The organism is Aeromonas sp. 55A, from assembly GCF_051919665.1.
Classification (GTDB): Bacteria; Pseudomonadota; Gammaproteobacteria; order Enterobacterales; family Aeromonadaceae; genus Aeromonas; species Aeromonas veronii.
On sequence record NZ_JBQBEH010000008.1, the window covers coordinates 2161295 to 2216557 of the forward strand.

Below are 55263 nucleotides of genomic sequence, written 5' to 3' on the forward strand. Positions count from 1 at the left end.
GATCCCTGGTCGCCGTACCGCCATGGGGCGTCAGCTGACCCAGTGGTTCGAACAGCAAGGTGTCTCCCCCAGCATTCTTGGCGAGTTTGATGATGCCGCCTTGATGAAGGCGTTTGGCTTCTTCAATCAGGGTATCTTCATGGCTCCCACCATCTATCGGGAGGAGATCCTCGAGGGGGAGGGGGTGATGCTGATCGGGGAAACCCAGGATCTGATGGAGGAGTATTACGTCATCTTCGCCGAGCGGATGATCCAGCATCCGGCGGTGAAGCGGGTCTGCGAGAGCGATTTTACCTTTCTCTTTTCCGGGCAGGAGAACTTCTCCGCCATCCAGCCGGCCACCCTGTCGTTTTAAAACGACCCGTCACCACGTATCATCGGCGATGAGTGGTAGAGGAGAGATGTGATGCAACTTGAAGAGATGGAAGCCAATGCGAGTAAAGCGGTGGCCTTGCTCAAGGCGCTGGCCAACGAACGGCGGCTGTTTATTCTGTGCCAGTTGCTGGGGCGCGAACTGTCGGTGGGGGAGCTCAACGAGCGACTGGGATTGAGTCAGTCGGCCTTGTCACAGCATCTTGCGCTGCTGCGGCGGGATGAGCTGGTGACGACGCGCAAAGAGGCCCAGACGGTCTACTATTCGCTGCGCAGCCATGAGGTGCGTGAAATGATTAGTTTGCTGCATCGACTTTATTGCAGCGCAGATAAATAAAAAACCGGCACTAAGGCCGGTTTTTTCAGCTTTGATCAGCAGAAGCTGATTAAGCCATAGCTTTGATCTGGGCTGACAGGCGGCTCTTGTGACGAGCAGCTTTGTTCTTGTGGATCAGGCCTTTGGTCGCCATACGATCCATGATCGGCTGAGCAACAGCGAAAGCGGCAGTCGCAGCAGCTTTGTCGCCAGAGGCGATAGCAGCAATGACTTTCTTCAGGTAGGTACGGGTCATGGAACGACGGCTGGCGTTGTGCTGACGGCGTTTTTCTGACTGAAGAGCGCGCTTCTTAGCAGATTTGATGTTAGCCAAGGTAAAACTCCTAAAACTGTCTTAGCGAGTGTATTGAAAAGGCCCGGAAATATGCCCTTCCAACCACATATTGTCAAATGATTTGTGCAAATAAACACCGCCTCCCGGTGGTGTGTCAGTAGGGAGACGGTTAAACTGTCGGCCGATTCTAGCAGCATTCTTTTCATTCTGACAGTTCCAGAGGCCTCGTCTTGAGTAAGAAATTGATCAAATCCGGTATGATAGTGTCCGGAATGACGCTGGCATCCCGCGTAATGGGCTTGGTTCGCGATGTGGTCATCGCAAATCTGCTTGGTGCCGGGGTGGCCGCCGACGTCTTCTTTTTTGCCAATCGCATTCCCAACTTTCTGCGTCGCCTGTTCGCCGAAGGTGCCTTCAACCAGGCCTTTGTTCCCGTGATGACGGAGTACAAGAAAAATGGCGACGAGGGGGAAGTGCGTGAATTGCTGGCTGCGGTGGCGGGTACGTTGGGGGGCATAGTGACTGTGGTCACCCTGCTCGGTGTGCTGGGGTCGGGTGTGCTGACCGCGCTGTTTGGCTGGGGCTGGTTCTGGGACTGGCTGCATGACGGCCCTGCGGCCGAGAAGTTCGAGCTCGCCAGTCTGATGCTCAAAATCACCTTCCCTTACCTCTGGTTCATCACCTTTACCGCCATGGCGGGGGCTATCCTCAACACCTTCGGCCGCTTTGCGGTCTCGTCGTTTACGCCGGTGTTTCTCAACATCACCATGATTGCGGCGGCCTGGTGGATTGCGCCACTGATGGACAAACCTGAGATCTCGCTGGCGATTGGTGTCTTTTTGGGCGGTTTGGTGCAGTTTTTGTTCCAATACCCCTTTTTGCGCCAAATCAACATGCTGGTATGGCCCAAGTGGGGATGGAATCACCCTGGGGTAGTGAAGATCCGCACACTGATGATCCCGGCCCTGTTCGGGGTCTCGGTCAGCCAGATCAACCTGCTGGTCAACACCATGCTGGCTTCCTTCCTGGCGACTGGTGCCATCAGCTATCTCTACTACTCGGATCGCCTGCTGGAGTTCCCCCTCGGGCTGTTTGCGGTGGCCATCAGTACCGTGATCCTGCCAGCGCTGGCCAAGAAGCATGTGGATGCCGATCCGGCGGACTTCTCCCGCACTATGGATTGGGGGGTGCGGATGGTGATGCTGCTCGGCCTGCCCGCCATGATAGGCATTGCGGTCATGCGCGAGCCCATTTTGCGAGTGCTGTTCATGCGCGGCGAATTTGGCCTGCATGAAGTGAGCATGTCGAGCGCCAGCCTGCTGGCCTCCACTACCGGTCTGCTCTCCCTGATGCTGATCAAGGTGCTGGCCCCCGGTTATTACGCCCGTCAGGATACCAAGACGCCGGTGCGGATCGGGGTGATGTCGATGATTGCCAACATGGTCTGCAACCTCATCTTCATCTACCCGCTCGGTTACGTGGGGCTGGCGCTCTCGACCGCCTGCTCGGGCACTCTGAATGCGGCCTTGCTGTTCAAGGGGTTGTACCAGCAGAGCGTCTATCGTCCCTCCCGCCATACTGGCGTGTTCTGCCTCAAGCTGCTGGTCGCCAGCGTGCTGATGGGCTGTGTGCTCGCCTATCTGTCGCCGGATTTGGCCCAGTGGGGGGCGTGGAGCATGGGCAAGGCCAGTTTGCAGCTGACCATGCTGCTGTCGCTGGGGGCTGCGGTCTATGCCGTGGTGTTGCTGCTGCTGGGCATTCGGCCGCGTCACCTTAAATCGGGGCAGCAGTAGCCGTGATCCTGCGGCGCCATGGGGATAGTGCCTCATGGCGCCGCAGGGGGCGTGATTGGGCCCGGATAGTTGAAATCAGGCTATGAGGGCTGACCCTGCCTGCTGCCTGATATATAATCCGCCGATTTCCATGGCAGCAACGCACAAGGCACTGATGGAGCTTATTCGCGGCATTCACAATCTCAAGCCCCGTCACCGGGGATGTGTATTAACCATTGGCAACTTTGATGGGGTTCATCAGGGTCACCATGCGGTATTGGCACGTCTCAAGGAGAAAGCTGCCCAGCTGGGATTGCCCGCCTGCGTCATGCTGTTTGAGCCGCAGCCGCTGGAGCTGTTTGCCGGCACGGCAGCGCCCGCCCGGCTGAGCCGGTTGCGGGAAAAGTACGAAGCGCTGCAGGGGCTGCATATCGATCGCATGCTCTGCGTGCGCTTCAGCCACCGTTTTGCCGAGCAGGCGGCCTCGACCTTCATCGAGCAGTTGCTGGTGGAGAAGCTCGGGGTGCGCTATCTGGTGGTCGGCGATGATTTTCGCTTCGGCAAGGGGCGGGAAGGGGATTTCCACCTGCTGGAGGAGGCGGGTCATCGCTTCGGCTTCGAGGTGATCAGTACCCAGAGCTTCCAGCTCGAACGGCAGCGGGTCAGCAGCACCCTGGTGCGTGAAGCCCTTAAGGCGGGCCGGATGGCGGAAGTGGAGCTGATGCTTGGCCGTCCCTACACCATCAGCGGCCGGGTGGCTCACGGCGACAAGCTGGGGCGCACCATAGGTTTTCCCACCGCTAATCTGGCCCTCAAGCGTCAGGTGATCCCGGTCGGTGGCGTGTTTGCGGTGGAAGTGATATGTTCCGGCAAGACCTTCCCCGGTGTAGCCAATGTGGGTGTACGGCCGACCTTGAGCGGTACACAAGCCAGATTGGAAGTACATCTATTTGATTTTTCTGGTGATCTATATGGTCAGCAGGTCAAGGTGCTGCTTCGCCACAAGCTGCGCGAAGAGCAGAAGTTTGCCTCTTTCACTGCCTTGAAAGAGCAGATCGAACGAGATGCCCTGGCGGCCCGAGCCTGGTTCGGGCTGCCACAATTCAATTTACCCAGCACTCTTTTAGAAAAGAAGGGAACCCAGGACTGATGAGCGACTATAAACACACCCTGAATCTTCCGGAAACCGAGTTTCCGATGCGTGGCGATCTGGCCAAGCGCGAACCCAACATGCTGAAACGTTGGTACGATCAGGATCTCTACGGCGCTATTCGCCGCGCCAAAGCGGGCAAGCCTTCTTTCATTCTGCATGATGGCCCCCCCTATGCGAACGGCAACATTCACATCGGTCACTCGGTCAACAAGATCCTCAAAGACATCATCATCAAGTCCAAGGGCCTCTCCGGTTTCGATTCCCCCTATGTGCCGGGTTGGGATTGCCACGGTCTGCCTATCGAACTGAAAGTGGAAGGCATGGTCGGCAAGCCGGGCGAGAAGGTTTCCGCTGCCGAATTCCGCGCCGAGTGCCGCAAATACGCCAAGACCCAGATCGAAGCGCAGAAGACCGACTTCATCCGTCTGGGTGTGCTGGGCGACTGGGAACACCCCTACCTGACCATGGATTTTGGCACCGAAGCCAACATCATCCGCTCCATGGCCAAGATCGTTGAAAACGGCCACCTGCACAAAGGTTCCAAACCGGTGCACTGGTGTACCGATTGCGGCTCCGCGCTGGCTGAAGCCGAAGTGGAGTACTACGACAAGAACTCCCCTTCCATCGATGTGCGCTTCAAGGCCGTTGATGAGGCATCCGTTGCCGCCAAGTTTGACTGCGCCGAAGGCCACACTGGCAAGGGCCCGATCTCTGCGGTGATCTGGACCACCACTCCGTGGACCCTGCCGGCCAACCGCGCCATCGCTATGCATGCCGACCTCGACTATGCGCTGGTGCAGGTTGAAGGTGAGCACCCAGAGCGTCTGATCCTGGCCGCCGAGCTGGTCAAGGACGTGATGGATCGCGCCGGTATCGAGAAGTTCCACAATCTGGGCTATGCCAAGGGTGCCGCGCTCGAGCTGCTGCGCTTCAACCACCCCTTCTACAGCTTCGATGTGCCGGTGGTACTGGGTGATCACGTTACCCTGGATGCCGGTACCGGCGCCGTACACACCGCCCCTGGCCACGGTCAGGAAGACTTCGTGGTCGGCCAGAAATACGGTCTGGAAGTGGCCAACCCGGTTGGCAGCAATGGCGTTTACCTGCCTGATACCGAACTGTTTGCCGGTCAGCATGTGTTCAAGGCCAATGCCTCCGTGATCGAAGTGCTGACCGAACGCGGCGCCCTACTGCATCACAAGGTGTTCAACCACTCCTATCCGCACTGCTGGCGTCACAAGACCCCGATCATCTTCCGTGCTACTCCGCAGTGGTTCATCAGCATGGAGCAGAAGGGTCTGCGCAAGCGCGCGCTGGAAGAGATCGAGCGCATCGAGAAGGACGGTATTGCCCAGCAAGGCCAGAGCGGCTGGGTACCGGCTTGGGGTAAAAACCGCATTCAGGCGATGGTCGAGAACCGTCCCGACTGGTGTATCTCCCGTCAGCGTACCTGGGGCGTGCCCATCTCCCTGTTCGTCCACAAAGAGACCCAGGAACTGCACCCGGAATCTGTGCGCCTGATGCATGAAGTAGCCAAGCGTGTCGAGCAGTCCGGCATTCAGGCATGGTGGGATCTGGACAAGGCCGAGCTGCTGGGTGCCGATGCCGACATGTATGACAAGGTGCCTGACACTCTGGACGTCTGGTTCGACTCCGGTTCTACTCACGCTTCCGTGGTTGATGCCCGTCCCGAGTTCAATGGCAAGTCGGCCGACATGTATCTGGAAGGTTCTGACCAGCACCGCGGCTGGTTCATGTCCTCCCTGATGATCGGCGTGGCCATGAAAGACAAGGCTCCGTACAACCAGGTGCTGACTCACGGCTTCACCGTGGATGGTCAGGGTCGCAAGATGTCCAAGTCCATCGGCAACGTGGTGAGCCCGCAGGACGTGATGAACAAGCTGGGTGCCGACATCCTGCGTCTGTGGGTAGCGAGCACTGACTACACCGGCGAGATGACTGTCTCCGACGAGATCCTCAAGCGCTCTGCCGATGCTTATCGTCGTATTCGCAATACTGCCCGCTTCCTGCTGGCCAACCTGAACGGCTTCAATCCAGCGACCGACATGGTGGCGCCTGCCGACATGGTGGTGGTGGATCGCTGGGCTGTGGGCCGTGCCAAAGCGGTACAGGCCGAGATCATGGCGGCATTCGACGAGTACAACTTCCACGGTGTAACCCAGAAGCTGATGCAGTTCTGCTCCATCGAGATGGGCTCCTTCTATCTGGACGTCATCAAGGATCGCCAGTACACCGCCAAGGCTGACAGCCTGGCCCGTCGCTCCTGCCAGACCGCCCTCTATCACATCGCCGAGGCCATGGTGCGCTGGATGGCGCCGATCATGAGCTTCACCGCCGATGAAATCTGGACACTGCTGCCGGGTGAGCGCGGCGAGTTCGTCTTCACCGAAGAGTGGTACGACGGCCTGTTCGGGCTGGAAGCGGGTGAAACCCTCAATGACGATTTCTGGGCCGAGATCCTTACCGTGCGTGGTGAAGTGAACAAGGCGCTGGAAGTGGCCCGTGGCGAGAAGCGTATCGGCGGCTCCCTGCAGGCCGAACTGACCCTGTTCGCCAAGCCGGAGCTGGCCGCTCGTCTGAACGCGCTGGCCGATGAGTTGCGCTTCGTGCTGCTCACCTCCAAAGCCAAGGTTGTGGAGGCTGACACTGCGCCGGAAGGCTCTGTGGAGACCGAGCGTGATGACCTGTGGCTGAGCGTGGCCCAGTCTGCTGCCGCCAAGTGCGACCGCTGCTGGCACCATGTAGAAGATGTGGGCACTATCGCGGGTCACGAAGAGATCTGTGGTCGCTGTGTGACCAACGTTGAGGGTGACGGCGAAACTCGTCAATTTGCCTGATGAACATGACTCAACATAAAAGCGGCCTGCGTTGGCTGTGGCTGGCAGTGCTGGCCTTTGTACTGGACCAGGCGAGCAAGCTCGCCGTGGTCAAGTTGCTGCCATTTGGTTACCCGGGGGTGGAGATCACCCCCTTCTTCAATCTGGTTCACGTCTACAACAAGGGGGCCGCATTCAGCTTCCTGGCTGATCAGGGGGGCTGGCAGCGCTGGTTCTTCGCGGTGCTGGCTTTTGCCATCTGTGGATTGCTGATCCACTGGCTGCGCAAGCAGTCGGTGACCCAGCGTTGGAGCGGTATCGCCTATTCACTCATCATCGGCGGCGCCCTCGGCAACGTCTTTGATCGACTGGTGTTGGGCCATGTGGTCGATTTCCTCGACTTCTACTGGCAGCGTGCGCACTGGCCGGCATTCAATCTGGCCGACAGCTTTATCTTTATCGGGGCCGCCATGATCGTGCTGGACGGGTTCCGTGGTGAGAAAAAGGAGCAGGCATGAGCCAGCAGATCACCGCTAACAGCAGCGTGCTGTTCCACTTCTCAATCAAGCTGGAAGATGGCTCAGTTGCCGACAGCACGGCGCTGCACGGCAAACCTGCCCGCCTGCGGATGGGCGATGGCAGCCTGACCCCCACCTTCGAGCAGTGCCTGCTGGGGCTGAGCGAAGGAGAGAGCAAGAGTTTCACGCTGGCGCCGGAAGAGGCCTTTGGCCTCTCCAACCCCGATAACATCTACCATCTCGACCGTGCCAAGTTTGGCGCCGATGTGGAGCCAAAAGTCGGCACCATCATCCTGTTCGATCAGCCCAATGGCAGCGAGCTGCCGGGCATTATCCGGGCGGTAGCCGGGATGTCGGTCACGGTCGATTTTAACCACCCGCTGGCCGGTCATACCGTCACCTTCGAGGTGGAGATCCTGGGCGTTGATGATGAGGAGAAGGTGCATTAATGGATATTCTGCTCGCTAACCCTCGCGGTTTTTGCGCCGGTGTTGATCGCGCCATCAGCATTGTCGAGAGCGCGCTGGAGAAGTTCGGTGCCCCCATCTATGTCCGCCACGAAGTGGTGCATAACCGCTATGTGGTGAACAAGCTGAAAGAGGCGGGCGCTGTCTTCGTCGAGGAGCTGGACGAGGTGCCGGATGACAGCATCGTCATCTTCTCTGCCCACGGTGTGGCCAAGACAGTGCGCGAGATGGCCAAGTCCCGTGCCCTCAAGGTATTTGATGCCACCTGTCCGCTGGTGACCAAGGTTCACATGGAAGTCCATCGCGCCAGTCGCAAGGGCTCCGAAGCCGTGCTTATCGGTCATGCTGGCCACCCCGAGGTGATCGGGACCATGGGGCAGTACGAGAATCGCGAAGGCGGCATGTATCTGGTGGAGACACCGGAAGATGTGGCCAGGCTCAAGGTGAAGAATCCGGATGACCTCTGCTTCGTTACCCAGACCACTCTGAGTGTGGATGAGACCTCTGACGTGATCGATGCGCTGCGCAAGCACTTCCCCAAGATCCAGGGGCCGCGCAAGGACGATATCTGCTACGCCACCCAGAACCGTCAGGATGCGGTGCGGGAGATGGCGGGGCTGGTGGACGCCATGCTGGTGGTGGGGTCTCGCAACTCCTCCAACTCCAACCGTCTGCGTGAGCTGGCCGAGAAGGTGGGCGCCAGAGCCTATCTTATCGACGATGCGTCGATGATCGAGGCGAGCTGGCTGGAAGGCGTGAAGGCGATTGGCGTCACTGCAGGTGCATCAGCCCCCGAGGTGCTGGTGCAAAACGTGATTGCCCGCCTGCGGGAGCTGGGAGGCAAGGTGGTCGCCGAGCATCCTGGCCGTGAAGAGAACGTAGTCTTTGAGGTTCCTCCCGAACTTAGAATAATTTGAGTGCAGCCAGGAAGGCTTAAGAATAAAGTGTGTTGATAATGACGCCGGGTTTGTTCAAGAGACAGGCTCGGCGTTAAACTTATGAAGCAGTCTGTCACCAAGGATGGGGTATGATTGGATACTTTCGTGGTTTTTCTCTTATTGAGTTGATGATTGTCATCGCCATCGTGGCGATTCTTGGCACCATCGCTTATCCCGCCTATCAGCAATATGTGCTGACCAGTCATCGTGTCGAAGCCAAGAGCATGCTGCTCAATGCAGCCAATCGGCAAGAAACCTATTTTATGGATTTCAATCAGTATGCATCCTCTGCAGCTGCTCTTGGTATCAGTAGTGCATCTGAGAATGGTCTGTATCAATTATCCATTGCCGTATCAGGTAACACCTACACCTTGTCAGCCAGTGCTGGCGCGGCGACGGCCCAAGCCAAAGATACCGATTGCACGGTGTTTTCCATTAATCAGTTGGGTGTCAAAAGTGCTTCTGGTGCAGCTAGCAATAGCTGTTGGGAATAGCCTATGTCCATTTATGTTTCATCACATGAGAGAGGATTTAGCCTGCTGGAGGTGATGATCACCGCAGTCATCCTATCGCTGGGGCTGCTTGGTCTGGTTGCTTTGCAAACCCATTCCAAATTTGCCAGTTATGAAGCTCGTCAGCGCACGATTGCCAGCTGGTTGGCTAACGATATGGTCGAACGAGTACGGATAAATCGCGATAGCTGGACCGCATCCGGTGCAGTGACCGTTAATCTTGCTGCCAACTTGCCACGCCCGACATGCGCCGCAGCAGATGGCACAATTAGCGCGTGCAGTGCTGCAGATTTACGTAACGCCGACCTTCACTACTGGCAACAAGCCTTGCTTGGGGCCAGTGTGTCGGGGGCTGCATCTTCCTTGAATTCACCGATAGGTTGCGTGGTGCGGCGGGCCAATAATGTATTGGCTGTCGGGATATTCTGGGCTGGCAAGCAAGAGATATCTGATGGGGGGGCTGCTGCCGCCGCAGCAACGCTGATCAATGAGTGTCAACTCTCGACAGCAAATAATCTTTCGAGGCGCCAGTTTATTCTGACGACGACTTTATGAATTCTCGCGGTTTCACGCTGGTAGAGTGGCTAGTCGCTATGCTGCTCGGTCTATTTTTGTTGGCGGGGGTATTCACAGTTTTTGTGATGTCTCGCTCCAGCTCTGAAGATGCCTTTGATCAAAGTGAATTACAGGAAAATGGTCGATTGGCCATTCGGTTGATCAGCCAGGATATCAAATGGGCTGGCTTTTTTGGAGCTTATACCGGCCAGCCTGTACAGATTGGCCCTTCTTTAAGAAATGACATTGTAATTGATGACGATGATGACTGCTTGGATGAACGTGACGTTGGCAGCTTACCATCAAATAAAGCGCCCATCAGGGGACTATGGGTGAGTCGGGTCTCGGCCACCAAATCGCTAGAGGGACTCACCTGTATTAAAGAGGCTGACCGAGTAGCTAATTCGGACGTGATCAGTATAAAGCGGCTGGTTGGGCGACCTATTCCTGAGACCGAAAATTTGGATGAAAATCGTTTTTATATGGCGACCAATAGCCAAGAGGCGAGAGTTATTCGCGGTATTAAGGGGAGCAATACCAGACCGATCTTTGGGGCCAATAATGAAAGTCAGCTTTGGGAATATCAGCACTATATCTATTACCTGTCACAAGATAATAGTATTCCGGTTCTGCGCAAACGTTACTTGACGGCTAATAGTGGCTCTTTCGAGATTGGAGGCGCTATGGCTGAAGGGGTAGAGAATATGGTGCTGATGTTCGGTGTCGATGACTCTGTTATCCCTGATGGGCGGATCGACAGATATCTCTCAGCAGACCAGATGACCACCCAGCTCTGGAATGAAGGTCGAGTATTGGGAGTTCGGTTGTTTTTATTAATCAGAGCGGCGAAAGAGTCTGCACGTTACAAAAATAATAACACCTATCAACTTGGCAATCTGCCCCCGATAAAAGGCAATGGCGATGGCTATCGCCGCCTATTGCTGGAAAGCAGCATCGCATTGCGTAACCCGCAAATTGTTACCCGGAGTGGCACATGAGATCGTTTCAACAACAGCAAGGGATTGCACTGATAGTCGCACTGGTTATTCTGGTTCCTTTGACTTTGATTGCGGTAGTCGTCATGCAATCCAGTGGTATGAGTCTGAAGATGGCGGGTTCTAGTGCCAGTTTGCAACGGGCAGAACACGAAGTTGAAGGTACTCTGGAGTCTGCATTGAGCGATACTTCTCTCTCAACACAAATTGCAACGCAGGCAATTGGTACTTCGGCGGCAATAGGCACTACCACTCCTGCTACTACCCTGACAGTCAATACAGAAAGTGTATGCAAACGAAAATTTGAAGCCAGTAGCCAGAATGTAACGCCAGCTTGTCGTTATGCTGAAGCCACTACATCCAGTGCTTATGGCAAGGTGAATAGCCAAATGACCTTTACTGCCGGGGTCGAACAGCCCCTGTTAAGTGCCAATTAGGGAGCCAGTAATGAACATAAGGAACTGTTTATTAACAAGCTTGCTGGTATTGTGTAGCGGAATATCCAGCACATCTATGGCTGTGGGCACTGGTTATTCAGATGATACCGAGTTGTTTATTTATGACTTTGCCAAGGCGGGGGATTTTCGGCCAAAGGTGCTCTTTATATTCGATACTTCAGGCAGTATGGGCGAAAAAACTTTGCTAGGAAAGGAAGAGTATGACCCTGAATTTTCCTATCCCAAGTTGGCGAAAAATGATGATGGCAGTAATAGTTTTTTGTACTATTCAACGGGCGGAACGCCTCCGCAAAAACTAGACAGTAACAATAGCAGACGATTCGCAACGAATAAAAATGCTTGTGCCACATCTCGGGAACCTCTTAACCAAATTGGACTGTTTTCATCTATCTATTGGAATTATGAGGTGTCTGGCAAGAAAGGGGAGTGGAAGCCATTAAAAAACTATGCGTCCAATACAACCAATATAGTGGATTGCCAACAGGATATTTCAGCAAAAAACAATGATAATAGCGGTTTTACCGGGTCATATAAGTCTATCTCTGGAACAACTAAGGGTTACCCAGTAAATAGATATAATAATACTGGCGTTAATATTCCATGGGATGATAGTGCTACACCTGTCGCCCCGAATACGGGGGGGGCAGAAGTGCTGACCATATATACCGCCAACTATTTGCGTTGGTACTATGCCCCTTCCGCTATTCCCGCATCGAGACTAAGTGTAGCCAAACAGGCGCTGAGGGAGTTGGTTCGCTCTACGCCAGCGGTAGATTTTGGCCTTGCAGTGTTTAACCAAAATGATGGTGACGGCAGCACCAATAAAAATGGTGGTCGTATTATTAGGCACATAATGGGTAATGACGCTATCTTGGCTGGCGGCAAAACAGGCGAACAGGATCTTATTGACAAGTCAAATAGCCTTACGGCGGAGGGATGGACGCCTTTGTGCGAAACCTTGTATGAGGCATACCGTTATTTTGGTGGCGCGGGTGTTGATTTTGGGAATGATGATTCTAATCGAAATCCAAAACGTGATCCAAATTCAGAGTCGCCAGCAGGTATTTATAAATCCCCCTATGATAAGTGTTCCAGTAATGGTTATATCATATACATGACTGATGGTGCTCCAACAAATGATAAAGCTGCTGATGAGTTGGTGAAAAAGTTACTTGAAGATAAGAATTTTTTGCCAGCAAATATTAAAGATAAAGACCCAGTCCCTTATGGAACAGGAAAAGAAACAAGCTACCTTGCTGCACTTGCTAGTTATATGAAAAATAGTGATGTCAATAAATCTGCAGATGGCAAGCAAACAGTCACAACATTCACCGTTGGCTTTGGAGATGAAGCGATTAAAGGTGCTGGGGAGTTGCTGGCAAAAACTGCCAGTCGTGGTGGCGGTAAATATTATCCCGCCACCGATGCAACTCAGCTTAATGAGGCGTTAAAGTCATCATTGCTGGCCATCTTGAAGATGAATACCTCGCTGGTCTCTCCCGCGATTGCCACTAATAACTTTGACCGTACTCGCAGTCTGAATAATATTTATTACGCAATGTTTGAGCCTGGTTCTGGTCCACGATGGAAGGGAAATCTTAAAAAGCTGGTTCTGAATCCAGATAAGGGTTATGTAGTCGATCAGGGGGGCTTACCTGCGATTTCCAGTGATGGAACAATTCTTGAATCAACAAAAACCTATTGGTCATCCACCAGTGATGGTAACAAGGTTGCCGAGGGGGGAGTGCAAGAGATGCTGGCAGCCAAAACTAATCGCAAAATTTATGTGATTCCCCCCTCCACCAATACATTAAGTGAATTTAGCAAGTCAGCGCTTGAAAATATGGCTGGTGGGGCTGATCAGCTTCGCACAGTGATGGGGCTGGACAGTAATGATAATGTCGATAGCATTATTGATTGGGCGAAAGGTCTGGATGCATTTAATGAGGATAGTGATAGCACAACGACAATTCGTGAGCATATTCTTGGTGATCCCCTTCATTCAAGGCCGTTGGTGATAAATTATGGTTGCACGGTATTGACAGGACAAACGTCGTGTAACCCTGATCTGCGAATCGTGATGGGGAGTAATGCTGGCTTCTTGCATATGTTTAAAGACAGTGTCACCACGGTTGATGAAAGCTGGGCCGTTATGCCCTATCAATTTATCGCCAATCAGAAAGCCTTGCAGGAAAATCTTGAATCATCAGTGCATCTCTATGGTGTGGATGCATCGCCCACTGTGTTGGTCAATGAGCAAGTCAAAGATGGTCATATCCAGTCGTCACAAGGTGACAAGGTTTGGTTATTTACCGGGTTGCGTGGCGGTGGCAAGGCATATTATGCCTTAAATATATCAAATCCGGATTCCCCTTCGCTAATGTGGAAGTTGGATAAAAATAGTTCCGGTTTCGGAAAACTGGGCGAGACTTGGTCTATTCCAGAAGTGGCATTTATTCCTGGCCATCATATAACTGATGCTAGTGGAAAAATGATATACAAGCCGGTTTTGATTTTCTCGGGTGGCTACGCTCAGGCAAAAAGCTCCTTGGGGCAGGGGACTGAGGATAGTGAAGGATTAGGGGTTTATATTGTTGATGCTGAGACGGGCTCTCTATTGTTCAGCTTTACTCCTGATGCTGATGAAAATAATGTAAATCACAAGCAAGTGGCGGCCATGGTTTATAGCATGCCAGGCTCTGTCTCCGTGTTGGATAGCGATGGGGATGGTATTTCAGACCGGATCTATGCCGGTGATACCGGTGGTCAGATCTGGCGTATCGATATGAAGGGGACAAAGAAGTCCGAGTGGACGGCCATCAAGTTTGCCAGTTTGGGTAATGCCCATTTAAGTGGAGATGATAAGAAGCTGGTAGACGACCGTCGCTTCTTTACTCAGCCGGTATTGGTGCGAACTCTGAATAAAGGGTGGTCGTGGAATAGTCAAAATAGTGAATACAATTATGGTGAGCGCCCGTTTGATGCGGTATTGATTGGATCTGGTGATCGTAACCGTCCCTCCTCGGAGGCAACCACCAAAAATGTCTATGTGATGCTACGTGACTACCATGTCAATCCGACCTTGTTTGGGGCAACATCTGAACCAGACGTACCATCAAGTATCACGTTGGACGACCTCTACGATGTGACCAGCGATCCTTTTACGGGTTTGAATGAAGAGCAGATTGTAAACACCACCAAGGCGTTGACCAGCAAGCTAGGATGGAAATTCTGGCTCAATGAAAGCGGTGAAAAATCAATGGGGGCTGGTTTGGTGTTGCAAGGCAAGCTTTATTTCACCTCCTTCTTGCCTCAGGTACAGGACTTCCAACAATGTACGATTCAATCAATCGGTGCTATGCGCCAGTATATGATTGATATGCATTACGGTACTTCGTTCAAATATGTGCTGGATAGTAACAATCAGGAGGTTATTCAGCGTTACGTAGAGGTGCAAAATAAGGTTGCTGATGATCTGGTTATTCATGGTGGGGATGATGGCCGGATCAGGATTATAGGTGGTGCTCCGGGCAAGGAGGTCATTCTCAAAAATGAGGGGCAGGGAGAGCCTGAGCGCTGTACCGGTGAAGGAGAATGCTCACAAGGTGCGGAGGAGGCAAAAATGGATATGTCTCCCAAGAAAATTTATCTCTATGAAGGAGAACAGAGATGAAACGCATGCTGCTCTGGTGTGTGGGCCTACCCTTGTTGGTTCAGGCTCAAACGGAAGACATAAAATGTTATGTCACTCTGGAAGGTGGCGTGCAGATGGTGTTGCAGCAACCGGTCGCCGATACCAGCAAGGCAAATCTGGTCAGGGTGTTTAAACAGAAAGGTTATGAGATTGATGGAGTGGTGCACCTTGTCACAGAGGTAATCGAGTGTGTTCCTTTGGCCGCCACCTTTTCGCTGGCTGATGCAAAAAAACAAGATGAAATCCAACCCAGATAACGCTGCTGGGAGAGTAGGGGATAGGGGCTAAGAACAACTCGGCCCCTTTTTCTCACTTCTGTTTCGACCGGATGGCGAGATGATGATATCGACTCGGGGTGCCTGGTCGATACAGAACCTGAGTGTCATGTTGGTGCCAATCGCAGTACCATCTGGGCTAAAGCGTACAAATTGTCGATTGGCCGTGACGATATGTTTTTCAAGAAAGGGTTCAGTTGCTGATAACAAGATATCGCCACTTGCAATATCGAATTGGCGATCCTGATTAGTGTCGATAAAGACAAGCATGCGCTGGGCGCCTGCTTGATTTGCGAGTACGCAGCTTTCTTTTGTGGAGTTCCTGATAGGCATGGCAAGACATACTGTGACGGGTTGCTGCTGTGTGATGGCTTGCCGTTGGCCGAAGATCAGATGATCCTGCAGGTTTCTGGTGTAGATGTCGCTGTCGGTGGTTGTCAGCAGATTCGCCAATGACGGCACTCCCAAGGTCAGCAGGATGGTAGTCAGGCTTACTGATATCAAAAACTCAAGCAGGGTAAATCCATTTCGTGCCATAGCGTATGAGTCCTTGTTCAAAGGAGACTCTAAGCATAGCTATTGGATTGAAATGGATCCTTTGGCGTTCGTGTGTGTTTCGCTGTAGTTAACGCGGGTCATGGACATACAGCACCACTTGCCTGGCTATGGGCACGCCCGGCAGGCATAACTTCAATCTCAATGCCCTTTTCACCGCTAATACAGAGTGAAAATATAACCTTATTGGCAGAAGCCAGGGTGCCATCAGGGAGGAAACGCAGGGATTTTGCATCAACGGAAATAGCCAGTTGTGCAGGAAGCGCGGGACTTGCCGTCAGAGTTGTTTCGCTGCCATTGAGCTTCTGGTCGGGACTACTGTCAATAAAGACTAACAGCCGAGTTGCTCCGTGGGTAACACACTCCTCTTCAGTACCGTTGGTGGTGGTCAGGCAAAGCGTGACGGTCTGCTGGTTGGAGATAGCCTGTTGTCTGGCATAGTTTAAGTGGTTTAGCAGGCTCTTTTCCTGGGTTGCCAAAATATTGCTGCCAAGCAGGTTAGAGAGGGAAGGAATACCAATCCCCAACAGAATGACGCCCAGCGCAATGGCTATCATCAACTCCATAAGGGTAAATCCGGCGTTTTTCATATCTGCGAAGGCCTGTCTTTCCGTGACTACATACAGCTTATCCCTCCTGCTGATTGCTGTCACATGGTTACGCCCGTCTTGAACTGGCAGATTGCCCCCCTTTTCTTTATCATTCCCCATCATTTTTGATTTTAAGATGCATCGCCATGGCAAAAGCCCTCTCTCTGATGCTTGCCCAGTTGAATCTGACGGTAGGCGCCATCGAAGATAACACTGACAAAGTGCTCGCTGCGGCGGCTCAGGCCGAGCAGCAAGGTGCTGATCTGCTGGTCTGCTCCGAGCTGGCCCTGACTGGCTATCCGCCGGAGGATCTGCTGCTGCGTGCCGATCTGATGATCCGGGTCGATGCCGCGCTGGCTCGCGTTGCCGCATGGCAGGGCAACTGTGCCATTTTGGTGGGGCACCCCTGGCGTGAAGGTGAGGCGCTCTATAACGCCGCCTCCCTCTATGAGCAGGGCAAGCTAATTGCCCGTTACTTCAAGCAAGACTTGCCCAACTACGGGGTATTCGACGAGAAGCGCTACTTCACCGCTGCAAACGAGACCTGCGTGGTTCCCTTCCGTGGTTACCAACTGGGCTTGCTCATTTGTGAAGACCTGTGGCAACCGGGCCCGGCGCTGGCCGCCAGGGCGGCGGGGGCCGAGCTGCTGCTCACCATCAATGCATCGCCGTACGATCAGGAAAAACCCTGGATCCGCCGCGAGCTGATGGCGGAGCGCTGCGATCAGACTGGCCTGCCGCTGGTCTATCTCAATCAGGTCTGTGGTCAGGATGAGTTGATTTTCGACGGCTGCTCCAAGGTGTTCAACAGCCAGGGCGAGCTGACCCTCAAGCTCGCTCCGTTTGCCGAAGAGTTGGCGCTGGTACGTTTTGCCGATGGCCAGCCGGTGAAAGAGCGGGAACCCGCGGCGCCGCTGGAACCCTTGGCCGAGACCTATCAGGCGCTGGTGCTGGCGGTACGTGACTATGTCACCAAGAACGGTTTTCAGGGGGCGGTGCTGGGCCTCTCCGGCGGGATCGACTCGGCGCTGACGCTCGCTATCGCGGCCGATGCCATCGGGGCGGACAAGGTACAGGCGGTGATGATGCCGTTCCGCTACACCGCCCAGATGAGTGTGGAGGATGCCAAGGAGCAGGCCGAGCGGATGGGGGTTGAGTTCAACATCATCTCCATCGAGCCTATGTTCGAAGGGTTTATGACCCAGCTGGCGCCGCTGTTTGAAGGTACCGCCCGCGATACCACCGAAGAGAACCTGCAGGCCCGCTGCCGCGGTGTGCTGCTGATGGCGCTCTCTAACAAGCGTCGTCGTATCGTGCTGACCACCGGTAACAAGAGCGAGATGGCGGTCGGCTATGCCACGCTGTACGGTGACATGGCCGGTGGCTTCGACGTGCTGAAAGATGTGCCCAAAACGCTGGTCTTCAAATTGTGCGAATATCGCAACTCGGTCGACTACGTTATCCCTCAGCGGGTTATCGACCGTCCGCCTTCGGCAGAATTGGCACCGGATCAGGTGGATCAGGACAGTCTGCCCCCGTACGACATCCTGGATGCCATCCTCAAGCGCTACGTGGAAGAGGATGCCTCGGTCGCCGACATGGTGGCAGAAGGGTTCGAGGAAGCGGTGGTGCGCAAGGTGATCCGCTTGGTGGATCTCAACGAATACAAGCGCCGTCAGGCGGCGGTCGGGCCCCGCATTACGGCTCGCAACTTTGGTAAGGATCGCCGTTACCCCATTACATCCGGGTTCGGCAAACAGAACTGGTAAGGAGTCACCATGAAGAAGATTGAAGCCATCATCAAACCGTTCAAGCTGGACGATGTGCGCGAGGCCCTGGCCGAGATCGGCATCAACGGCATGACCGTATCCGAAGTCAAAGGCTTCGGCCGCCAGAAGGGCCATACCGAGCTCTATCGCGGCGCCGAATATATGGTCGACTTCCTGCCGAAAGTGAAGGTGGAGCTGGTGGTGCAGGACGAGGATCTCGATGCCTGTCTGGAAGCGATCCAGAACACCGCCCGCACCGGCAAGATTGGTGATGGCAAGATCTTCGTCTGCGAGGTGGAGCGTGTCATTCGTATCCGTACCGGCGAAGAGAACGAAGACGCGATCTGACCTTGGCTATCTCTTTACCTGACCAGAGGTGCGAAGTGCTGCCTCATTTGATGGGGTGGCTGCGCTTCGTGGTGGTCGCCAGCCTGTTGGCGGGCCTGACTGCTTGCAGTACCCGTCCACCGGCTCAGCCGGAGAATCTGTGCCAGATCTTTCGCGAGAAGCCTGATTGGCACAAGGCCGCGCTCAAGATGAACGAGAAGTGGGGGACGCCGATCCATGTGGTGATGGCCATGATGTATCAGGAGTCCTCTTACGTACATGATGCCCAGCCGTCGATGCAGTATTTCCTCTTCATTCCGACCGGGCGGGCCAGTTCGGCTTATGGTTATGCTCAGGTCAAAGATGAAACTTGGGCGGATTACCAGCGAGAAACCGGCAACAGCTGGAGTGACCGCGATGATTTTGCCGACGCCATCGATTTTATGGGTTGGTACACTAACAAGGCCCAGCGGCTCAATGGCACCTCCAAGTGGGATGCCTATGGCCAGTACCTCAACTATCACGAAGGGTGGGGTGGCTACCGGCGTGGCAGCTATCGCAGCAAGGGGTGGTTGATGAAGACCTCTCGCAAGGTAGAGGCTCGCGCCCAGCGCTACGGCGCCCAGTACCGTCAATGCAAGGATCAGCTCTCCCGCAGGGGCTGGTTCTGGTAACCAAATCAGGAGTCAGAAATGCCGTTATTGGACAGTTTTACCGTTGACCACACCCGTATGGAAGCGCCAGCGGTGCGTGTGGCCAAGACCATGCAGACCCCGAACAAGGACACTATTACCGTGTTCGACCTGCGTTTCTGCGTACCGAATCAGGAGATCCTCTCCGAGCGCGGTATCCATACGCTGGAGCACCTGTTCGCCGGTTTTATGCGTGATCACCTGAACGGCAATGGAGTGGAGATCATCGATATCTCCCCCATGGGTTGCCGTACCGGTTTCTACATGAGCCTGATCGGTGCGCCTGACGAAGCCCGTGTTGGCGCAGCCTGGCAGGCAGCCATGAGCGATGTGCTGACCGTGCAGGATCAGGCCAAGATCCCCGAGCTGAACGAGTATCAGTGCGGCACCTACAGCATGCACTCGCTGGAAGAGGCGCACGCCATCGCCCGTCATGTGCTGGAGCGCGGTATCGGCGTCAACCACAACGACGAGCTGGCCCTGCCGGAAGAGAAGCTGAAGAGTCTGTGAGGCTGATGAGCTGTCGCTCATCGGATAATCTCTTCAGGGAATGTTAAAAGAGCCGGTCAGCCATGCTGACCGGCTCTATTTTATTCAGCCCGATCGCGGTTATGGGGATGACTTGCTCCTCTTGCTGACTCTGATTAGGATGGTTTTTGACCTGAACCTGTTGGCGGAGGTGTGACGATGAAAGGGGTATTGCTGCGTTGGCTGGCCCGTTATGACGCGTGGTGCGAGGAGTGGGGGCTCACCCAGGAGAACCGGCGCTGCTGCACGCCGGTTCGTTATGATGATGATTCAAGCAAAGAGCGAGCTTGCGCAGAAGAGGCTGAACTCAATCAAAATTGCGGGTCACGGCACCAGTAACGCTGTTGTACTCGAAGCCGAGGCCGTTTTCATACTCTGAGTCAGCCGGGAAGCGACCCATCGAGTCGCGCAGGATATAGCGGCAGTTATCGTGGTGTAGTCCATTTTCAACCTGGCTGGGGATTTCAATTATTTGCGAGTAATAATCAGCTTTTTCCTCTAATTTCTTTGAGACTGTTTGGTCTGTGTCGAGGAGTGCCTCGAATAGGAGTTCGCAGTCGTTTATGCTGCTTACTGATATTTGCTCGCTAGTTCCTCCTGTAAAAATGACATCAGTTCCTTGTATGTTGTAGTCTTCTTCTGTCCCCACAGGCCAGCCGTAGTGGTTGATATCCAGATCTTTCTTGCCCATCCCACTGAAGTTATACAGTGCGAGGTCTTGTCCCTGAACTTTCACCGCCCAGCCAGCATGAGCCAACTGAACTGCACCGGCAAAGCTGCCTGCGGTCGCCGAGACCGTGCTTTTCAGGGCATCATCCTTGATATTGATAAAGCGGGGCAGGGCGGTGACGGCCAGGATCCCCAGCACTATGATCACCAGCACCAGTTCAATCAGGGTAAAGCCGTTGTTTCTGTTGTTCATCATGTTCAATGACCCATTAAATACCGCAAACAGGTGTGAGTGATATGCAGCTGATAGATACCCATTGCCATCTCGACTTTCCGGTGTTCGACCAGGACAGGGAGGCACTGCTGGCCCGTTGTCGGGCATTGGGGGTGACGGAGTATATCATTCCTGCCATCGCAGAGGATAACTGGACTCGTGTGATGGCACTGGCAGAGCAACATGACGGCCTCTTTTATGGTCTGGGCATTCATCCCTGGTATACCGGTGAGCAGCGTGAGGGGGTGATGGAGCGGCTGCGAACGCTGGTAATGAGCCAGCCTGCCGGGCTGGTGGCCATAGGCGAGTGCGGGCTGGACCTCCGTTCTCACGTGCCGCAGGAGGGGCAGCTTGCGCTGTTTGAGGCTCAGATCCGGCTGGCTGCCGATGTCGGGCTTCCCCTGATGATCCACTCGGTGCGCGCCAATGACACTGTGGCCAAGCTGTTGCGCCGCTTCAAGCCGCCACGTGGCGGGGTGATCCATGCTTTCAGCGGTTCGTTGCAGCAGGCGGAGGCCTTCTGGCAACTGGGCTTTCGACTCGGGGTGGGCGGGGTAATCAGTTTTGAACGGGCGAACAAGACGCGAGAGGTATTTCGGGCCATGCCGCTCGAGGCCCTGGTGCTGGAAACCGATTCGCCCGATATGCCCTTACAAGGTGAGCAAGGCACCCGGAATACCCCGGAAGCGCTGCCGAAAATAGCGGAAATATTGATGACCTTGCGGGAGGAATCATCAGCGGATGTTACCAAGGTGTTATTTGAAACTGCCCGGCATATTTTCCATCACGACCAATAGCCATGAAACAAATTTGCAACACCTGATTTAGTTGTCAGGAAAAAAAATGAGCGTAAAAATCGTTTGCTGTCTAATTTTGTGACACTTGGACATTTTGATAACGATAAAATGTGACCAGCATTCTATTTTATCGGACTTTAATTAGTATAATGCGCTCCCCTTGATTAGTTGGGTTTAATAACAACTCGCTAACAAGCCAGGTGCTACTAGAGGAAGATAATAATGAATTTGTTCATGGGTCTGGTAGGGATGGCGGCGCTCGTCCTTATCGCGGTGCTGTTCTCCAGCAATCGCAAGGCAATCAACGTCCGTACCGTTGTCGGTGCGTTCGCAATTCAAGCCGGTCTGGGGGCATTTGTTCTCTATGTTCCGGTTGGTCGCGATATCCTGGTCGGCGTGTCCGACGCGGTATCCAGCGTGATCAGCTACGGCCAGAACGGGATCGACTTCCTGTTTGGCGGTCTGGTCAGCAACAAGATGTTTGAAGTGTTCGGTGGCGGCGGCTTTGTCTTTGCCTTCCGTGTTCTGCCGGTCATCATCTTCTTCTCTTCCCTGATTGCAGTGCTCTATTACCTGGGCATCATGCAGATGGTCATCAAGTTGCTGGGCGGCGGTCTGCAGAAAGTATTGGGTACTTCCCGCACCGAATCCCTCTCTGCAACTGCCAACATCTTCGTCGGTCAGACCGAAGCGCCGCTGGTGGTTCGTCCCTACATCGCCAAGATGACTGACTCCGAGCTGTTCGCCGTCATGTGTGGTGGTCTGGCTTCCGTTGCCGGTTCCGTACTGGCCGGTTACGCCTCCATGGGCGTGAAGATGGAGTACCTGATTGCTGCCTCCTTCATGGCTGCACCGGGTGGTCTGCTGTTCGCCAAACTGCTGGTTCCCGAAACCGAGACCCCGAACTACGACGAAAGCTCTGCCGATGCCGAGCTGGATGACAAGCCTGCCAACGTCATTGACGCTGCTGCTGCTGGCGCCTCTGCCGGTATGCAACTGGCCCTGAACGTCGGCGCCATGCTGCTGGCCTTCATCGGTCTGATCGCCATGATCAACGGCATCTTCTCCGGTGTGGGTGGCTGGTTCGGTTATCCGCAACTCTCTCTGGAACTGCTGCTGGGCTGGATCTTCTCCCCGCTGGCCTTCTTGATCGGTGTGCCTTGGAATGAAGCAGTGGTTGCCGGTTCCTTCATCGGTCAGAAGCTGGTAGTGAACGAGTTCGTGGCTTACCTGAACTTCGCTCCGTACCTGAAAGACGAAGTGCTGATCAACGGTGTGGCCATGTCCGATCACACCAAGGCGATCATCTCCTTCGCACTGTGTGGTTTTGCCAACCTCTCCTCTGTTGCCATCCTGCTGGGTGGTCTGGGGTCCATGGCGCCGAACCGCCGCGGCACCATTGCACGCTTTGGTCTGAAAGCCGTACTGGCTGGCTCTCTGTCCAACCTGATGTCTGCCACTATCGCAGGCTTCTTCCTGGCACTGTCCGGCATGTAATCGCCGCCTGACTGACAGGGTATAAACACGAACGCCACGGCATCTGCCGTGGCGTTCGCGTATGGAGCGGTGACAACCGTTTTCCTATCTAAACTAATAATAAAATGAGTCAAATCGGAGGTTATATGAATGAAGTGCTACTGGCGATGGTGGCCGGCTTTATAGTTGGTTTGTTGTTTTCTTTCCTCAAATTGCCGATCCCGGCGCCTCCCGTTTTATCCGGGGTAATGGGGATCGTCGGGGTCTATCTGGGGGGATTGGCCTACTCCTGGATCCTGACTCGTTTCTTTTCGTAAGGCTTTTTTAGACCTGGATTTGCCAGATGTGAGGTACCTCTGAAATTGGCAAATCCGGCTTGCAAACAGGGGGTATCTCGGCTGAAATAGGCGTTGCCAGCAGGGTGCTGGCAATGACTAATACTCGATGAAATCGGGTGTTGGCGGTCAAATGGAATTGATTGGGAAGTCGGGTCAGATGTTGTCGGCCTTTCTCAAGTCTTCATGGAACCAAGTCCGCACTTTTGTAAGAAAGTGACAGGGCTCTTGCCTTATTTACAGTCGCAGTGCCTGCAGGGTGTTTTGAATAACATCCCGATAGTGCCGGTGCCTTCGCACTGTAATTCCATTCCCGTATAGCTGGGGATTACTGCCTGTGCATCCATTGCTGGATGGTCTGGTGGTGCCCGGTTATCTGGATTAAATCGAGACTTTGGAGAACAGAATGACTGATCTGAAAGTGGCCGCTCAGCGCGCCCTGAACCTGATGGACCTGACCACCCTGAACGATGACGACACCGATCAAAAGGTGATCGACCTGTGCCATAAGGCCAAGTCACCGGCTGGCCTGACCGCCGCCGTCTGCATCTACCCCCGTTTTATCCCTATCGCTCGCAAGACACTGCGTGAGATCGGCGCTGCCGACGTACGCATTGCGACCGTGACCAACTTCCCGCACGGCAACGACGACATCGAGATCGCCGTGGCCGAAACCCGTGCCGCAGTCGCCTACGGTGCTGACGAAGTGGACGTGGTGTTCCCGTATCGCGCCTTCATGGCTGGTAATGAACAGATCGGTTTTGATCTGGTCAAAGCCTGTAAAGAGGCCTGTGGTGCCAACGTGCTGCTGAAAGTGATCATCGAAACCGGCGAGCTGAAAGAAGAGGCGCTGATCCGTCGCGCTTCCGAGATCTGTATCGATGCCGGTGCCGACTTCATCAAGACCTCCACCGGTAAGGTGCCGGTCAATGCGACTCCCGAAGCGGCCCGCATCATGATGGAAGTGATCAAGGCCAAGAATCCGAAAGTCGGCTTCAAGCCTGCTGGTGGCGTGAAAGACGCAGCCGTTGCCGGTCAGTACCTGGCCATGGCCGAAGAGATCCTCGGTAACGACTGGGTATCCGCCCGTACCTTCCGCTTTGGTGCATCCAGCCTGCTGGCCAGTCTGCTGGCCACTCTGGGGCATGGCGACAAGCCGGCCAACACCAGCGGTTACTAATAGGTTGATGAGAGGGCGGACGGCTGTCCGCCCTGTTAGCCCCCACCATGTGGTGTGCGGGCAAGGATTCAGGCTTGTGTAACGCCAGCAATGGCGGAGGGAATGAAAGATGTTTTTGCCTCAAGAAATTATTCGCAAGAAGCGCAACGGTGAAGCGCTCAGTACCCAAGAGATTCAATTCTTCGTTCAGGGCATTACCAACAACACCATCGGCGAGGGGCAGATTGCCGCCTTGGCGATGGCGGTCTACTTCAAAGACATGACCATGGATGAGCGGGTTGCCCTGACCTGCGCCATGCGCGACTCCGGCATGGTATTGACCTGGGATCACCTCAATCTGGGTGGCCCGATTGTCGACAAGCACTCTACCGGCGGTGTGGGTGACGTTGTCTCCCTGATGCTTGGCCCGATGGTGGCCGCTTGTGGCGGTTTCGTGCCGATGATCTCCGGCCGTGGCCTGGGCCACACCGGCGGTACCCTCGACAAGCTGGATGCCATTCCCGGCTACCAGACCTCGGTCGACAACGATCGTTTCCTGAAAGTGGTGAAAGAGGCGGGTGTCGCCATCATCGGCCAGACCGGCGATCTCGCCCCGGCTGACAAGCGTATCTATGCAGTACGTGACATCACCGCCACCGTTGAATCCATCGCGATGATCACCGGCTCCATCCTCTCCAAGAAGCTCGCCTCCGGGCTGGAAGCGCTGGTGATGGATGTGAAAGTGGGCTCCGGCGCCTTTATGCCGACCTTCGAAGCCTCCGAAGAGCTGGCCAAGAGCATTGTGGCCGTGGCCAACGGTGCCGGTTGCCGCACCTCTGCGCTCTTGACCGATATGAACCAGGTGCTGGCCTCCAGCGCCGGTAACGCGGTGGAAGTGCGTGAAGCGGTGCGCTACCTGACCGGTGAATACCGCAACCCGCGGATCCACGAAGTGACCATGGCGCTGTGTGCCGAGATGCTGATCTCCGCCGGCCTTGCCAGCGACGAGCGCGATGCCCGTGCCAAGCTGCAGGCGGTGCTGGATAACGGCAAGGCGGCCGAGATCTTCGGTCGCATGGTGACTGGTCTCGGTGGCCCGGCCGATTTTATGGAGCGTTACGACGCTTACCTGCCCAAAGCCGCCATCGTGCGCCCGGTCTTCGCGGCCAGCAGCGGCTTCGTGACCGCCATGGATACCCGCGAGCTGGGTCTGGCCGTGGTGGCGATGGGCGGTGGTCGCCGCGCTGCCGGTGACAAACTTGATTATGCAGTCGGTCTGACCGACTTTATCCGCCTGGGTCAAAGTGTTGATGCTGACAAGCCGATCGCGATGATCCACGCTCAGACTGAAGAGCAATATGCTCAGGCTGCCAGCATGGTGCAGGCGGCTGTCCGGATTGGTGGCGAGCGGCCGGAGGCACTGCCTGAAGTGTACCGCCGTATCACCCTGGCCGATTTGTAACAAGGGGAAGACCCATGAAACGTACCTTTATTCTGATGATGGACTCTTTCGGTATTGGCGCTGCTGCCGACGCCGACAAGTTCGGAGATGTGGGCGCCAACACCCTTGGCCATATCGCCAAGGCGTGTGCGGCGGGTGAAATTGAAGGCCGTGGCGCCCTCAATCTGCCCAACCTCAACAAGCTGGGTCTGGGCCACGCGGGTGAACTCGCTTCCGGCACCTTTCCGGCTGGTCTGAGCAAGGAGATCGAGGTAGTCGGTGCTTACGGTTTCGCCCAAGAGCTCTCCTCCGGCAAGGACACCCCGTCCGGTCACTGGGAGATCGCCGGTGTGCCTGTGCTGTTCGAGTGGGGCTACTTCAAGGATCACCACAACAGCTTCCCGCAGGAGCTGCTGGACGCCATCGTCGAGAAGGCCGGTCTGCCGGGCTATCTGGGCAACTGCCACGCTTCCGGTACCCAGGTGCTGGACGATCTGGGCGAAGAGCACATGCGCACCGGCAAGCCGATCCTCTACACCTCTGCCGACTCCGTGTTCCAGATTGCCTGCCACGAAGAGACCTACGGCCTCGAGAAGCTCTATGAGCTGTGCCACATCGTGCGCGAGCTGCTGGAGCCCTACAACATCGGCCGCGTGATTGCGCGTCCGTTCGTAGGTACTGGCAAGGGCAACTTCAAGCGCACCGGCAACCGTCACGACTACTCAGTGCTGCCGCCGGCGCCGACCGTGCTGGATTACATGAAAGATGCGGGCGGTCAGGTGGTCTCCATCGGCAAGATTGCCGACATCTATGCCCAGCAGGGCATCACCAAGCAGGTGAAAGGGACCGGTCTGACCGAGTTGTGGGATCGCACGCTGGAAGAGGTGAAAGCGGCCGGTGACAACACCATCGTCTTCACCAACTTCGTCGACTTCGACTCCTCCTACGGCCACCGCCGTGACGTTGCCGGTTATGCCGGTGCGCTGGAGTATTTCGATTCCCGCCTGCCGGAGCTGTTTGATCTGCTGCAAGATGGCGACGTGGTGGTGCTGACTGCGGACCACGGCTGTGACCCGACCTGGGGTGGGACCGACCACACCCGTGAATACATTCCGGTGCTGTTCTTCGGCAAGCCGGTCAAGGCTGGCTCCGTCGGTCGTCGCGAGACCTTTGCCGATATCGGCCAGAGCATCGCGGCTTACCATGGCCTGCCGAAACTGGCATACGGTACCAGCTTCCTGTAATTTACCCGCCCGCCACTTCGGCGGCGGGCAATTTATAAAACAATAAAACTCAACCTAGTGTGAAGGAATCAAGAGAATGGCAACTCCTCATATCAATGCGAAAGATGGCGCCTTTGCTGATACCGTGCTGATGCCGGGCGACCCCCTGCGCGCCAAGTACATCGCTGAAACTTTCCTGGAGAACGTCGAGCAGATCTGCGACGTGCGCAACATGTTCGGTTTCACCGGTACCTACAAGGGCCGTCGTATCTCCGTCATGGGTCACGGCATGGGTATCCCGTCCTGCTCCATCTACGCAAAAGAGCTGATCACCGATTACGGTGTGAAGACCCTGATCCGCGTGGGCTCCTGTGGCGCCGTGCGTGAAGACGTGAAACTGCGTGACGTGGTGATCGGTATGGGTGCCTGCACCGATTCCAAAGTAAACCGTCTGCGCTTCAAAGATCACGACTTCGCTGCCATCGCCGACTTCGACCTGGTTGCCAATGCCGTGCAGGCCGCCAAGAACAAGGGCGTTGCCGTGCGCGTCGGTAACATCTTCTCCGCCGACCTGTTCTACACTCCGGACCCCTCCATGTTCGACGTCATGGAAAAGTACGGCATCCTGGGTGTCGAGATGGAAGCCGCCGGTATCTACGGCGTGGCCGCAGAGTACGGTGCCAAGGCGCTGACCATCTGCACCGTCTCCGACCATATCCGTACCGGTGAGCAGACCACCTCTGAAGAGCGTCAGCTGACCTTCAACGACATGATCGAAATCGCACTGGATTCCGTCCTGCTGGGCGACAAGTAATTCCCTTGCGAATAAGAAACGGCGGCCTTCTGGCCGCCGTTTTTGTATCTGCTCATTGGTTGCGCCATCAATTTTCCGGAGGTGGCGAGGGGGGCGTACTCTTTTTCTTGTGCTTGCGCACCCGCATGTAGTTGCGGCGCACGCCGTAGGAGATGAGCACCCCGGCCAGCAGGGCGACCAGCAGCATGAGCCGCTGTTTCTCCTGCACCACCTTGAGCCGGGTGTCCTTGTCTGCCAGCATCTGCTGTTCTTCCAGGGTGATGCGCAGGAAGCCGATGGTCTGCTCGCCATCCCGGATCTCCTGCACGAACTGGATCCGCCCCTTGCCCTGCTCCGGCAGTGACTTGTTATCGCTGCCGATGGGCAGCAGGCTCTCCAGCGGCACCGCCTGCTCAGACTGGGCGAGGGGAATGCCGCGTCCGTCGTAGAGGGTGGCATCGAGGATCTCCGGCTCCGCCGCCAGATCCCGCGCCAGCCGCTCCAGCTCGCTGCTCTTCTCCTCCTTGATCCAGCGCTTCATGTCGCGGGCGGCATAGGCGACCAGCGCCTGCGCCCGGTTGCGCGCTTCGCTGTGCAGCGAGGCCTGGCTTTCACCTTGCATATGGATAAGCACACCGAGCACCCAGCATCCGAGCAGGATACCGGCACCCAGGCTGAGAACACGTTTGATGGGAAGATGACGCTGCAAGCGCGAGACCTCATGGTAACAAGGAGTGGCGGGATCTTGGCGCTTGCCTGTACAAAAAGCAATACGCTACTCTGGGCCAGCATTGTTAACCCCCTGATCACCAAGGAAGGCGTATCCCTTATGTTGTTGTCTCGGCTCCCCCCTCTGTTATCCGATTGGCCTGCGTTGTTGTCCGGCTCACCTTATTGGCAGCTCAACGCCGATGCGTTGCACCCAACAGAGACCCCGCAGGCGGGCGGCTGGCTGGTACTGTTTGGCAGGGGGCTGGGCGCCTCCCATCTGGCGCATCTGTCGCCATTGCTGGCAGGGCAGGGAGTGATGGCCACCCTCTACCCTCCCACCGAGGTAGCGGGCGTGTCACTGCTGCTGCTTGGCTGCGATCGCTTCTCTTCCGAGCTGGTGGCCGAGCTCAAGAGTGGTGAGTGGGAGATCGATCTCTGCCATCTGTCCGCGCTACCGACCCTGAGCGAGCCCGGCCTGCTGGTGATGGACATGGACTCCACCGCGATCCGCATCGAGTGCATCGACGAGATTGCCCGGCTTGCCGGGGCCGGCGAGCAGGTGGCGGCAGTGACGGCCGCAGCCATGCAGGGCAAGCTGGAGTTTTCCGACAGCCTGCGCAATCGGGTTGCCCTGTTGGCAGGGGCGCCGGTCTCCATTCTCGACGAGGTGGCGGCATGGATGCCCTGGATGCCTGGATTGCAGCTGATGGTCGATACCCTCAAAGGGGCGGGTTGGAAGGTGGCCATCGCCTCCGGCGGTTTTACCCGTTTTGCTGGCCAGTTGCAGCGCGATCTGGGGCTCGATGCTATCTTCGCCAACGAACTGGTGGTGGAGGGGGGCCAGCTGACCGGCAAGGTGAGCGGGCGTATCGTCGATGCCAGCGTCAAGGCTGAGGTGTTGCAGCAGCTTGCTCAGGAGTACGGCATTGCTGCCGCCCAGACCGTGGCCATCGGCGATGGTGCCAACGATCTCAAGATGATGGGGGTCGCGGGTCTTGGCATCGCCATTCACGCCAAGCCGCTGGTGCGGGCGCAGGCGGCGGCCACCCTCAACCATCACGATTTGGAGGGGGTGATCTGCTTGCTGGCGGCACGGGCCTGCAGCGAGCAGCGTTGGGACAAGCGCTGACAGTGTTTCAAGGAGGAAACCAATAAAAATGGAATTGTTGCAGCAGTCTCTGTTTATCCCCTGTGGTGGCCATCAATTGCATGTTCGCCATATCAAACCCCGGGTCGCCGTGCATGGAGAGCCGATCCTGATGGTGCATGGCGCCATCGAGAACGGGCGGATCTTCTATACCGAATCGGGCAAGGGGCTGGCCTGCTTTCTGGCCCGTAACGGCTATCAGGTCTATGTGGCTGATTTGCGGGGGCGGGGGCTCAGCACTCCTGCCATCGCCGAGCAGGCAGAGCACGGTCAGCATGAGCTGATCACCGAGGATCTGCCCGCCCTGCAGCGCTGGATTGCCGAGCGCCATCATGGCTTCAAGGTGCATTGGGTGGCCCACTCCTGGGGCGGCGTCATCATGGCCTCGACCCTGGTGCGATTCCCCGAGCTGGCGGATCAGGTGGCCAGCCTGCTGTTTTTTGGCACCAAGCGCGGTGTGTCGGTGCACAATCCCGAGCGCTGGCTGAAGGTGGATCTGATCTGGAATCGGCTGGCCCCCTGGCTGGCTCGCCGCCGTGGTTTTCTGGCGGCTCGTACTCTGAAGATCGGTGCTGACGACGAGCCGCTGCGCTATCTGCAGGAGACCATCCCCTGGGTCAAGTGCGGCCCCTGGCAGGATCCTCACGACGGTTTTGCCTATGACGAGGCGGCGGCACGGGTCAACTGGCCACCGCTCTGGATGATTTCGGCCAAAGCGGACAAGGTGCTGGGTCACCCGATCGATGTGCGCCGCTTCAGCGACGAGATGGGTTCGGCCACACGTCACACCCGATTGGGGCGGGACAACGGCAACCGCCTCGATTATGACCACATCAATATGCTGACCGCCCCGCAGGCCCAGGAGGATCACTTTCCCCAGATCCTCGACTGGCTGCTCAACCCGCAGGCGGCATGACAAAAAACAGGGCGCCTCGAGCGCCCTGTTTCATTTCTGTCTGTTTCCGGATCATCAGTTCAGCGGTGGCGTGATGCCAAAGCGGAACAGAGTGGCCTGGGTGGTATCGGTCAGTTCGCCCACCCCCACCACGCTCCACAGCTCCTCTTCCAGCTTGCGTGCCTTGTGGATGGCGAACTTGGCGATGTAGTCCAGCTCGTTGGCGATGAAGTTGGTGTCGGGCCGTCCGGTACGGGAGATACCGACCAGCACCGAGTAGAACTCCCCCTGTTGCTGCGCCAGCTCGATGAACTGACGCTTCTCTTTGACATTGGCAAAGCTGCTGGCCAGTCGGCTGCTGAAGATGGGCAGGCCGGCCTTGGTCTGGATGCTGGCGATATAGACCTCGTCTTCCCTCGGTTTGTCCTCCCGCTCGATGGCACGTAGCGGGTTCATCAGCAGCTCCTTGAGCAGCTCCCCCTGAAACAGCGGGTAGAGGTTCTCCTGCTCCGGCAGCTCGGCACAGGCTTGCAGCAGCCGCTGCAGACTGCGTGGTTGCAGGGATTTGCCGATGGAGGCCGGTTTGGGCGCGCCTTTCAGCTTGTTGACATAGACCGGCGAGTTGAACAGGTGGTGGGTGTAGATGTTGCGCAGTGCCCGCGCCAGCCCACGATAGCGGCGCTGCTCCTGCGCCGCCTTGAGCTTGTTCTGGTTGCTCTCGATCAGCAGGCTGAAGAATTGGCGGCCGGTATGGCGATCCGAATCCCCTTCGATGCAGAGGTGCAGCACGGTGCGGGTCATGTTAAGGCTGACCAGCCGGTAGGAGAGGCGCTGCAAGTCCATGCTCTTGGAGAGCTCCTGCAGGCGGGGCAGGGCGATGGTCACCACATCGTTTTTCTCGCCGATAAAGGCATCTTCCAGCTCGATTTGCAGGCCGTGAGTCGAGATGTCGCGGGTCCAGCCGATCCAGGATTTGCCGTTGTGATGGATGGCGACCGCGGTCTTGTGGATGTAGCGCGACTCCTTGCGCAGCTGAACATAGTGCAGGGTCTCGATCTCGAACGGGGCAACCCCCTGCTCGTGGCCAAAGCGTTGCAGCTCGTTGGCGTTGTTGCTGACCCCTTCCTGATGGAACTCTTCCCGCTGGGACTCCAGGCCGATCTCCTGCAGCAGGCCGCAATAGCCGATCTGTTTGAGCCGCTCGAGCAGCAGGATGTCTTGCAACTGCGGGTTGTCCTGCCCCTGCAGTTGTCCCACATCCGCCTCGACCAGATCGCACGCTTCCAGCGTGAACTTGTAGACTCGCCAGCTGGGGCGGCGTGAGCCCACCTGGAAGAAGAGGGCGGTGAGGCCACTCTGACGCAGCTCCTCGGCGGTGGCGGAGAAGAAGTAGATGTGGCTGCGCACCGTGTGGGTAAAGCAGTAGATGATGGTCTCGGTGGTGGTGCCGGGGGCCGGGCAGAGCCGTTTCATCCGCTCTGCGCTGAAAAGCCCCGCGAGGGCATCGCGGTTTTTCTCATCGCGCCAATACTCCAGCAGGTGCTGGTTGTTTTCCGTACGCAGGGCTATCTCGAGATTGGGGCTGTCGCCAGTGCCGAAGAAGAGCGGCATACCGGTCATCCGTGGCAGATAGAACTGCTCATACCCCTTGATGATGGCGGCGGAGAGCAGATAGTCGACGCTGACCCGATAGCGGATCTTGTTGGCATCGATAAAGTCGCTGAGGAAGGCATCAAAGGCGGGCTGTTCGCCGGAGCGCACCAGTCGCAGCCAGTATTTCCCCTCTTTGCTCTCTTCGCCGAGGATCTGATAGCCGACCGGCTGATGCAGCACCGGATTGGGGGTGTCCCGCTCCAGTCCGGTAAAGAAGACCTCCACCTGGGCGCCGGTGTGATAGTTCGGCAGATAGGGAACCGAGACCCGCATGCCACCCAGCGAGAGATCGGAACTCTTGGCGAACAGCTTCTCTCCGTCCTGAAACTTGATCAGCACCGGCGAGCTGAAGTGCATCCGCTCCTGACGGCGGCCGTAGTAGCTGGCAAAGGCGATGGTGTTGACATCATATTGCCGGAAGGGGCTGGCCGGCGGCGACAGCTGACCATCCACGCGGGCGTTGTGGTGCTGTTTTTGCCACTGTTGCAGCGCCTCGTAGGCGCCGAGGGTATAAATATCGCGGTAGAGATAGCACTGGGACTGGAACAGGGCTATCGCATCGGCGGGCATGAAGTGAGTGATGCCGTCAAACTCATGCACCAGGCACTCATCCTCCAGCTCATCGCGCATGTCGATGACCCTGCGGCAGGGGGAGCACTTGCGCTTGAGCTCCATCTTGATCAGAAAACGGCTGTTGCTGTTTTCCTCCTGAGTCATGCGGTTGAAGATCTCCTCGAAATCTTTCTCCCGCAGCAAGGGGACGAGTTGTTCAATCAGATGTTGCTGGTGTTCTGAATCCATTTGTTCCTGCCACGGAAAGTCACTTTTCCGATTCTGGGTTTGATCTGTCGGTCGCAAACAAGTATATCAAGCAGGAATTCATCCTGTCCCCGAGTTATCAATGGCCAAAAATAAAACTGCTTATGTTTGTTCCGAATGTGGTGCCGACTTCACACGCTGGCAAGGTCAATGCAGCGAGTGCAAGGAGTGGAATACCATCACCGAGGTGCGCCTCGGCTCGGTGAGCCCCGCTGGCAAGAGTGCCCGTTACACCGGTTATGCCGGCGCGGTCGGCAGTCAGGTACAGACACTGGCAGAGATCGCCACTACCGAAATTCCCCGTTTTACCTCAGGTTTCAAGGAGCTGGATCGGGTGCTTGGTGGCGGTGTGGTGCCCGGCTCGGCCATTCTGATCGGCGGCAACCCGGGGGCGGGCAAGTCGACCCTGTTGCTGCAGACCATGTGTGGTCTCGCAGAGCGGATGAAAACACTCTATGTCACCGGCGAGGAATCGCTCCAGCAAGTCGCGATGCGGGCCAACCGCCTTGGGCTGCCCACCGACAAGCTGCGAATGCTCTCCGAGACCAGCGTCGAGCAGATCTGCCTGATTGCCCAGCAGGAGCAGCCGCAGATCATGGTGATTGACTCCATTCAGGTGATGCATGTGGCGGATGTGCAATCGTCCCCCGGTTCTGTCTCACAGGTGCGCGAAGCGGCGGCGCTGCTGACCCGCTATGCCAAGCAGAATCATGTGGCCATCTTCATGGTGGGTCATGTGACCAAGGATGGCAGTCTGGCGGGCCCCAAGGTGCTGGAACACTGCATCGACTGCTCTGTGCTGCTTGATGGTGGCCATGACTCCCGTTTTCGGACTCTGCGCTCCCACAAAAACCGCTTCGGCGCGGTCAACGAGCTGGGGGTTTTTGCCATGACCGAGCAGGGGATGCGCGAGGTGAGCAACCCCTCCGCCATCTTCCTCAGCCGAGGGCAGGAGCAGGCGCCCGGTTCCATCGTCATGGTGATCTGGGAGGGCACCCGGCCGCTGCTGGTGGAGTTGCAGGCGCTGGTGGACTACTCCCAGCTCTCCAACCCGCGCAGGGTGGCGGTGGGGATGGATCACAACCGGCTCGCCATGTTGCTGGCGGTGCTGCACCGTCACGGCGGGTTGCAGATGGCGGATCAGGATGTCTTCATCAACGTGGTTGGCGGGGTCAAGGTCGAGGAGACCAGTGCGGATCTGGCGCTGCTGCTGGCGATGGTCTCCAGCTTCCGGGACCAGGCGCTGCCCAAGGATCTGGTGGTGTTCGGCGAAGTGGGCCTTTCCGGTGAAATTCGCCCTGTGCCGTCCGGCCAGGAGCGGTTGCAGGAGGCGGCCAAGCACGGTTTCCGCCGTGCCATCGTGCCGCACGCCAATGCCCCCAAGCATCCCATCGAAGGGATGGAAGTGGTGCCGGTCAAGAAGCTGTCTGAGGCACTCGAGGCGCTGTAATCCCTCAGCATTGCAATCGATACAACAGCCCATAAAAAAGAGCGCCTCGGCGCTCTTTTTTATGGGCTGGAACCTGCCATCAGGGCTGGCTATGTTCCAGATGTTCGCTCAGCAGTTGTTCCAGCTCGCGGTGGAGCAGCTCTTCGTCGCCGACGTTAAGCTCGATCATCCGCTTGAGATGGGTAGCACTGTCGATATCGATGTGGTGGCAGTAGAAACCCAGCTTCTTGCTGGCTTCGTGGGTCAGCTCGACCTGCATTTTGATCTCGATATCGCTACCGCTCAGGATAAAGCTGAGCTGGTACTCCTTGTTGTCACGGCTCTCCCAGTCGTCGGGGCGGATCAGCAGGGCTCCCTGCAAGGAGACGTCGACAAGCTGGGTCTGCCACTTCTGTTCCCCCTGGGTGAGTTCTGCCATGGTCAAGTAGAGGATCCGTGCAAAACGGCGGCGCTCAGACATGCTCATCTCCTGTATGCAATAAGTGTGGACGCTAGGGTCATTGCTCTGAGTGTAATCCACCTTGGTTGCCAGTATCTTGAACTTGCTCCGAAAATGGCATTCAGGCTTGCTGGGTACTCAAGGATTCCACCACATGAAGCGCCTTGACCAGGCGGTCTTCCTGTTTGAACCGCTCTTCCAGAACTGGGCCCAACTCGTTGAGATCATCATCCAGTAGCAGCAATTGGGCCTCGTCGGCATCACTGTATTTGTCGTTGAACTCGAGGGCGAATTCAGTGCTGTTACGAATATGGGGATAGATGCGCTTGGCCAGCTCCAGTGTTTCGCCGCTGGCTTGCTCGAAGGCGGTGACGACGTGGTGGTAGATCTCGAAATGGCCTGCACTGACATAGTCGACCAAGCGGTCGCAAAACTGATGCAGCTCTTCTGTTTTGGGCAGGCAGCGTTGCTTGGTCCGCGCCGGAGTGAGGCCTGCCAGATGCATGTATCCAACCAGCAACGCTTGCCTTGCATCCAGCCAGTCGTCGATAGCCTTATGCTTGCCTGCCAGCGCCTGCTTGGTCTGTTCCAGTTTCGTCAACATAATCCCTATCCCTCCGTGGGGCAAAGGCTGGCCGATTGTTCGGTATTCCGAGCCGTTTGAGCAGTGACACAACCTATAACTAGGGAAAATCTGGGCAAGCGTCAATAGCCATGGGGGGATAATGTTAAGTGGCGAAGAAATAGTCAGCGGATTGTGTCTGCGTGCTAGCAGGTTTCAGGCCTGCTCACGGTTTTTCGCGTGTGGAATGTGACTATTTCCGCAGATCTTGATGAAAACCCCAGCGTTTGACGCGTTCGGCTCGATAAAGGCTTTGCCTGTGCGTTTTTTTTTGCATAGAGTGACCCAGCGCTAAATGCCCGATCATAAAGGAAATGTTATGAACAAAGCTCAACTTGTCGATGCGATTGCCGCCAAAGCAGATCTGAGCAAAGCTCAGGCCAAAGTCGCTCTGGAAGAGATTATCAATGGTATTACCCAGAGCTTGAAAGAAGGCGATGCTGTGCAACTGGTCGGTTTTGGCACCTTCAAGGTCACCCACCGCGCAGGCCGCACCGGTCGTAACCCGCAAACTGGTAAAGAGATCCAGATTGCTGCTGCCAACGTGCCTTCATTCGTGGCTGGCAAGGCTCTGAAAGACGCCGTCAAGTAAGTCCGAAAGTCTGTTTTGTCCAATGCCAGTCAGCTTGCTGACTGGCATTGTTTTTATGGGATTCTCACATCCTTCCTATTGGTCCTTCCTGACTTTTCCTTCTGTCAGCCTTATTGCGGCTGAGGCCTTATGCCGTCTGCGGGTTGGATGGCAGCGGCCAGATCCGCTCATAGGCCCAGGTAAAGACCATGATGTAGACGAGGTAGAAGGCGACGAAACCGAGATCCAGCATCAGGGCGTCCCACACTCCCAAATCGAGTCAGAACATGACGCAGGGGAGGGAGAGCATCATAAAGCTCGCCTCATAGCCAAACGCGTGCAGGAAGCGGTCCAGTGGTCGCTTGTTGGTACGCCCGCACAGTTTGAGCAACCCCTTGTCGAACAACAGGTTCCAGCCGTAGGTCCAGGCGGTGGCGACGATGGAGAAGAAGATGGCCAGCGAACCGACCTCGGCGACGCCCTGACCGAACAGCTGGCTGATCAGCGGTGCGACCAGTGCCAGCCCGATGCCTTCGTAGAGAACCAGATAACGAAGTCGATCAGGGGGGGTGCGAAGTTGAGTACTACTCATGGGGATATGCCTCCTGTGGGAGGCGCATTCTAATCAGGGAGTGGTTAAAAGAGAAGCATCGGCCCGTCATGACGGGCGTTGAGGGGCATGATGATGCCCCCTCTTTGCGATACGTCTCTATTGCCAATTTGGGCGTTAGCCCTGAGTGGTCAAGTCTGCGACTCAGGCGCCGGTTGGCGTGACCCGTGTCAGCATGGCAAAGCCCTCTTCCACTTGTGTGAGCTCTACCTTGACCTCCCCCAACTCGGCGAGCGAGGCAACATGAGTGCCACCACAGGGAATGGTCACCTCCTGGCCTTCCAGCATGCAGTGCCAGTAACGGGAATCGATGATCGCCTCGCCAGCGCGGCTACGGCGGATCTCGCCTCCGGCTGCGATCCAGTCGGCCAGTTGCTGGTTGACCTTATCTTCAATCACCGCCAAATCTGCCAGCAGCGCCTCGCTGTTGACCCCTTTCTTGCGCAGGCTCTTGCCGATGCGGTACTGCTCCCGTGATCCGTTAGGCTCGACCCGAGAGCTTTGAATAGCCAGACGGTCGAAGTCGGTCTGGCCCAGTGCATCACGCTCGCTTACCTCCTTGCGCCAGTAGGGTTTGAGTACTCGATTGAGCGCCAGCGCCGCCAGATGGCAGCCGCTATGGCCCAGACTCAGGGCGTGGCGGGCAGCGCTATCTACTTGTAATTCGACCTGGCTGCCAACGGCTAGCTCATGGTCACCGGTCAGCGGATGGACCACCACGAAACGCCACCCTTCAGCCCCCCGTTTTACCGGAATGGCAGTATCGACAAACAGCTCGCCATCCGGGCTGATGGCCCCCATCCGGCAAGGGCCAATGGCGGCTTCGCCCCCTTCCCAGCGAACATGGCCCACATCCCCCGGCTGATCGGGCCAGAGGTGGCTCTGGGGATGAAAGGGGGTGAGGTCGGTGACCAGCAGTGTGGTGTCGCCACGCTGGCAGCAGACCACGCTGGCTTGCTCCTGATGATGGCCCAGCACGAAGCTGGCTCGGGTGTGTTCCATGGCAAGGCTCCCGCAACGATAAATGAGAAGAGAAAGCGGCAGCATACGCCAAAGTGCGAAGAGGCTCATTAACCAGAGTTAATGAGCCTCTCTATCTCGGTTTTACAGTTCGCTAGATCATGGCAACCAGCAGATAGGCGTTGAGGCCAATCACCAGCGCAACGATAAGGCGGCCGATGGCTTGTGTGACGGGGTGGTTACGATGTTGCCCCATCAGAGCCCGATCGCCGGTCAGCATCAACAGCGGGATCAGGGCCAGCGCGATCCCAAAGCTCAGGATCACCTGACTCAACACCAGAATTTCGGTGGTGTTGAGCCCCATGGCGATTACCACGAAGGCGGGAGCCATGGTGATGGCGCGACGCAGCCAGAGCGGGATGGTAAAGCGGACAAAGCCCTGCATCACCACTTGCCCGGCCAGGGTGCCCACCACGGTAGAGCTGATACCGGAGGCGACCAGCGAGAGGCCAAACAGTGTGGCGGCAGCCTGACCCAGCAGTGGAGTGAGGGTCTGGTAGGCGGATTCCAGCTCGGCCACCTGCTGGTGGCCCGAGCTGTGGAACGCTGCAGCCGCCATCGCCATCATCGCCAGATTGACGAAGCCGGCGATGGTCATGGCAATGGCTACATCGACCCGGGTAGTGTGCAACCGCTGGCTGACCGACCCCTGCTCCTGTGTGTGCTGGGTCAGCGCCGAGTGCAGATAGATAACGTGGGGCATCACGGTGGCACCGAGCACACCGGCGGCCAGATAGACGGCATCGCTGTTGGGCAAACCGGGGAAGAGGGCGCCCTCCAGCAGGCTGGGCAGATGGGGGCGGGAGAAGATCAGCTCAACGATGTAGGCCGCCGCGACAAACAGCAGCAGGCCACCGACTACGAACTCCAGCGGTTTCTGGCCACGGGATTGCAACATCAGGATCCCCCAGGTCACCACGGCGGTGATACAGGCTCCTTCAAGCAAGGTCACGCCAAGCAGCAGCTTGAAGCCGACTGCGGCGCCGATAAATTCGGCGAGATCGGTGGCCATGGCGATGATCTCTGCCTGTACCCAGTAGGCCCAGACCACCGGTTTTGGCAGTCGGTCGCGGATGTGCTCCGCCAGATTCTTGCCGGTGACGATACCAAGTTTGGCCGAGAGGGTCTGCACCAGCATGGCCATCAGATTGGCCCATACCACCACCCAGAGCAGTTGGTAGCCAAAGGTAGAGCCCGCCTGAATATTGGTGGCGAAGTTGCCCGGGTCGATATAGCCGATGGCGGCGATAAAGGCAGGCCCGAGCAGGGTCAGTTTGAATTTGCGGGCTGGAATCGTAGTCGTCAGTGCGGGTTGCATGGCATCACCCTCCATAAGGATATGGAGAGAGAATAGATCTAAGTGATAATCATTATCAATTGTTGTTTCTGATGATTTCCATCGGGAAAAACATTTAAGGCAGTCAGTTGCAGTGAGGGATGTGATTTCGTACAATACGCCGCCCTAGAAAAGCAGCGACTAAACACCTTTATGTTCCTTGCCTCCGAGGTCTGGCTGCACCTGGGCGGAGGCTGAATTAATCCGTAAGGAGCTAAAATGCGTCATTACGAAATCGTCTTCATGGTTCATCCGGACCAGAGCGAGCAAGTTCCCGGCATGATCGAGCGTTACACCGGCGCCATCACCACCTCCGGTGGTACCATTCATCGCCTGGAAGATTGGGGCCGTCGTCAGCTGGCTTACCCGATCGACAAACTGCACAAAGCCCACTACGTTCTGATGAACGTAGAAGCAGAGCAAGCCGTTATCGATGAGCTGGAAACCAACTTCCGCTTCAACGATGCCGTTATCCGCAACATGATCATGCGCACCAAGCACGCCGTGACTGAAGTTTCTCCGATGGCCAAGGCCAAAGAAGAGCGCTTCACCCGTCGTGACGACGAGCGCCGCGAAGAAGCTACTGAAGCTGCTTCCGAAGAGTAATTCTGGATCACTGACTAGAGGATAAAGGCCATGGCACGTTATTTCCGTCGTCGTAAGTTCTGCCGCTTCACCGCCGAGAACGTTACCGAGATCGACTACAAAGATATCGTTACTCTGAAAAACTACATCACTGAATCTGGCAAGATCGTACCGAGCCGTATCACCGGTACCCGCGCCAAGTATCAGCGTCAGCTGGCACGCGCCATCAAGCGTGCTCGTTACCTGGCTCTGCTGCCGTACACCGATCTGCACAACAAGTAAGAATCGGCCCGGCACTTAAGCCTAACTCAACGAAATTTATAGAGGAAAGGTAATGCAAGTTATCCTGCTCGACAAAATCGCCAAACTGGGCGGTCTGGGTGACCAAGTTTCCGTGAAATCTGGTTATGCCCGTAACTACCTGATCCCGCAAGGCAAAGCTGTTATGGCTACCAAGGCCAACATCGAAGCTTTCGGTGCTCGTCGCGCTGAGCTGGAAGCCAAACTGGCTGCCAACAAAGCTGCTGCTGAAGAGCGCGCTGCCAAGCTGGCCGAACTGGCTACCGTGGTTATCGCTTCCAAGTCTGGCGACGAAGGCAAGTTGTTCGGTTCCATCGGTACCCGTGACGTTGCTGAAGCCATCACTGCTGCCGGCGTAGCCGTTGCCAAGAGCGAAGTCCGCATGGGCAACGTTCTGCGTAACACCGGTGACTACGAAGTTGCTGTTCAGCTGCACGCTGACGTTAAAGCAACCGTACAGATCCAGGTTGTTGCCCTGTAATAGCGATTCGCTTTTGCAGAAAAAACCCGCGCTCTTGCGCGGGTTTTTTATTTTCCGGCCCGGGGGTAGAGTGAAGGTCTGTTCCACTGGAGGAGATCCTTATGGCTTGGGTAGAAGGTCGCGTCATCGAACGCATCGAATGGACACCCACCCTGTTTTCCCTGCGGGTAGCAGCCGAGCTGGTCCCCTACAAGGCAGGCCAATTCACCAAGCTGGCCCTCGAGCAGGGCGATCGCCACATTCAGCGCGCCTACTCCTTTGTCAATCCCCCCTCTGCGCCATACCACGAGTTCTATCTGGTCGAGATCCCGAGCGGTGAGCTGACTCCGTCCCTTGGCTTGCTGCAAGCGGGCGATACATTGCTGGTGCAATCCCAGGCCACCGGCTTCCTGACGCTGGATGAGGTGCCCGCCGGGCGCGATCTCTGGCTGCTCTCGACCGGCACTGCCATCGGCCCCTTCCTCTCCATGCTGGCAGATGGGGAAGCCTTCAACCGTTTCGAGAATCTGGTGCTGGTGCACGGGGTGCGCAAAGGCGAAGAGCTGAGCTATCAGGATTTGATCGCCAGCTTTGCCGAGCAATATGGCGCGCGTTTTTGCTATGTCCCCTTTGTCAGCCGCGAGCCCTGGCCTGATGCAATGGCAGGGCGGATCCCGGCGGCTATCGCCAATGGTCAACTGCAGGCTCGAGTGGGGTTGGTGTTCTCACCCGAGCTGAGCCAAGTGCTGATCTGCGGCAATCCGGAGATGGTGAAAGAGACCCAGCAGACCTTGCTGGCGCTGGGGTTGGCCAAGAATCTGCGGCGGGCGCCGGGCAATATCAGTGCGGAGAATTATTGGTAAAACAATCAGCACAGGGGCGCCAGGCCCCTGCTGCATCAGGAGAGGGAGTTCAGTTCTTCTTGCCGTTACCCTTGTTTTTATCCTTCTGTTTGTCGTGACCTTGCCCGGGGTTATTGCCGCTGTGGATGCTGCGGTTGTAGTGATCCCGGTACTTGCCATCCATCTTGTCGCAGTTGAGTTTGATCCGGCTGTCGCCAATGCCAAGATCCAGACAGTTGTCCTGCCACCAGTCGTACTCTTTGTCATCCCAGTCGAGATTGATCTTGATGTCATCACCGGAGATCTTGATGCCATCGCTATTTTTGCTTGGCGGTGCCGCAACCGCGATGCCGTGCGCCATGAGCAGGGAAAGCAGCAGGGCGCCGCGCCGGATAACGGGGTTGTGTTTAGCTTGGGTCATCGCAAGGGTACTCCTGTTGTTACTGGTCGCTCTGCGAGTTGGCAGGGACCTGGTTGGTTTTCGGTGGCTGGTTGCGATTCTCTTCATCTTCCAGATTGAATTTGACCGCCTTGCAGTCGACGGAGGAGGTCTCCCCGATATCCAGAGTGAGGCAGTCGTTCTGGGTCCAGCCGAACTGCTTGTCATCCCAGTCCAGATTGAATTTAAGCTCATCGACGGAGAATTCGGAGCCACTGCTCTCTTGATATTGCTGGGTCGCTGCGGCGTTGCCGGTAACCAGAAGAAGGGATAGTAGCAAAGTGGTCTTACTGTTCATGATGGCCTCGGATAATTGCAACGGTGGATGAGTGTACAGACCGGAGCTGAACCCGGGCGGAACTGTTCCCCATCTCACCACATGATCAAGTCAGGGAGGGATTGTATCGCTTTTCTGCTGCCGATTTGTCCGTTTTGGTCGCACTCTGGGCAGCTGATTGCCAATCTGAAGGAATTCAGTCATTTGCCCTTCTCTGGGCGAGTCTGGAGACTATAATCGGCAGCCAACTTTTCCTGCACAGCACACCCCTTCATCATGACCACACAGGACTCCTCCACATTGCGCTACCCCAAGGGGTGGTTTGCTCTGACGACGGTATACAGTTTCACCGGGTTGGCCATTCTGGCTTCCATTATCTTCTCCCTGCTGCTGTTCCTCTCCATCGATGACAACCCGCTGATGAAGTGGCTGTTCGGCGGCTTGGCCATCATCTTTGAGCTGGGCAAGTTTTACGTCTGGTACGAGTACGGCGAGCGTAAGGCGCGGCGGGATTTGAGTGGCGCTTTCTGGTCGTTGCTGTTTTACAGCGTGCTGGCGGCCATCTCCATCGGCGGCAGTATTGGTGGCATCAACAGTGCCACCAACACGGTACTGAGCCAGCAGGCGCGCCACGAGCGGGAGCTTGCCCGTTTCGACGAGCAGATCGCCAGCATCGAGCGGCAGATCCAGCTCAACGAGGAGGCGGCCCGCAAATATATCGAGCTGGAGCGCATCTCCAGCGGCGTCTCCTCGTTGCAGCATGCCAACACCAAGCTGCGCTTGCAGCAGGATGAGCTGCGCCAGCAGCGCGATGCCAAGCCGGTCAACGAACAATCCTCCATGCTGGGGCTGATGAGCAGTTTGGCGGACGGGGTGGGGATGAGCATCAGTCAGGTGCAGTTCCTGCTGGTCTGCTTCCTCTCGGTGCTGCTCGACGTGTTCGGTGCCTTTTTCGTCAGTCTGATCGGCGAGGAGAACCGCTTTCGCCGGATGTGGCGTGGGCAGCAGGACCAAGCTCGCAGAGAGGCGCAGGAAGCGTTGGCGATGGCGGCACAGCCCGAGCCCATCATGCCCCCCGAGCCCGCCCCCGAAGTGCTGGAGCAGGTGCGCGGAGCGCTGATGAGTGGTGAGCTCAAGTGCAGCAAGCGCTCGGTGGCGCAGGCGTTGTCACTCTCGCTGGAGGAGGTGGATCGGGTGTTCCACCATCTGCTGTCGCAAGGGGTGCTGGGGCAGGGGAGCAATCGCCACTACTACCTAAATCCGGCGCTGGAGCAGCAAGCCGGATAGTGAGAAGGCCACCGGAACGCGGTGGCCTTTTTCGTTATCGAGTGGCGATAGCACTCAGTGAGTCAGCACCATCATCAGGCTGAGGAAGGCGGCCAGTCCGCCACCGATGCCGATGATCCAGTAAAACCCCTTGGCCCCCTGTTTGAGCGGGATGCGGAAGTAGAGTAGAAACGCCCACCACCCCAGTGCCAGCAACAGAGGAATAAGAAACATTCGAGCCATGGTGTCCTCGCTGTTATTCTGTTGACCCTTGATCAATCAACAGGATGGATTGTGCAATGACGCAACTACAGATTACCGCATTCGGTGACCCCTCGGTACTCAAGCTCAACCCTTCCCTCGATAAGGTGCCAGCCGATGGTGAAGTGCGGGTGCGCATCTGCTTTGCGGGGGTCAATCCCATCGATGCCAAAACCCGCGCCGGTCTTGGCTGGGCGGCGGCCCAGAACAAGGACAAGCTGCCCTGGACACCGGGTTATGACATCTCCGGCGTGGTGGAGAAGATAGGCCCCGGCGTGACCTCGCTGGTTGAGGGGGATCTGGTGTGCGGCATGGTCGGTTTTCCCCTCGCTGCCGGTGGCTACGGGGAGTCTGTGGTGGCAAGCGAAGGCGAGCTGGTCAAGCTCGACGGAGTGAGCCTGCAGCAGGGTGCGGCGCTGCCACTGGCCGGTCTCACCGCCTGGCAGGGGCTGCTTGAGCACGGCGGCCTCCAGAGCGGTCAGCGGGTCTTGATCCTCGCCGGTGCCGGTGGGGTCGGCCATCTGGCGGTGCAGTTTGCCAGCGCTTATGGCGCCGAGGTGGTGGCCACCGCCAGCCCCGACAACCATGGTTTCCTGCACGCTCAGGGGGCGCGCTGGATGGTGGATTACCACGATACGAACTGGCCCGCACAGGTGGTGGCAGAGGCCGGTCAGGTCGATCTGGTGCTGGATCTGGTGGGTGGCGAGAGCGGCAAGGCGGCGCTTGCCTGCGTCAAGCCGGGTGGCCGGCTGGTGACTGTGCCCACCATCACTGCCCAGCTTATCAAGGATGCCGGCGCGGCTGCCGGTATCGAGGTGGTCGGCATGCTGGTGCACCCCGACCAGAAGCAGTTGAGCCAGATGTTGATGCTGCTGCGGCAGGGCGAAGTAAAGATTGCCATCGCCGGTGAATTTGCCCTGAGCGAAGGGGCGCTGGCTCATCAGCGCATCGAGGGTGGCCATGTACGCGGCAAGCTGCTGCTGCGCATTCCCGCCGCCGATGGTTATCCTGCATGAGCGGGATGATGGCGATGGCACATGGTGTGGTTGTTGCTGCGTGCCTCGCGTCCTTGCCTCTGTGGTGGGGAAGCGCATCATGAATGAGTTGATGCAGATGGGGCTGGGGTGGCTCTTTTTGAGCGCCTTTACCTCAGCCACTCTGTTGCCCGGCAGCTCGGAAGTGCTGCTGGGGGCCATGGCGGCCAAGGGGGAGTGGAGCATGGCGAGCCTGCTGCTGTGGGCGACGCTGGGCAATACCCTCGGATCCATGACCACCTGGTGGCTTGGCTGGCTCGCCACCTTCAAGAAAAAACCGGAAGATTTTCAAGGCCGTGGGGAACAAAAAGCCTTAGGCTGGCTCAAACAACATGGTCACTGGTGTCTGCTGCTTGCCTGGACGCCGGTGGTCGGTGATGGTCTCTGTCTGTTGGCCGGTTGGCTGCGCCTCTCCTTCTGGCGCTCTCTCATTCTGATCGGGCTCGGCAAATTGTTCCGTTATGCCCTGGTTTTTCTGCTGGCCAGTCACATTTTCTAGCCTGTTTTTGTCACTCACGAGGTTACCGTGAACAAAGTCATACCTTTAACGATTCTGCTGGGTTTCACCCTGCCGGTGCTGGCGGCACCGACCCTGATCGCCGAACAGGGCAAGGAGGAGGGCAAGCTCGCCATCCCCTACCAAATGTACAAGCTGGACAACGGCCTGACCGTGATCCTGGCCCCCGATCGCTCCGATCCGCTGGTGCACCTCGATGTGACCTATCACGTCGGCTCATCCCGCGAGACGGTCGGCAAGTCCGGTTTCGCCCACTTCTTCGAGCACATGATGTTCCAGGGCTCGAAACACGTCGGTGATCAGGAGCATATGCGGATCATCAACGAGGCCGGTGGTGACATGAATGGCACCACCAACAAGGATCGCACCAACTACTACGAGACTGTGCCGGCCAACCAGCTGGAAAAAGTGCTCTGGCTGGAGGCAGATCGGATGGGCTTCCTGCTCGATGCGGTGAGCCAGAAGAAGTTCGAGATTCAGCGCGCTACCGTCAAGAACGAGCGGGCCCAGCGGGTCGACAACCAGCCGTACGGGCTGGTGAGCGAGAAGGTGGGGGAGGCGCTCTATCCGCGTACTCACCCCTACTCCTGGCAGCCCATCGGTTACGTGGAAGATCTCGACCGGGTCGATGTGAACGACCTCAAGCAGTTCTTCCTGCGCTGGTATGGCCCCAACAACGCCACCCTGACTCTGGGCGGCGACTTTGACAGCAAGCAGGCCCTCGCGTGGATCGAGAAGTACTTTGGCTCCATCCCGCGCGGCCCGGACGTGGCCGAGCCGACGCCAAAGCCGGTGACCCTGCCCGAGACCCGCTACGTGACGCTGCAGGACAAGGTGCACCTGCCGCTGCTCTATATCAGCTATCCCACCGTCTCCCTTGGCGATCCGCAGGAGCCGGCGCTCGACATGTTTGCCGACGTGCTGGGCGGCGCCGCCAGCTCCATGCTCTACCAGTCGCTGGTGAAAACCGGCAAGGCGATCGATGTGGGGGCGTCCCACTACTGCGAAGAGCTGGCCTGTACTCTGACCGTCTACGCCTACCCCAATCCGTCGCAGGATGGCAGCCTCAAGACCCTCAAGGGGGAGGTGGACAAGGTGATCGGCGAGTTCGCCCAGCGCGGCCTCAAACCGGAAGATCTGGAGAAGGCGATCGCCAAATATCGAGCCTCCGCCATCTGGGGTCTGGATAGCGTCTCTGGCAAGGTGAGCCAGCTCGCCATGGGTCAGGTGTTTGCCCAGGATCCCAACTATGTGTTCAAGACGCTGGATGCCATCGGCAAGGTGACACCGGAGCAGGTGAAGGCCGCCTACGACAAGTTCATCGCCGGCAAGCCTGCGGTGGTGCTGAGCGTGGTGCCCAAGGGCAAGACAGAGTGGCAGGTTGCCACCCCGAACTTTACCCCCGCCAAGCGCGATCTGCCGGATTACAGCAAGCATGACGAGGCGCTGGCCGAACGACCGGTTAAAGACAATTTCGATCGCAGCGTGCAGCCCAAGGCGAGCGAGGCGGTGAGCGTCAAGGTGCCCGCCATCTGGCACGGCAAGCTCGACAAGAACATCGAGATTATTGGCACCAAGAGTGACGAGATCCCCGCGGTCTCCATCATGATCGCCCTGCCGGGTGGTATTCGTGCCGAAGATAAAGGACAGCTTGGGCTGGCCAATCTGACCGCCGCCATGATGGGACAGGGCACGGTGCGCCTGACCGAGGCTCAGCTGAGCGACGAGCTGCAAAAGCTGGGATCTTCCATCGATGTCTCCAGCGCCCAGTACAACAACCTCATCACCGTCAGCTCGCTGGCCGACAAGTTGCCCCAGACTCTGGCGCTGGTGCGCGAGGTATTGGAGCGCCCGGGCATGCGGGAGGCTGACTTCGAGCGGGTCAAGGCGCAGCTGCTGCAAGGGATGCAACAGGCCCAGCAGCAGCCCGAGTGGCTGGCCGGGCAGGCGTTCCGAGAGCTGGTCTACGGCAAGCAGAACCGCCTCGGTCAACCTACCGACGGGGTAGCGGCTGATGTGGCCAAGCTGACCCTGGCGGACGTGAAGCACTTCTATCAGGCCTACTACAACCCCACCAACGCCAAAGTGGTGGTGGTCGGTGATGTGGACCAGAAGCAGATCGAGGAGCAACTTGGCTTCCTGACCGAGTGGAAGGGGGCGACGCCGACTCTGGGGGATCTCAAGCTCAAGGGGGAGCAGGCCAAGCCGGGTATCTATCTGGTCGACAAGCCGGGGGCGCCCCAGTCGGTGATCCGCATCGGTCGTCGCGCCATGCCGTTCGATACCACGGGGGATTACTTCACCGCCGGGCTGATGAACTTCAACTTGGGTGGCAACTTCAACAGCCGCATCAACCTCAACCTGCGGGAAGACAAGGGCTACACCTACGGCGCCAGCTCGGGTTTCTCCGCCAACCGCGAGGTGGGCACCTTCGCCACCGGCGCCAATGTGCGGGCCGATGCCACCGTCGATGCCATCCGCCAGTTCCTCAAGGAGATGGACAACTACCGCAAGATCGGCCCGACCCCGGTGGAGCTGGCCTATATGCGCAGCGCTGTCTCCCAGCAGGATGCCCTCTCTTACGAGACCTTGGGCCAGAAGGCGGGCTTCCTGCTGCAGATGGTGATGTATGACCTGAAACCGGACTATGTGCAGGCCCAGAACAACCTGATCAAAACGGTGTCGCCCGAGGCGCTGAAGGCCAGTGCCGCCCGTTGGCTCAATCCGGCCGACATGGTGATCGTGGTGGTGGGAGACAAGCAAAAGCTTGAAAAACCCCTGAAGGAGCTTCATCTTCCCATCTATCCGCTGCAGTTGCCGTAACTGACGCTTTATAAAAATCAAGAGCCGCCCCGGATGGGGCGGCCTCACATGAGCCGTGAATATGACTACAACAAGCTTGTCGCTCACCGAGTTGCTGAATGCGTTGGGATCACCGGAGCGCCTGACCGCGCTCAAGGGGATCCGGCGCGGGATCGAACGTGAATGCCTGCGCATCACGCCGGATGGCCGACTCGCCCAGAGTGACCATCCCCGGGCGCTGGGCTCGGCCCTGACCCATCCCAATATCACCACCGACTACTCGGAGAGCCTGCTGGAGTTCATCACCCCGGCCACCGACTCCATCGACAGCCTGATGGAGCAGCTCGGCGACATCCATCACCATGTGATTCAGCATCTGGGTGACGAGCGGATTTGGCCGCTCTCCATGCCCTGCTTCGTCGGCGGGGAAGAGAGCATCCGGCTGGCCCAGTACGGCAGCTCCAACATCGGCAAAATGAAGACCCTCTACCGTCAGGGCTTGAAGAACCGTTACGGCAGCCTGATGCAGGTTATCGCTGGGGTGCACTTCAACTTCTCCATGCCCGACAGCTTCTGGAGCGAGTGGCAGGATCTGGTGTGCGAAGGGTGTTGCAGCCAGCGCTTTATCTCCGACAAGTACATGGGGCTTATTCGCAACGTCTACCGATTCGGCTGGCTGGTGCCCTATCTGTTCGGCGCCTCCCCGGCCATCTGCGAATCCTTCCTCAAAGGGCGCAAGAGCAACCTGCCGTTCGAGAAGACCGGCAAGGGTACCCTCTATCTGCCTTACGCCACCGCGCTGCGTCTCTCCGATCTCGGCTATACCAACAGCGCCCAGGCTGGGCTCAAGATCAGCCACGACAATCTGCCAGCCTATGTCAGCAGTCTGCGCCGCGCCATCAACACCCACAATCCCGACTTTGCCAAGATTGGGGTCAAGGTGGATGGGGAGTATCGTCAGCTCAACGACAACGTGTTGCAGCTGGAGAATGAGCTCTACGCCCCAATCCGCCCCAAGCGTACCCCGCGCAGCGGCGAGAAGCCCTCGGATGCGCTGGATCAGCGCGGCATCGAATACATCGAGCTGCGCACCGTGGACGTCAATCCCTTCACCCCGCTCGGTATCGATGCCGACCAGATCCGCTTCTTCGATCTGTTCCTGGTCTGGTGCCTGCTGCGCCCCTCTCCGGTGCTGAGTGACGAGGAGATTGCCCGCAACCGCCGCAACCAGAACAAGGTGGTGCTGGAAGGACGTCGTCCCGGCCTGACGCTTGAAGATGAGCAGGGCAATGCCATTGGCCTGAAAGAGTACGGCCTCAAACTGTTCGACGAGCTGGCTCAGGTGGCCGACTTGCTGGATCGCTGCTGCGGCCGCAACCGCTATCGCGAGACGCTGGCGATGCATCGCGAGAAGCTGCTCAACCCCGAGCTCACCTACTCCGCCCGCATGCTCAAGGAGCTGCTGGAGAGCGGCAAAGACAACGGCTGCTATGGCGACAAGCTGGCGACCCGCTATCGCGAGGAGCTGCTGGCAGGGGAGCTGCAGTACTGGGATGAAGCCTACTTTGCCGGTGAGGCGAAGGATTCCTTGGCCAAGCAGCGCGAACGCGAGCGCAGCGACAGCCTGTCGTTCGATGACTTCCTGGCCGACTACTTCGGGACCAGTAAGACCCCGGCCTGAAGGCGGGTTCGTACCAACCAAAGTGCCAACAAAAAGCCGCTCGAGTGAGCGGCTTTTTTATTTCTCTGAACCTGAGCGATATCAGACGTGGTTGTACTCAGACATGGTTATACATGGCCTCGATTTCACTCTGGTACTTGGCCTCGATGATCTTGCGGCGCAGCTTCATGGTGGGAGTCAGTTCACCCAGCTCCATGGAGAAGGCGCTCGGCAGCAGGGTGAACTTCTTCACCTGCTCGAACTTGGCCAGCTCTTTTTGCAAGTCGGCGATGCGGGCTTCGAAGAACTCCATCACCCGGGAGTGGCGCAGCAGCTCGGTCTTGCACTGGTACTGCAGGTTGATGGAGCGGGCGTACTCCTCAAGCGACTCGAAGCAGGGCACGATCAGCGCCGAGACGAAGTGACGGGCATCGGCGACGATGGCGATCTGCTCGATAAAGCGATCCTTGCCGATGGTCCCTTCCACCAGTTGCGGTGCTACGTACTTGCCGTTGGAGGTCTTCATCAGCTCCTTGAGACGTTCGGTGAAGTAGATATTGCCCTGGCTGTCGAGCTCACCGGCATCGCCAGTACGCAGGAAGCCATCCTCGGTCATCACCTCGGCGGTCGCTTCCGGCTTGTTGTAGTAGCCGCGCATTACGGTGGGGGAGCGCACCAGCAGTTCGTTGTTCTCACCCAGCTTCACCTCGATGCCGTTCAGTGCCGTGCCGATGGAGCCCAACTTGAACTGGCTATCCTCGTAGCAGCAGACGGTGGCGGTGGTCTCGGTCATGCCGTAGCCGTACTTGAGATTGAGCCCCATCGCCTGGAAGAAGAGGTTCACATCGTCGGCCAGACGGGCGCCCGCCACCGGCAGGAAGCGGGTACGACCGCCAAAACGGGCGCGCAGCTTGCGAAACACCAGTCGCTCGGCGAGCCAGAGCTGGCCGTAGAGCAGGGGGAGGCGGACTTGCCCGCCTGACGGGTGGCAACCATCTGCTTGCCGACCTTGGTCGCCCAGCCAAACAGGGCGCGGCGCAGAGCCGGAGCCTGAGCGACTTTGGCCTGGATCATGGCGTAGGCCTTCTCGTAGAGGCGCGGCACGGCGCACATCACGGTCGGCTGCACCTCGCCAATCACATCCATCACCTTCTGCGGATCGCGGATATAGACGTTCTCGGCGCCGCAATAGAGCACGTAGTAGCTCCATGCCCGCTCGAACACGTGGCTGAGCGGCAGCATGCAGAGCGACACATCCTGCTCGTTCAGGTCGAGGCGGCTGTTGTGCATCTCGAAACAGGCGGCGATGTTGCTGAAGTCGAGCATGACCCCCTTGGGCTCGCCGGTGGTGCCGGAGGTGTAGATCAGGGTCAGCAGATCATCCATCCGGTACTGGGTTTCCCGTACTCGCAGTTCCTGCTCGCTGGGCTGATGGTTGCCGGAGACCAGAAATGTCTGGAAGTGGCTCGCCTGCTCGCAGCCGCGCAAGTTGACGCTGCCGTCGAGGGCGATGAGCTGGCGGATCTCGCCGCTTTCAATCAGTTGCAGCGCCTGATCGAACTGAGGTTGTTCGCCAACGAACAGCACCTTGATGCCGGCATCTTTGACGATGTAGCGCAGCTGATCGAGCGTGCTGGTGGGGTAGATAGGGACGCTGACGCCGCGGGCGGCAAGGATGCCGAGATCGGCCTGGGTCCACTCCGGCATGTTGCGGGCATAGATGCCGACCATTTCGGTTGGCTGGTGGCCGGCACGGATCAGCGCCTGTGCGCAGTAGTCCATGGCCTGGCCCAGAGTACGCCAGCCGATGGCGCGCCACTGGCCATCTTGCTGAACCCGCAGGGCAGCCTTGTTGCCAAGCTGGGCAATACGTTCACGCATCAGTCGAACCAGATGAAGCTTCGGCATCAGTTAAACATCCTTTAATTACAGTTGTACGCCCGCGAGGGCACTAAAAATCGGGCTAGAGTTTAAACTCCAAGATTACAGCTTACAAGTGTTCGCTGTTTGTCTTGGATCACAAAGAGTGCAAATAGCTCTTCCTTTGTGCAGAGTGGCCGATACTGCAAAGGAGCAAAGGGAGAGTTAACGATATGAATCTATGGATGAAAGGGGCATTGGCCGTGATCGGGCTCATGATGGTGGGGGGCGGGGCGGCCTGGTACTTTCTGGGCAAGACACAGCAGCCTGCGAATCCCTGGTATGAAGGGGCGGAGGGATACCAGCAGGCCCAACAGCAGGCATTGGCGCTGGGCTATCCGCTGCTCTATGTGCTGGAGACCCCCAAGTGCCGTCGCTGCAAGGCATTGAACGAACGCTTCTGGCGCAGTGAAGAGATGAGAGTGCCGTTGAGCCGATTGGTCAAGGTGCGGCTCAATCCGGGCAAGGGGGATGGTAGTGAACAGATCCTGCGCCGTTTTCCCAAGGTGGCCACACCGCCCGGCATCTATATCCAGCAGCCGGGTCAACCCCTCAAACCGATCAAGATAGTGGTGGATATACAGCAGATCTGGATGCCGGGGAAAACCTGGCTGCGGGGCTTCTATATGCCGCTTTCCGCCGCCGGATTCGAGGCGGTGGTTCACACCACTCTCTCCTTGCAGGATCCGGCGATGGACAATGCCCCCCTCGATTGAGGCGGGATCAGCTGAAGTCGAACAGGCGGGACATCAGTACCGCATCTTCCCGATCATTGCCGATGCCGTAGTAGTCGGCGCGGCGGCAATACTCGGCAAAGCCGGCGCTCTCGTAGAGGTTGATGGCGGTCTGGTTGCCTGCCCGCACCTCGAGAAACCAGGCCTCTGCCCCGGCTTGTTTGCTGCGAGTCAGGTAGGCTTGCAGCAGTGTCCGTCCCAACCCCTTGCCCTGAAATTCGGGGTGGACACAGATATTCATCAGCGAGCTGTCTCCGGCCACCAGATCCGAGATATAGAAGCCGGCCGGGCGACCATCGACCAGCATCAAGTCGTTGAGATAGCGAGGACCGAAGCAGGATAGCAGGTTGGCCTGGCTCCAGGGCTCCTTGTGGGCGGCCTGCTCTATGGGATAGACAAGGTCGAAATCGGCTTCGAGCAGGGGACGAAACTCAGGCATGTTGACTCCGGGTGACTGGGTGGAGGATGTCGGGGTTGGCAAAGACGACTTTTGTAAAATCAGGTAAAAAGAGCGGCTTCCAAGAGGGCGTTGAAGGCATGATCATGCCGTACTGTTCGCCAGGTGTCGGCGTAGTTGTTGCCACAGGGCGCGCTTTTGTGCGGCACTGGGGGCCAGCGGACAGATCAACGCATCGGGTCGTTCCGGGTTGGCCTCCGTCAGCCAGAGCAGCGGTGAGGCATCCGCCGTTTGCAGATCGGCAGGCGGCAGCTCGCTGAGCAGTAAGACCTCGTCGGGGGTCATGCCGAGCAGCTGGCAGATATCCGCCAGCAGCGTGGTGGCAGGCAGCTGAGGCGCCAGCAACCAGAGTTTGCCGCTGGGCAGCGGAGCGCGGGTGGCCGGTGCTGTCTGGTCGGGCTGCACGGCATCTTGCGCAAGCTCGGGTACGAGATCTGCACCCAGTAATGCCGGACGACGCAGTTGCCAGCTTTTAATGCCCATGCGGGCCAACATGCTCTGACGAACGGGATCTTGCATCTGGGGCGACTCACTCTTGATCTGCATTGGGGAAAATTGTGTTGCGCAGGGTACACTCGAACCGCTTTTGCTGCACCCTTTGCAACGCATCATCTGGCGCATGCGGGCATGGTGCCATCACGACACTGGCTATGCATGGGCGCAGCACGCTGCCGATACGGTATCGCACTGCCTTTGCGTTTTTTCCTGCCAGAGGCGGGTATTGTGCGGCAAGAGATACCAGAATAAACATCATAACAAGACAAAACCCAAGGTCGAGCAAATGGATATCGCGCCTTGGGGCTAACATCATCCCAGCTTCGGAACACTCTCTATGTCGTCTTTAGCTCAAGCCCAGAACCCTGCGCGTCTTATTCCCATCCAGGAGCGCCTGCCCCGGCTGCTGGCCGCCCTCGGTGAGGGGCTTTATGAACGGCAGGATGCCCTGCGCCTCGGTCTGCTGGCAGCCCTCAGTGGCGAGAGTGTCTTCTTGCTGGGGCCACCCGGTATCGCCAAGAGTCTGATTGCCCGTCGCCTCAAGCTGGCCTTTCACGACGCCCGCCACTTTGAATATCTGATGACCCGTTTCAGCACACCGGAGGAGGTATTTGGCCCCCTCTCCATTCAGGCGCTGAAAGAGGATGGCAAATACCTGCGCCTCACTGCCGGCTATCTGCCGGAGGCTGAGGTGGTGTTCCTCGACGAGATCTGGAAGGCGGGTCCCGCCATTCTCAACACCCTGCTCACCGCCATCAACGAACGGCAGTTCCGCAATGGTGATAGCCAGCATCCCATCCCCATGCGGCTGCTGGTGACCGCCTCCAACGAGCTGCCGGCGCCGGACAGCGGGCTGGAAGCGCTCTACGACCGGATGCTGGTGCGGATCTGGATGGACCGGGTGCAGGAGAAAGCCAACTTTCAATCCATGCTGGCCAGCGACGGTCACGCCCACCAGAATCTGCCGGAATCCCTGCAGATCCGGGGGGATGAGTACGAGCAGTGGCAGAGCCAGATTGAGCAGGTGCGCCTGCCGGATGCCTGTTTCGAACTTATCTATCAGCTGCGCCAGCAGCTAGACAGCCAGCTGGCCCATCGCTGTTATGTGTCGGATCGCCGCTGGAAGAAGGCGGTACGGCTCATCAAGGCGAGCGCCTTCTTCAATGGCCGCGATGAGGTCGCACCGGTAGATCTGCTGCTGTTCAAGGATTGTCTCTGGCATGACGAGGAGTCCCGCACCGCCCTGCTGGAGATGATGACCGAGTTCTCCCGTCTCTACGGTTATCAGCAACTGGCCTTGACCCGCCAGCTGCTTGCCCTGCGGGATCAATTCAAACAGCTCAAACAGGGCGTGGCACAACGTCTCTGCTGCAAGGCGCGCAAGCGCAAGCAGTGGTTTGGCCGACGGGCGAGGGGGATCGAGATCCCGCTCGCCAACGCCAGACCCTTTGGCAAGCAGGTGCACTTCCATCTGCTCACCCCGGCACCGCTGGATGGCAGCGATCCCGAGCGTCTCACCAGCACCCTGGTGTTCGATCGTACCCTGCTTTCCCATTGGCATCCGACCGGCGAGGCGCTGGTGGGTTATCAATATGGCAACCCGAAAGAGGGACACTACGAGCTGGTACTTGACGATGAGCTGCGCCTGCAGGTGCTCGATATCCAGCGCCAGCAGATCCCGCTGGTATTGATGGAGCGCAACGCCATCCCCGAGGTGGTGCTGGAGCCCTGGCTGCAAGCGCTTGATGAGCTGCTTGCCCAGGTTGGCAAGGTGGTACTGGAGCTTAAACAGCAGCGTACTCTGTTCGATCGTCATCGGCAGCACCTCTTTATTGCCCAGCGCTGGCTGCAACAGGTGGAGGACAGCTTCTTCGTGCTGAGCCGGGATCTTGAACTGCTGCGCGGCGAGCTGACACAGTGGCGCGAGCGGTTGCCAAGGCTGGACGAGTAAGGAGCGCTCATGCTTGAGATTGGCATGCTGGATCTGGGGCTCCTGATCGGTGAAGGGGAGCTGGCAGGGGAGGTGGCACTTTTGCTTGCTGCGTCGCCCAAGATCTCCGAGTTCATCAAGCGCTCCCCGCTGCAGGGCAAGCTGCTGAAAAAGCGCCTGCAGAGCTGGGGTGAGCAGCTTGGCGAGGAGATCCGTCACAAGCCGG

Annotated in this window: 58 protein-coding genes and 1 pseudogene (2 of these 59 only partly in view); 41 read left to right on the top strand and 18 right to left on the bottom strand. The window is 57.4% G+C overall.

The window, feature by feature from the left end:
* Positions 1 to 355, top strand: partial view of a transcriptional activator NhaR gene (gene nhaR, locus ACTG2G_RS14060; RefSeq protein WP_005340434.1) — the 3' portion only. The gene continues 578 nt to the left of window position 1, outside the view; the window shows 355 of its 933 coding nt (coding positions 579-933); its start codon lies off the left edge, out of view; the stop codon is at positions 353 to 355.
* A 51-nt stretch (positions 356 to 406) separates the two neighbouring features.
* On the top strand, positions 407 to 709 hold the full coding sequence (locus tag ACTG2G_RS14065) for an ArsR/SmtB family transcription factor (protein ID WP_110304052.1): 303 nt from the start codon (positions 407 to 409) through the stop codon (positions 707 to 709).
* Positions 710 to 758: 49 nt separating this feature from the next.
* Here the strand turns inward: ACTG2G_RS14065 and rpsT are convergent, their stop codons facing one another.
* The gene (rpsT, locus tag ACTG2G_RS14070; protein ID WP_005308808.1) at positions 759 to 1022 is read right to left on the bottom strand and encodes a 30S ribosomal protein S20; all 264 of its coding nucleotides are present in this window, start codon (positions 1020 to 1022) and stop codon (positions 759 to 761) included.
* A gap of 191 nt (positions 1023 to 1213) precedes the next feature.
* Between rpsT and murJ the strand changes: the two genes are divergently transcribed.
* The 12 genes from murJ (at position 1214) to tapY2 (ending at position 15139) form a co-directional block, all read left to right on the top strand.
* Positions 1214 to 2776 carry a murein biosynthesis integral membrane protein MurJ gene (gene murJ / locus ACTG2G_RS14075; RefSeq protein ID WP_439985546.1) on the top strand — a complete coding sequence of 521 codons (1563 nt, stop codon included), beginning with the start codon at positions 1214 to 1216 and terminating at the stop codon, positions 2774 to 2776.
* A 154-nt stretch (positions 2777 to 2930) separates the two neighbouring features.
* Positions 2931 to 3905, top strand: a complete 975-nt coding sequence (gene ribF, locus ACTG2G_RS14080) for a bifunctional riboflavin kinase/FAD synthetase (RefSeq protein ID WP_019445579.1) — start codon at positions 2931 to 2933, stop codon at positions 3903 to 3905.
* On the top strand, positions 3905 to 6766 hold the full coding sequence (gene ileS / locus ACTG2G_RS14085) for an isoleucine--tRNA ligase (RefSeq protein WP_439985547.1): 2862 nt from the start codon (positions 3905 to 3907) through the stop codon (positions 6764 to 6766). Before ribF ends, ileS begins: the two co-directional genes overlap by 1 nt.
* Positions 6766 to 7263: a signal peptidase II gene (gene lspA, locus ACTG2G_RS14090; RefSeq protein ID WP_005340447.1), complete on the top strand. Its 498-nt coding sequence runs from the start codon at positions 6766 to 6768 to the stop codon at positions 7261 to 7263. The genes ileS and lspA overlap by 1 nt, the downstream gene beginning before the upstream one ends.
* On the top strand, positions 7260 to 7712 hold the full coding sequence (fkpB, locus tag ACTG2G_RS14095) for an FKBP-type peptidyl-prolyl cis-trans isomerase (RefSeq protein ID WP_005341354.1): 453 nt from the start codon (positions 7260 to 7262) through the stop codon (positions 7710 to 7712). The genes lspA and fkpB overlap by 4 nt, the downstream gene beginning before the upstream one ends.
* Positions 7712 to 8647, top strand: coding sequence for a 4-hydroxy-3-methylbut-2-enyl diphosphate reductase (gene ispH / locus ACTG2G_RS14100; RefSeq protein ID WP_201938135.1), 936 nt, complete (start codon positions 7712 to 7714; stop codon positions 8645 to 8647). Before fkpB ends, ispH begins: the two co-directional genes overlap by 1 nt.
* Positions 8648 to 8757: 110 nt before the next feature.
* On the top strand, positions 8758 to 9162 hold the full coding sequence (locus ACTG2G_RS14105) for a type IV pilin protein (protein WP_005358030.1): 405 nt from the start codon (positions 8758 to 8760) through the stop codon (positions 9160 to 9162).
* A gap of 3 nt (positions 9163 to 9165) precedes the next feature.
* Positions 9166 to 9735 (top strand): type IV pilus modification protein PilV, encoded by a 570-nt coding sequence (gene pilV, locus ACTG2G_RS14110; protein ID WP_252656089.1) that lies wholly within the window; start codon positions 9166 to 9168, stop codon positions 9733 to 9735.
* On the top strand, positions 9732 to 10733 hold the full coding sequence (locus ACTG2G_RS14115; RefSeq protein ID WP_252656088.1) for a PilW family protein: 1002 nt from the start codon (positions 9732 to 9734) through the stop codon (positions 10731 to 10733). Before pilV ends, ACTG2G_RS14115 begins: the two co-directional genes overlap by 4 nt.
* On the top strand, positions 10730 to 11167 hold the full coding sequence (gene tppD / locus ACTG2G_RS14120) for a type IVa pilus pseudopilin TppD (protein WP_101530169.1): 438 nt from the start codon (positions 10730 to 10732) through the stop codon (positions 11165 to 11167). The genes ACTG2G_RS14115 and tppD overlap by 4 nt, the downstream gene beginning before the upstream one ends.
* Positions 11168 to 11177: 10 nt before the next feature.
* Positions 11178 to 14861: a pilus assembly protein gene (locus tag ACTG2G_RS14125; RefSeq protein ID WP_439985549.1), complete on the top strand. Its 3684-nt coding sequence runs from the start codon at positions 11178 to 11180 to the stop codon at positions 14859 to 14861.
* Positions 14858 to 15139: a type IVa secretion system protein TapY2 gene (tapY2, locus tag ACTG2G_RS14130; RefSeq protein ID WP_058053944.1), complete on the top strand. Its 282-nt coding sequence runs from the start codon at positions 14858 to 14860 to the stop codon at positions 15137 to 15139. Before ACTG2G_RS14125 ends, tapY2 begins: the two co-directional genes overlap by 4 nt.
* A 27-nt stretch (positions 15140 to 15166) precedes the next feature.
* On the opposite strand, the gene ACTG2G_RS14135 is transcribed toward tapY2, so the two are convergent.
* Both ACTG2G_RS14135 and ACTG2G_RS14140 read right to left on the bottom strand, forming a co-directional pair.
* On the bottom strand, positions 15167 to 15694 hold the full coding sequence (locus tag ACTG2G_RS14135; RefSeq protein WP_439985550.1) for a GspH/FimT family pseudopilin: 528 nt from the start codon (positions 15692 to 15694) through the stop codon (positions 15167 to 15169).
* Positions 15695 to 15792: 98 nt separating this feature from the next.
* Positions 15793 to 16425, bottom strand: a complete 633-nt coding sequence (locus tag ACTG2G_RS14140) for a GspH/FimT family pseudopilin (RefSeq protein ID WP_439985551.1) — start codon at positions 16423 to 16425, stop codon at positions 15793 to 15795.
* A gap of 23 nt (positions 16426 to 16448) precedes the next feature.
* Between ACTG2G_RS14140 and ACTG2G_RS14145 the strand changes: the two genes are divergently transcribed.
* From ACTG2G_RS14145 to luxS, 4 genes are read left to right on the top strand one after another with little or no spacing between them, the layout of a single operon-like run.
* The gene (locus ACTG2G_RS14145; protein WP_439985552.1) at positions 16449 to 18071 is read left to right on the top strand and encodes an NAD+ synthase; all 1623 of its coding nucleotides are present in this window, start codon (positions 16449 to 16451) and stop codon (positions 18069 to 18071) included.
* 9 nt (positions 18072 to 18080) lie between these two features.
* Entirely contained in the window at positions 18081 to 18419 is a 339-nt protein-coding gene (glnB, locus tag ACTG2G_RS14150) for a nitrogen regulatory protein P-II (protein ID WP_005308848.1), read from the top strand.
* A 50-nt stretch (positions 18420 to 18469) separates the two neighbouring features.
* Positions 18470 to 19072 carry a transglycosylase SLT domain-containing protein gene (locus tag ACTG2G_RS14155; RefSeq protein ID WP_439985901.1) on the top strand — a complete coding sequence of 201 codons (603 nt, stop codon included), beginning with the start codon at positions 18470 to 18472 and terminating at the stop codon, positions 19070 to 19072.
* Positions 19073 to 19090: 18 nt separating this feature from the next.
* Entirely contained in the window at positions 19091 to 19600 is a 510-nt protein-coding gene (gene luxS, locus ACTG2G_RS14160; RefSeq protein WP_005340462.1) for an S-ribosylhomocysteine lyase, read from the top strand.
* A 325-nt stretch (positions 19601 to 19925) separates the two neighbouring features.
* Here the strand turns inward: luxS and tppF are convergent, their stop codons facing one another.
* The gene (gene tppF, locus ACTG2G_RS14165) at positions 19926 to 20543 is read right to left on the bottom strand and encodes a type IVa pilus pseudopilin TppF (RefSeq protein WP_289813715.1); all 618 of its coding nucleotides are present in this window, start codon (positions 20541 to 20543) and stop codon (positions 19926 to 19928) included.
* 41 nt (positions 20544 to 20584) lie between these two features.
* On the opposite strand from tppF, the gene ACTG2G_RS14170 reads away from it, so the two are divergent.
* The 7 genes from ACTG2G_RS14170 to deoD all read left to right on the top strand — a co-directional run bounded on the left by ACTG2G_RS14170 (position 20585) and on the right by deoD (position 27806).
* Positions 20585 to 21358 carry a TatD family hydrolase gene (locus tag ACTG2G_RS14170; protein ID WP_371154078.1) on the top strand — a complete coding sequence of 258 codons (774 nt, stop codon included), beginning with the start codon at positions 20585 to 20587 and terminating at the stop codon, positions 21356 to 21358.
* Positions 21359 to 21580: 222 nt separating this feature from the next.
* On the top strand, positions 21581 to 22855 hold the full coding sequence (locus ACTG2G_RS14175; RefSeq protein ID WP_279503473.1) for a NupC/NupG family nucleoside CNT transporter: 1275 nt from the start codon (positions 21581 to 21583) through the stop codon (positions 22853 to 22855).
* A 125-nt stretch (positions 22856 to 22980) separates the two neighbouring features.
* Complete coding sequence (locus tag ACTG2G_RS14180; protein WP_005340467.1) at positions 22981 to 23151, top strand: XapX domain-containing protein; 171 nt, start codon at positions 22981 to 22983, stop codon at positions 23149 to 23151.
* Between the two features lie 424 nt (positions 23152 to 23575).
* On the top strand, positions 23576 to 24349 hold the full coding sequence (gene deoC / locus ACTG2G_RS14185; RefSeq protein ID WP_005340468.1) for a deoxyribose-phosphate aldolase: 774 nt from the start codon (positions 23576 to 23578) through the stop codon (positions 24347 to 24349).
* Positions 24350 to 24458: 109 nt separating this feature from the next.
* Complete coding sequence (gene deoA, locus ACTG2G_RS14190) at positions 24459 to 25790, top strand: thymidine phosphorylase (RefSeq protein WP_323912729.1); 1332 nt, start codon at positions 24459 to 24461, stop codon at positions 25788 to 25790.
* A 14-nt stretch (positions 25791 to 25804) separates the two neighbouring features.
* Positions 25805 to 27013, top strand: coding sequence for a phosphopentomutase (locus tag ACTG2G_RS14195; protein ID WP_439985553.1), 1209 nt, complete (start codon positions 25805 to 25807; stop codon positions 27011 to 27013).
* Positions 27014 to 27089: 76 nt separating this feature from the next.
* On the top strand, positions 27090 to 27806 hold the full coding sequence (deoD, locus tag ACTG2G_RS14200; protein WP_005340471.1) for a purine-nucleoside phosphorylase: 717 nt from the start codon (positions 27090 to 27092) through the stop codon (positions 27804 to 27806).
* A 67-nt stretch (positions 27807 to 27873) separates the two neighbouring features.
* Here the strand turns inward: deoD and ACTG2G_RS14205 are convergent, their stop codons facing one another.
* A complete protein-coding gene (locus ACTG2G_RS14205; RefSeq protein ID WP_005340472.1) occupies positions 27874 to 28494 on the bottom strand; it encodes an AhpA/YtjB family protein in 621 nt (206 codons plus the stop codon).
* A gap of 120 nt (positions 28495 to 28614) precedes the next feature.
* On the opposite strand from ACTG2G_RS14205, the gene serB reads away from it, so the two are divergent.
* Both serB and ACTG2G_RS14215 read left to right on the top strand, forming a co-directional pair.
* On the top strand, positions 28615 to 29625 hold the full coding sequence (serB, locus tag ACTG2G_RS14210; protein ID WP_439985554.1) for a phosphoserine phosphatase SerB: 1011 nt from the start codon (positions 28615 to 28617) through the stop codon (positions 29623 to 29625).
* 28 nt (positions 29626 to 29653) lie between these two features.
* Positions 29654 to 30559 (top strand): alpha/beta hydrolase family protein, encoded by a 906-nt coding sequence (locus ACTG2G_RS14215; protein WP_439985555.1) that lies wholly within the window; start codon positions 29654 to 29656, stop codon positions 30557 to 30559.
* A gap of 54 nt (positions 30560 to 30613) precedes the next feature.
* Here the strand turns inward: ACTG2G_RS14215 and ACTG2G_RS14220 are convergent, their stop codons facing one another.
* Positions 30614 to 32992: a PilZ domain-containing protein gene (locus ACTG2G_RS14220; protein ID WP_439985556.1), complete on the bottom strand. Its 2379-nt coding sequence runs from the start codon at positions 32990 to 32992 to the stop codon at positions 30614 to 30616.
* Positions 32993 to 33092: 100 nt separating this feature from the next.
* On the opposite strand from ACTG2G_RS14220, the gene radA reads away from it, so the two are divergent.
* Positions 33093 to 34460 carry a DNA repair protein RadA gene (gene radA, locus ACTG2G_RS14225; RefSeq protein WP_005340481.1) on the top strand — a complete coding sequence of 456 codons (1368 nt, stop codon included), beginning with the start codon at positions 33093 to 33095 and terminating at the stop codon, positions 34458 to 34460.
* Between the two features lie 79 nt (positions 34461 to 34539).
* Here radA and ACTG2G_RS14230 read toward each other — a convergent pair whose 3' ends face one another.
* Together ACTG2G_RS14230 and rsd are read right to left on the bottom strand one after the other, a co-directional pair.
* Positions 34540 to 34920, bottom strand: a complete 381-nt coding sequence (locus ACTG2G_RS14230; RefSeq protein ID WP_005340482.1) for a PilZ domain-containing protein — start codon at positions 34918 to 34920, stop codon at positions 34540 to 34542.
* 100 nt (positions 34921 to 35020) lie between these two features.
* Positions 35021 to 35503, bottom strand: coding sequence for a sigma D regulator (gene rsd / locus ACTG2G_RS14235; RefSeq protein WP_429204210.1), 483 nt, complete (start codon positions 35501 to 35503; stop codon positions 35021 to 35023).
* A 337-nt stretch (positions 35504 to 35840) separates the two neighbouring features.
* On the opposite strand from rsd, the gene hupA reads away from it, so the two are divergent.
* On the top strand, positions 35841 to 36113 hold the full coding sequence (gene hupA / locus ACTG2G_RS14240; RefSeq protein ID WP_005340484.1) for a nucleoid-associated protein HU-alpha: 273 nt from the start codon (positions 35841 to 35843) through the stop codon (positions 36111 to 36113).
* A 127-nt stretch (positions 36114 to 36240) separates the two neighbouring features.
* Here hupA and ACTG2G_RS14245 read toward each other — a convergent pair whose 3' ends face one another.
* The 4 genes from ACTG2G_RS14245 to ACTG2G_RS14260 form a co-directional block, all read right to left on the bottom strand.
* Entirely contained in the window at positions 36241 to 36360 is a 120-nt protein-coding gene (locus ACTG2G_RS14245; RefSeq protein ID WP_346197263.1) for a chlorhexidine efflux transporter, read from the bottom strand.
* Between the two features lie 12 nt (positions 36361 to 36372).
* The gene (locus ACTG2G_RS14250) at positions 36373 to 36684 is read right to left on the bottom strand and encodes a chlorhexidine efflux transporter (RefSeq protein WP_429204207.1); all 312 of its coding nucleotides are present in this window, start codon (positions 36682 to 36684) and stop codon (positions 36373 to 36375) included.
* Between the two features lie 162 nt (positions 36685 to 36846).
* Positions 36847 to 37704: a hypothetical protein gene (locus ACTG2G_RS14255; RefSeq protein WP_429204205.1), complete on the bottom strand. Its 858-nt coding sequence runs from the start codon at positions 37702 to 37704 to the stop codon at positions 36847 to 36849.
* A 112-nt stretch (positions 37705 to 37816) separates the two neighbouring features.
* Positions 37817 to 39040: an Nramp family divalent metal transporter gene (locus ACTG2G_RS14260; protein WP_421386706.1), complete on the bottom strand. Its 1224-nt coding sequence runs from the start codon at positions 39038 to 39040 to the stop codon at positions 37817 to 37819.
* 237 nt (positions 39041 to 39277) lie between these two features.
* Here ACTG2G_RS14260 and rpsF point away from each other — a divergent pair, with 237 nt between their 5' ends.
* The 4 genes from rpsF to ACTG2G_RS14280 all read left to right on the top strand — a co-directional run bounded on the left by rpsF (position 39278) and on the right by ACTG2G_RS14280 (position 41266).
* Complete coding sequence (gene rpsF / locus ACTG2G_RS14265; RefSeq protein ID WP_005308887.1) at positions 39278 to 39664, top strand: 30S ribosomal protein S6; 387 nt, start codon at positions 39278 to 39280, stop codon at positions 39662 to 39664.
* A 30-nt stretch (positions 39665 to 39694) separates the two neighbouring features.
* On the top strand, positions 39695 to 39925 hold the full coding sequence (rpsR, locus tag ACTG2G_RS14270) for a 30S ribosomal protein S18 (protein WP_005308890.1): 231 nt from the start codon (positions 39695 to 39697) through the stop codon (positions 39923 to 39925).
* 52 nt (positions 39926 to 39977) lie between these two features.
* Positions 39978 to 40424 (top strand): 50S ribosomal protein L9, encoded by a 447-nt coding sequence (rplI, locus tag ACTG2G_RS14275; protein ID WP_005340490.1) that lies wholly within the window; start codon positions 39978 to 39980, stop codon positions 40422 to 40424.
* Between the two features lie 101 nt (positions 40425 to 40525).
* On the top strand, positions 40526 to 41266 hold the full coding sequence (locus ACTG2G_RS14280) for a ferredoxin--NADP reductase (protein ID WP_439985557.1): 741 nt from the start codon (positions 40526 to 40528) through the stop codon (positions 41264 to 41266).
* 49 nt (positions 41267 to 41315) lie between these two features.
* Here the strand turns inward: ACTG2G_RS14280 and ACTG2G_RS14285 are convergent, their stop codons facing one another.
* On the bottom strand, positions 41316 to 41666 hold the full coding sequence (locus ACTG2G_RS14285) for a hypothetical protein (protein WP_042053367.1): 351 nt from the start codon (positions 41664 to 41666) through the stop codon (positions 41316 to 41318).
* Positions 41667 to 41685: 19 nt separating this feature from the next.
* Positions 41686 to 41982, bottom strand: coding sequence for a hypothetical protein (locus ACTG2G_RS14290; RefSeq protein ID WP_202003097.1), 297 nt, complete (start codon positions 41980 to 41982; stop codon positions 41686 to 41688).
* Between the two features lie 255 nt (positions 41983 to 42237).
* On the opposite strand from ACTG2G_RS14290, the gene ACTG2G_RS14295 reads away from it, so the two are divergent.
* Positions 42238 to 43248, top strand: a complete 1011-nt coding sequence (locus ACTG2G_RS14295) for a Preprotein translocase subunit SecY (RefSeq protein ID WP_421202897.1) — start codon at positions 42238 to 42240, stop codon at positions 43246 to 43248.
* A 54-nt stretch (positions 43249 to 43302) separates the two neighbouring features.
* Here the strand turns inward: ACTG2G_RS14295 and ACTG2G_RS14300 are convergent, their stop codons facing one another.
* A complete protein-coding gene (locus ACTG2G_RS14300) occupies positions 43303 to 43470 on the bottom strand; it encodes a hypothetical protein (RefSeq protein ID WP_005308905.1) in 168 nt (55 codons plus the stop codon).
* A gap of 56 nt (positions 43471 to 43526) precedes the next feature.
* On the opposite strand from ACTG2G_RS14300, the gene ACTG2G_RS14305 reads away from it, so the two are divergent.
* The 4 genes from ACTG2G_RS14305 to gshA all read left to right on the top strand — a co-directional run bounded on the left by ACTG2G_RS14305 (position 43527) and on the right by gshA (position 49522).
* Positions 43527 to 44504 carry an NADP-dependent oxidoreductase gene (locus ACTG2G_RS14305; RefSeq protein WP_421202896.1) on the top strand — a complete coding sequence of 326 codons (978 nt, stop codon included), beginning with the start codon at positions 43527 to 43529 and terminating at the stop codon, positions 44502 to 44504.
* 79 nt (positions 44505 to 44583) lie between these two features.
* Complete coding sequence (locus tag ACTG2G_RS14310; RefSeq protein WP_139462233.1) at positions 44584 to 45021, top strand: YqaA family protein; 438 nt, start codon at positions 44584 to 44586, stop codon at positions 45019 to 45021.
* 27 nt (positions 45022 to 45048) lie between these two features.
* Positions 45049 to 47862: a M16 family metallopeptidase gene (locus ACTG2G_RS14315; RefSeq protein WP_439985558.1), complete on the top strand. Its 2814-nt coding sequence runs from the start codon at positions 45049 to 45051 to the stop codon at positions 47860 to 47862.
* A 61-nt stretch (positions 47863 to 47923) separates the two neighbouring features.
* Positions 47924 to 49522: a glutamate--cysteine ligase gene (gshA, locus tag ACTG2G_RS14320; protein WP_064338786.1), complete on the top strand. Its 1599-nt coding sequence runs from the start codon at positions 47924 to 47926 to the stop codon at positions 49520 to 49522.
* 97 nt (positions 49523 to 49619) lie between these two features.
* On the opposite strand, the pseudogene ACTG2G_RS14325 reads toward gshA, so the two are convergent.
* Positions 49620 to 51409: pseudogene (locus ACTG2G_RS14325) on the bottom strand (AMP-dependent synthetase/ligase).
* A 227-nt stretch (positions 51410 to 51636) separates the two neighbouring features.
* On the opposite strand from ACTG2G_RS14325, the gene ACTG2G_RS14330 reads away from it, so the two are divergent.
* Positions 51637 to 52137, top strand: a complete 501-nt coding sequence (locus ACTG2G_RS14330; protein WP_406596058.1) for a hypothetical protein — start codon at positions 51637 to 51639, stop codon at positions 52135 to 52137.
* A gap of 7 nt (positions 52138 to 52144) precedes the next feature.
* Here ACTG2G_RS14330 and rimI read toward each other — a convergent pair whose 3' ends face one another.
* Both rimI and ACTG2G_RS14340 read right to left on the bottom strand, forming a co-directional pair.
* Positions 52145 to 52594 carry a ribosomal protein S18-alanine N-acetyltransferase gene (gene rimI, locus ACTG2G_RS14335; RefSeq protein WP_439985559.1) on the bottom strand — a complete coding sequence of 150 codons (450 nt, stop codon included), beginning with the start codon at positions 52592 to 52594 and terminating at the stop codon, positions 52145 to 52147.
* Between the two features lie 102 nt (positions 52595 to 52696).
* A complete protein-coding gene (locus ACTG2G_RS14340; RefSeq protein ID WP_439985560.1) occupies positions 52697 to 53131 on the bottom strand; it encodes a DNA polymerase III subunit psi in 435 nt (144 codons plus the stop codon).
* A gap of 313 nt (positions 53132 to 53444) precedes the next feature.
* Between ACTG2G_RS14340 and ACTG2G_RS14345 the strand changes: the two genes are divergently transcribed.
* Positions 53445 to 55058, top strand: coding sequence for an ATPase RavA domain-containing protein (locus ACTG2G_RS14345; protein ID WP_266134770.1), 1614 nt, complete (start codon positions 53445 to 53447; stop codon positions 55056 to 55058).
* Positions 55059 to 55067: 9 nt separating this feature from the next.
* Positions 55068 to 55263, top strand: the start of a protein-coding gene (gene viaA, locus ACTG2G_RS14350) for an ATPase RavA stimulator ViaA (RefSeq protein ID WP_216952886.1). 1259 nt of this gene lie beyond the right edge of the window; the window shows 196 of its 1455 coding nt (coding positions 1-196); its start codon is at positions 55068 to 55070; its stop codon lies off the right edge, out of view.

Bases quoted from the DNA above. Each gene is read 5' to 3' on its own strand.
- ACTG2G_RS14065 (WP_110304052.1), top strand. From the start codon at position 407: ATGCAACTTGAAGAGATGGAAGCCAATGCGAGTAAAGCGGTGGCCTTG.
- ribF (WP_019445579.1), top strand. From the start codon at position 2,931: ATGGAGCTTATTCGCGGCATTCACAATCTCAAGCCCCGTCACCGGGGA.
- ileS (WP_439985547.1), top strand. From the start codon at position 3,905: ATGAGCGACTATAAACACACCCTGAATCTTCCGGAAACCGAGTTTCCG.
- lspA (WP_005340447.1), top strand. From the start codon at position 6,766: ATGAACATGACTCAACATAAAAGCGGCCTGCGTTGGCTGTGGCTGGCA.
- fkpB (WP_005341354.1), top strand. From the start codon at position 7,260: ATGAGCCAGCAGATCACCGCTAACAGCAGCGTGCTGTTCCACTTCTCA.
- ispH (WP_201938135.1), top strand. From the start codon at position 7,712: ATGGATATTCTGCTCGCTAACCCTCGCGGTTTTTGCGCCGGTGTTGAT.
- ACTG2G_RS14105 (WP_005358030.1), top strand. From the start codon at position 8,758: ATGATTGGATACTTTCGTGGTTTTTCTCTTATTGAGTTGATGATTGTC.
- pilV (WP_252656089.1), top strand. From the start codon at position 9,166: ATGTCCATTTATGTTTCATCACATGAGAGAGGATTTAGCCTGCTGGAG.
- ACTG2G_RS14115 (WP_252656088.1), top strand. From the start codon at position 9,732: ATGAATTCTCGCGGTTTCACGCTGGTAGAGTGGCTAGTCGCTATGCTG.
- tppD (WP_101530169.1), top strand. From the start codon at position 10,730: ATGAGATCGTTTCAACAACAGCAAGGGATTGCACTGATAGTCGCACTG.
- ACTG2G_RS14125 (WP_439985549.1), top strand. From the start codon at position 11,178: ATGAACATAAGGAACTGTTTATTAACAAGCTTGCTGGTATTGTGTAGC.
- tapY2 (WP_058053944.1), top strand. From the start codon at position 14,858: ATGAAACGCATGCTGCTCTGGTGTGTGGGCCTACCCTTGTTGGTTCAG.
- ACTG2G_RS14135 (WP_439985550.1), bottom strand. From the start codon at position 15,694: ATGGCACGAAATGGATTTACCCTGCTTGAGTTTTTGATATCAGTAAGC.
- ACTG2G_RS14140 (WP_439985551.1), bottom strand. From the start codon at position 16,425: ATGATGGGGAATGATAAAGAAAAGGGGGGCAATCTGCCAGTTCAAGAC.
- ACTG2G_RS14145 (WP_439985552.1), top strand. From the start codon at position 16,449: ATGGCAAAAGCCCTCTCTCTGATGCTTGCCCAGTTGAATCTGACGGTA.
- glnB (WP_005308848.1), top strand. From the start codon at position 18,081: ATGAAGAAGATTGAAGCCATCATCAAACCGTTCAAGCTGGACGATGTG.
- ACTG2G_RS14155 (WP_439985901.1), top strand. From the start codon at position 18,470: ATGGGGTGGCTGCGCTTCGTGGTGGTCGCCAGCCTGTTGGCGGGCCTG.
- luxS (WP_005340462.1), top strand. From the start codon at position 19,091: ATGCCGTTATTGGACAGTTTTACCGTTGACCACACCCGTATGGAAGCG.
- tppF (WP_289813715.1), bottom strand. From the start codon at position 20,543: ATGATGAACAACAGAAACAACGGCTTTACCCTGATTGAACTGGTGCTG.
- ACTG2G_RS14170 (WP_371154078.1), top strand. From the start codon at position 20,585: ATGCAGCTGATAGATACCCATTGCCATCTCGACTTTCCGGTGTTCGAC.
- ACTG2G_RS14175 (WP_279503473.1), top strand. From the start codon at position 21,581: ATGAATTTGTTCATGGGTCTGGTAGGGATGGCGGCGCTCGTCCTTATC.
- ACTG2G_RS14180 (WP_005340467.1), top strand. From the start codon at position 22,981: ATGAATGAAGTGCTACTGGCGATGGTGGCCGGCTTTATAGTTGGTTTG.
- deoC (WP_005340468.1), top strand. From the start codon at position 23,576: ATGACTGATCTGAAAGTGGCCGCTCAGCGCGCCCTGAACCTGATGGAC.
- deoA (WP_323912729.1), top strand. From the start codon at position 24,459: ATGTTTTTGCCTCAAGAAATTATTCGCAAGAAGCGCAACGGTGAAGCG.
- ACTG2G_RS14195 (WP_439985553.1), top strand. From the start codon at position 25,805: ATGAAACGTACCTTTATTCTGATGATGGACTCTTTCGGTATTGGCGCT.
- deoD (WP_005340471.1), top strand. From the start codon at position 27,090: ATGGCAACTCCTCATATCAATGCGAAAGATGGCGCCTTTGCTGATACC.
- serB (WP_439985554.1), top strand. From the start codon at position 28,615: ATGTTGTTGTCTCGGCTCCCCCCTCTGTTATCCGATTGGCCTGCGTTG.
- ACTG2G_RS14215 (WP_439985555.1), top strand. From the start codon at position 29,654: ATGGAATTGTTGCAGCAGTCTCTGTTTATCCCCTGTGGTGGCCATCAA.
- ACTG2G_RS14220 (WP_439985556.1), bottom strand. From the start codon at position 32,992: ATGGATTCAGAACACCAGCAACATCTGATTGAACAACTCGTCCCCTTG.
- radA (WP_005340481.1), top strand. From the start codon at position 33,093: ATGGCCAAAAATAAAACTGCTTATGTTTGTTCCGAATGTGGTGCCGAC.
- ACTG2G_RS14230 (WP_005340482.1), bottom strand. From the start codon at position 34,920: ATGTCTGAGCGCCGCCGTTTTGCACGGATCCTCTACTTGACCATGGCA.
- rsd (WP_429204210.1), bottom strand. From the start codon at position 35,503: ATGTTGACGAAACTGGAACAGACCAAGCAGGCGCTGGCAGGCAAGCAT.
- hupA (WP_005340484.1), top strand. From the start codon at position 35,841: ATGAACAAAGCTCAACTTGTCGATGCGATTGCCGCCAAAGCAGATCTG.
- ACTG2G_RS14250 (WP_429204207.1), bottom strand. From the start codon at position 36,684: ATGAGTAGTACTCAACTTCGCACCCCCCCTGATCGACTTCGTTATCTG.
- ACTG2G_RS14255 (WP_429204205.1), bottom strand. From the start codon at position 37,704: ATGGAACACACCCGAGCCAGCTTCGTGCTGGGCCATCATCAGGAGCAA.
- ACTG2G_RS14260 (WP_421386706.1), bottom strand. From the start codon at position 39,040: ATGCAACCCGCACTGACGACTACGATTCCAGCCCGCAAATTCAAACTG.
- rpsF (WP_005308887.1), top strand. From the start codon at position 39,278: ATGCGTCATTACGAAATCGTCTTCATGGTTCATCCGGACCAGAGCGAG.
- rpsR (WP_005308890.1), top strand. From the start codon at position 39,695: ATGGCACGTTATTTCCGTCGTCGTAAGTTCTGCCGCTTCACCGCCGAG.
- rplI (WP_005340490.1), top strand. From the start codon at position 39,978: ATGCAAGTTATCCTGCTCGACAAAATCGCCAAACTGGGCGGTCTGGGT.
- ACTG2G_RS14280 (WP_439985557.1), top strand. From the start codon at position 40,526: ATGGCTTGGGTAGAAGGTCGCGTCATCGAACGCATCGAATGGACACCC.
- ACTG2G_RS14285 (WP_042053367.1), bottom strand. From the start codon at position 41,666: ATGACCCAAGCTAAACACAACCCCGTTATCCGGCGCGGCGCCCTGCTG.
- ACTG2G_RS14290 (WP_202003097.1), bottom strand. From the start codon at position 41,982: ATGAACAGTAAGACCACTTTGCTACTATCCCTTCTTCTGGTTACCGGC.
- ACTG2G_RS14295 (WP_421202897.1), top strand. From the start codon at position 42,238: ATGACCACACAGGACTCCTCCACATTGCGCTACCCCAAGGGGTGGTTT.
- ACTG2G_RS14300 (WP_005308905.1), bottom strand. From the start codon at position 43,470: ATGGCTCGAATGTTTCTTATTCCTCTGTTGCTGGCACTGGGGTGGTGG.
- ACTG2G_RS14305 (WP_421202896.1), top strand. From the start codon at position 43,527: ATGACGCAACTACAGATTACCGCATTCGGTGACCCCTCGGTACTCAAG.
- ACTG2G_RS14310 (WP_139462233.1), top strand. From the start codon at position 44,584: ATGAATGAGTTGATGCAGATGGGGCTGGGGTGGCTCTTTTTGAGCGCC.
- gshA (WP_064338786.1), top strand. From the start codon at position 47,924: ATGACTACAACAAGCTTGTCGCTCACCGAGTTGCTGAATGCGTTGGGA.
- ACTG2G_RS14330 (WP_406596058.1), top strand. From the start codon at position 51,637: ATGATGGTGGGGGGCGGGGCGGCCTGGTACTTTCTGGGCAAGACACAG.
- rimI (WP_439985559.1), bottom strand. From the start codon at position 52,594: ATGCCTGAGTTTCGTCCCCTGCTCGAAGCCGATTTCGACCTTGTCTAT.
- ACTG2G_RS14340 (WP_439985560.1), bottom strand. From the start codon at position 53,131: ATGCAAGATCCCGTTCGTCAGAGCATGTTGGCCCGCATGGGCATTAAA.
- ACTG2G_RS14345 (WP_266134770.1), top strand. From the start codon at position 53,445: ATGTCGTCTTTAGCTCAAGCCCAGAACCCTGCGCGTCTTATTCCCATC.